Genomic DNA, 56,759 nt, shown 5'->3' on the forward strand with positions numbered 1-56,759 from the left:
GAGACCCAATCGAAACCCAGGTGAAACAGCAAGGGCTCAGCCCCTTATCAGAGAAGCTATATTTGGCATCATCTGCACTCAAATCCAACCGTTCGAGTAAACATTAACATGACGCTTGCTTTCGCAGAAAACAAAGCCACATAAAGACACATGATTATATCGTGCGACTCCTCTTCCTAGTTATGATTTTGCCTTCATCTGTGCTACATTTTATTCTCATTCTTAATGAATTAACATAAAGATTGGCAAAGGAGCGTTGCGGCATGAAACTTAATATGGGCCTTTTTACTTTTGCTTTGTTGTGCAGTTCATCAATATATCCTGTAGGCACAGAACCACAAAAAACTACGGCTGAAGAAGCACTTCATATAAATTGGTTGGATACTAATATTTCACCAGCACAGAATTTTTATTCTTATGCTGATGGTAACTGGCAAAAAAACAATCCAATTCCACCTGACTATTCAAGTTGGGGAAGCTTTAACATCATCAGTGAACGAGTCCAAAATATCATTCATCAAATGTTAATTAAAGCCTCAGAAAATACCAAAGCTAAACCTGGCAGCATAGAACAAAAAGTCGGTGATTTTTATTACAGTGGGATGGATGAACAGAGTATTAATCAATTGGGTATTAAACCCCTCCAGCCGGAGTTTGATCGCATTAACCAATTAAACAGTTTAACCGATCTGCAGAATGAAATAGCCCACTTGCATCAAATTGGTGTCGATGTGTTTTTCAATTTTGGAAGCATGCAAGATTTTAAAAACAGTGAAAAGATGATTGGGGCTGCTACACAAGGCGGGCTAGGCTTGCCTGATCGTGATTATTATTTAAAAGAAGATGCTAAGTTTAAACTCATTCGTGAAGCTTATGTCAACCACATTGCCAAGATGTTTGAATTATTGGGTGATGCTCCTGATAAAGCAGCAATGGAAGCCAATACAGTGATGAAATTAGAAACGCAAATGGCAAAGGTTTCTATGTCGCAAGTCGATCAACGTGATCCCCATGCGGTTTATCATATTATGGATAGAGCACAACTCAACAAAATAACCCCCGATTTTTCATGGCCCGCTTATTTTTCAACAATGGGCCAAGCTCAGATTAAAAGTATTAATCTAGCAATGCCAGAATTTTTTAAAGATATGAATACCCAATTGAAAACGGTTTCTCTGGATGATTGGAAAATTTATCTTCGTTGGCATTTAATTGATGCATTTGCTGCCTACTTATCAAAGCCTTTTGTCGATCAAAATTTTAAAATGGTCGCTGTTTTGACAGGTGCTGAGAAAATATTGCCTCGATGGAAAAGAGTTGTTAGTACAGAAAATAGTGCATTAGGTTTTGCTATAGGTAAAATGTATGTCGCTCGGTATTTTTCTCCGGAAGACAAGAAACAAGCTTTAGATATACTCAAAAATATTCGCGAGGTTTTACGTGAAGATATAAGTACCTTATCTTGGATGACCCCCGCTACTCGAAAAGCTGCATTGAAAAAACTCAATCTGATGGAAGAGCGTGTTGGCTATCCTACTAAATGGTGGGACTATTCCAAATTGGAAGTAAACAGAGGCCCATATGTATTGAATGTTATTAAAGCCAATGAGTTTTTAACTCAGCGTGATCTCAATAAAATTGGTAAACCTATAGATAGAACAGAGTGGGTAATGACACCACAAACTATTAATGCATATTATGACCCTTCAATGAATAATTTAAATATTCCGGCAGGAATTCTCCAGTCGCCATTTTTTGATCCTAAAGCACCTGCAGCAATAAATTATGGAGCAATTGGTTTTGTCATGGGACATGAAATGACCCATGGTTTTGACGATCAAGGGGCACAATTTGATGGTCATGGTAATTTAAAAAATTGGTGGACTCCGAGTGATTTAGAAAAATTCAAAAAGGCAACCCAATGCATTGTAAATCAATTTTCACAATATGTTGTGGATGACAATTTGCATGTACAAGGAAAACTGGTTGTAGGAGAGGCTACTGCTGATTTAGGAGGTATTACACTAGCCTATAGAGCTTTTAAGCATTCAAAAGATTATAAAAATGCGCCTACGATTGATGGTCTGACACCAGATCAACAGTTTTTCATCGCAACAGCACATGTATGGGCCATGAATATTCGTTCCCAACAACTACGTAATCAAGTAACTACGGATCCTCATCCACCCGCAAAATATAGAGTAAATGGAAGCTTGGCTAATATGCCTCAATTTCAGGAAGCCTTTCATATCCCCAATGATAGTCCAATGGTAAATAAAAATCGTTGTGTGATTTGGTAAATCTTAATATCGCTCATCCTGAGTTTTCAGGATGAGTGTAAACTGATGATTTAATTGAGCTTAGGAATTTGCAACAAGTAAGAAAAAAATAATTAAATTGCTTCCATTATGAACATTGGTTAGACTGTCTGCACCGTTTTTATTTGTAACTAATTGTGGAGATAATGATGACTCAAGAAGAAATGATCTGTCGCATTGTGCGTTATGTAACACAAAAACCAAGTACTAAGAAAGCGTGTTGTGGATGAGCCTTGTTGATTTATCGAATCTGCTTGAGTATAAAAATCAGGTAGTAGTAGATTATTTTTGCCATCATCATCCTGAGTTTTCTGAGCAAGAAGGTAAGGTCTTATTTAACGACTTAATCGCGTGGATGTGGTTGAATGCGCAAAGAGCAAAACAAGACAAGAAAACCTATCTTTTTGGCCCATTACTTATTCTTGATGAAGTATGGCATGCATTCATTCTTCATACACGAGATTATGCTGATTTTTCTCTGCGCTATTTTGGAACTTATTTTCACCATGATGTAGAACCTCCTGGTCAAGAACACATGATGGAAGAAGAAGAGTTAACTGATTATTTACACGACTGCTTTACATACCTTGGTTCAGAGTGGGTAGCCCGGCGTTTTGCAACAGCGCTCATGGAAACAACCCCTTAGATTTTTAGAGCCTTTGGTCAACGAAGCGGAGGCCGAGAACACTTTGACCTTCATTAACCCTGGGGTTCGCCTTGTTGCACCCAGGCTTATTATTCACTATCCGCTAAATGCAATAAAGCTTTTTGCAAAGGTTCATAATTACACTGTTGGCTTTCACTAATAATAATTTCTTTCGCTTTCTCAGATAATACATGTTTTGAAGTGGGTGTTGATTTTTCATATTGAGTGATTGATTCAATAACAGCTATTTTAATCGAAGAAAGTTGATACATGCCTCCTTCGGTGCGTAATTTATCACGCAATTCAGGAATAGCGTAACGTAATTGTGATGCCCAGGCCGCATCAGTAGTTGTTAATAGCAAACAACCTTTATTAAAACTCCCAACATGGCATGCATTTGCTAAGTCAACAGGAAGCATTTGCTTGACTTTATCGGAAAGTTCTTCTAATTGAACAGAGCGTTGGCATATGTCGGCAAGTTGTTTGTTAAGGCAACGGTTGATGGAGCGCATTTTTTATTTTTATGAAAAATATGGAGTAAACGTTAGTATATACTTCGAGCAAAGTATAGAATAGCAAATTTGAGTTAAATACAATATTATAATTTTTTAGTAGACCATTCAGTATTATAGGTGAATCAATGTTCGAGAAGCCATACGATAATAATGTTATTTTTTTTACCCGAATGCATTGGATAATATTTTTTTACCCATTTCTATGTTTATGTGCTGCTCTGGCAATTGTTTATTATGTAGAGGTAGATTTCATTCGTAAGCTTGGATATGGTTTGGCTGCTTTAGCCTTATTATGGGTTGGGATGACATGGATGACCTATTATTTTTCTTCCATTACCATCAAGCGAAATCAAGTGATTATTCGCACTGGAGTTATTGTAAGGCAAACGATCGATATCCCATTAAGCAAAATTGAAGCAATAGACATCCGCCAATCAATCTTGGGCAGCATTTTAAGTTATGGTATGGTTTGTATTACAGGTACTGGTGGTACGCGCCGCATCATTAATTTTTTACATAACCCATTGACTTGCAGACGTTATATCGAGCAACTTCTGGGTGAGATGCATCGAAATGATTAGTCTTAATTAGAGGTTTATTGATTTCAGACTATTTAAATTTATTTAAAAATAACGCCGGTATATTTTTAAATAGGTTCCATCATTTTCTAATTCAAGAAGATATTTGTTAATAGTAGCAATAAGCACATCATTATTTTTATTAGCCATAATACCATACCCGGCCCCCATTGGCTCGCCAACTGATTTCAAAAGGCCACTGCTATTAGCAGTCCAATATTCAACTGCACCACTATCAAGCAAAACGGCATCGACATGATTGTCATCCAGTGCTTCTAATACGTCTGCCAAAGTATCAAATTCCTCTACTTGAACGGTATCACCAAATTGGGAGGCAACCCAGGCTTTAAAAATGGTTCCCTTTTCTATGCCGACGGTTTTTCCCTGAATATCTCTAATCGTTTTAATTGGACTTGAGCCTTTCGTTGCATATTGTCCTCCACCTATAAGATAAGGGAGACTGAAAAGAAAAGCTTTTTGTCGATCTGGGGTAATCGCGATTGTTCCTACGGCTAAGTCAATCTGGTTGTCGCGCATTTCATTGAATAAATTATTGAAGGTAAAAATTTTGAAATGACAGTCAAGTTGTGCTCGTTGGCATATTTCCCTCATCAGATCAATTTCAAAGCCATAAAAATGAGCTTTATCTTTTACCGCGATTTGAAAAGGGGGGCCATAGTCTGATGTACCAATGAGAATTGATTGAGCAAACAGATGAAAAGAGCATAAAGAGCACACTAAAAATAATATAATAGGCATGAGATTTCCTTATCTATTTATTATTTATTTTAGTCTATACAGAAATTTAAAAAAGTTTTAATGAGTGATGAGGACCTGGCAGTTTTGACGCTACCAGGCTACCTCACTTTAAGGTTGATTATTAAATTTTCGCCAAAAGCTCTGCTTTAGTTTGCTCATCAACAAAAGCAGCGTCTATCGCCATACGAGTAATAGAATTCATTATCTCATCACTATAGCCGTAAGCGTTTTGTACTCGTTGGTACTCCTGACCTAATGTAGTGCTCATAAAGGGTGGATCATCTGAACTGATGCTGATTTTTATCCCTGCGTCATAAAACTTAGGAAAAGGATGTTCGTTCATATTCTTGAACAATCCCAAAAAGATATTACTTGTAGGACAAACTTCCAGAGTAATATCCCTATCTTTTACCATAGCCATGGTTTCTGGTGAATAAATTGAATTGACACCATGCCCTATGCGTTTTATCGGTAGATTTTCCATCGCTTCGACCATCCCGCTTGCAGGAGCAAATTCACCTGCATGGACTGTACATTGTAAACCGGCATCAGCAGCAATATGGTATGCCTTACTAAATAATTTAGGAGGGAACTTTGCTTCATCACCACCTAAACCAAATCCTGTGACACAGGGAAATTTATCTTTATGGGCTTGTTTGGCAACTCGTTCTACTGCATCAACACCAAAATGTCGAACAGCAGTAATTAAAATCCGTCCTATTATATTGAATTGTTCTTTAGCATCATCAATTGCTTGTTGAATCGCTGCTAAATGTTCTGCGGAAGGGATTTTACTGGCGAGTTCAGCATGATCAGGAGAATACATCATCTCTACATAGATTGCATCTTCTTGAGCACGAGCACGTAAGTAATCTAAAGTAATATCATAATAATCCTGAGGATATCGAATGACGGATGCAAGCGTATCATATACTTTTAAAAAATCGAGAAAATCTTTGGATAAATAGCTTTTCCCGTCAGGAGCGACTAGACCTTGGGGGAGTATTAATTTATTGCGTGCAGCCAGCTTTGCTGCTAATTCAGGAGTGATGGATCCTTCCAAGTGAACATGTAACTCTGCTTTTTTTACACTCATATTTCGCCTCTAATTCTTTTAAAGTAAGAATAATGGTAACTTAGATGAAAAAGCTATAAAATAGTTGGTTTAAATTAAAGTTATTTTGGATTAGTTATGAACTCAAACGATATCGATAAAGCATATGTAAGTCCTTATGACAAATTTTTATTTGAATTTGATGCAACTCATGATAAGTCCGCATCACAAATCAAAGAAATTAATAAGCACAAACGTATTTCTCTGATGCGTGATAATAAAGATTATAAGAATGAAAAAGGTGAAATTTGGGAAGAGTTTTAAGCTTATCATTTAGCCATACTGTCCCATAATAGGGATGTATCCTCAGTCCCGGATACGACTCGTTTAATCCGGGCTACAATGCTCCGTTTAGCGTCAACACCTCTTGGCGCAAAATTCTTAAAGCGACGCCATTGCTCGCCGTGACACATTCCGTACGTAGTGAGAAATCTTAATTGTGTGGAAAGAGCATCAATAGGATGCTCATTCCAGGAGAGCCATCATCGTAAACTCCTTAGGATGAGGGTTCTTATGAGGGAATAAATGAGATTTTAACCCAAGAAAAAATGCAATAATTTATAGGCTAATATCGTTAAAATAGACGCCGCAGGCAAAGTCAGAACCCATGACATGAAGATGTTGCGAATTACAATCAGATTTAAGGCTCCAATACCTCGTGCCAGGCCAACCCCAAGAACGGCCCCCACTAATGTCTGGGTTGCGGAAACGGGAATGCCTGTGCTTGTGGCAACGACAACGGTTGTTGCCGCTGAAAGAGTTGCTGCAAAGGCACGGCTGGGTGTAAGCGCCGTGATGGCACTACCTACGGTTTCAATTACTTTTCTTCCATACATCAGCAGGCCAGTAACCACACCAACGACACCTAACAATATAATCCATGCTGGATAATTATTGGCATTAAAAGTTTGATGTGAATCCATAACCAAACTATGGATGATTGAGAGGGGGCCTACGGCTAAGGCTACATCGTTGGAACCATGTGCGAAAGCCATTGCACATGCAGTCATTGCCATAAGGACAGCAAAATACTTTTCAACTTGGATGAAACGTTCTCTACGTCTTATTCTGTGATGTTCGGGAATACGTTTAATAAAGATCATCCCTATAATCGTAATAATGATGCTGGTTGCTAAGGTTACTGCTAGATTTTGTTTAAAATTCAGGTGAATATGGAAATGATTGAGTCCCTTAAATACCGTGATAAATGATAAAATGGAGCCGATAAGAAAAAGATAAATGGGAATATATAATTTTGCCTTAGTTAAAGGGTTACTTTTGACAAAAATAGTTTGTTGAATGCTGGTAAATAATATAAAAGCGGTGATTCCTGAAATCATGGGAGAAGTGATCCAGCTTATGGCGATGCGACTTACTTGATTCCAATGAATTGCTTGGGGTCCTAATACTATGGTGCCAAAACCGACCATGGAACCTACCAATGCATTGGTAATAGATACAGGGACCCCAAGATAACTCGCAAGATTCATCCATATAGTGCATGCCAATAAAACCCCCAACATCCCCTCAATAAGGATCAATGGTTGCCCTGAGAGTTGACTGGAATTAATAATCCCATCACGCATTGTTTCGGTAACGCCTGTCCCTCCTAAAAATGCGCCGGCGAATTCAAAAATTATGGCGATCAGCATCGCTTGTTTCACTGTAACTGCTTTTGAGCCCATAGTCGTGCTCATGACGTTGGCCAAATCATTAGCGCCAACACCCCAAGTCATCAAAAAACACAAAATGACCGCTATAACAAGATATATAATTGAATAATCCATAGAATTTGACTACCGAGCTATTAGAATTTGAAGGCGACTACCCACATGTTGGGCACCATCGGCTAAATCATCAATCCATTGGACCAGTTTATAGAGGAAAATTGCATCAATTGCAGATAATTCTTTTTCGATTTCAAAAATACGATGCCTAATATCTGCTAGACGTTCATCGCTGTCATGTTCAATCTCATAAAGCGTTAAGATCATTTCTTCTACAATCTTAACTTCTGAGCCCCTGAAACCTGTTTCCAACAATTCATCTAATTCATTGATTGCTTTACATGCCTGTTTTGATGCATCCAGGCAACGGCTTAAAAAAGGCATAAAAATAGGAATGAGTGTCTCTGGAATAAGCATTTGCCGACTGACAATCAGTGTTGCAATATCTTCCGCTTTATTCGCAATGAAATCCTGGGCGCTAAGTAGCTCAAGAAGATCAGTACGCGAAACAGGGAGGAACAGCCCAGTCGGTAAGTGGAGACGTAAATCTCTTTTAATTAAGTCAGCTTCTTTTTCGAGAGAAATTATTTTTTCTTTTATTTTATCAGCTGTTGTCCAATCTTTTTTTAGGACTGCTTCAAAAAATGGGTAGAGCTGCTTGGCGCATTGGTGTACTTTCCGCATGTGTTGTTCTATTGGCCTTATCGGTGAAGGACCAAACATATTAAATATGCTACCCATGATGTTCGCATCTCTTAAGCAAATTTTGGAGAAGTATACCCCAAACTTTTTCAGGAACAAAACAATTGAATTATGGTTCAAGTATTTTTTTACTTTGATTCATGAATTTTTCAAGAGAGCGAGTTGTGAATAGGCCCTAAAGCTAAAAATATTTTTATTTTATTCCATTGTTTTTCTATATTGGTCTACAATCAGATACTAGGGTTTACCATAATATATTTTGCCTTACATGAAATTCATGGATGACTATTAGGGACAAGGAGTTTGGGATGAAGCGATTTTGGTTAATCGGTTTATTATTGTTGGCAAATAATGTGTTTTCGCAGACGTTAATCACCAAGGTGATTGAACTGCATTATGTCCCTGTTCAAAAAGTGATTCAATTAGTGCAGCCCCTGTTGCAATCCGGAGAAAAAATAAGTGGTTCAGGGCAAACTTTAATAGTGCAGGTTTCTCCTCAGACACTAACCCAAATTAGAACCGTATTGCATCAAATTGATGTGGCCCCAGTAACATTTAAAATTTCTATTTATCAAGGGGACCCTAATTGGCTTAGTTCACAAAATCAAAACTCTGTAACCTATAGTTCGCAGTCTCCGGCTGAAGTGAAGCGTTCACAATCAGTTAAGGTAATGAGTGGTGAATCCGCGTTTGTCGCTACTGGAGAAGAAGTGCCAATCGTCACCTCTGTAGGTGCGGGATTTTTTACAGGCATTGCTTACGAGCAACATCAGATAAAAAATGGATTGCTGGTTCAACCGGTGATGCGTGGTTCAAAGGTCGAGTTAAAGGTGCGTCGAGTACGTGAACAACAAAATCCCGCAGGCGGACAGCAATTTGATAATCAAAATATAGATACAACTTTAATGGTCCCATTAAATAAGTGGGTTTCTTTAGGAACTCCTGAGGGAACAGAGGATACTGACTCTTCCTCTGTGTCTTATACCGCTGGAAGGCCTTTTTCTCAGCAAGCAACACTTTATGTAAAGGTTACAGTGGAGCATGATTTTTAAATGTGTTCGCATAAAAAATATACAATTGGTATATAATTAATATAAACGTAATAAATAAACTAACCCTTCGGGAGGGCTCATGGCAATTATAAGCTCGTTGGCTAATCATTTGCTGATCGCAATGCCTTCTCTAAATGATCCTAATTTTGAAAGAACAGTGATTTATGTTTGTGAACATCACGAACAAGGATCTGTAGGTTTAATTGTCAATCGCCCCATGCAATTTCCTCTTGCCATCGTTTTTGAGCAATTACATATCGAGCCAGTTCGTATGGAGCAAAGCAAAATGCCTTTAATGTTTGGTGGGCCAGTACAACCTGAAAGGGGATTTGTGATTCATAAACAATTTGGTGGGTGGCGATCCAGCTTGTTTTTACAAGATGAGGTGACGGTAACCACATCAAATGATATTATTCGTGCCATCGCAGAAGATAAAGGACCTAAAGATGTTTTAATTACTTTAGGTTATGCTGGATGGGTGGAAAATCAATTGGAAAAAGAAATTCTTGAAAATACTTGGTTGGTTTGTCCTTATCGCTCGGAGATTTTGTATGAGGTTCCCTTCGAAGATCGTTGGGAATATGCAGGGTCCACTTTAGGGATTAGAATGAGCCAACTCAGTTCAAATGTCGGCCATGCCTAGTCCTGTTTATTTGGGTTTTGATTTTGGTTATAAACGCATTGGTGTTGCAGTAGGTCAACAATTAACGTGCAGCGCCTCCCCTCTAGCGACTTTGAGTGCCCGATCCGGTGTGCCTGATTGGGGTTTGGTTGCCAAAGTCATTGCTGAGTGGTCCCCTCAAGCATTAATTGTAGGTATTCCTACCTGTATTGATGGCAGTGAATTATACACAACTTCCGCGGCGCGCCGATTTGCCAAGGAATTGCGTAAGCGATTTACTTTGCCGGTTCATTTAGTTGATGAACGGCTTTCAACGGTTGCGGCTAGGGAGCAATTGTTTGCACAAGGTGGATATCGTAAAATCAAACAATCTGAGGTAGATAGTATAGCGGCTTGTGTTATACTGGAACAATGGCTACAACACCCTGAATAGGGTCTGTTCGCATTCTACTATCATAGCCACATACAACCCAAGTCATCCCTGCTATGGTTGGGATGAATGAATTCATGGCTCAATCTAGCGAAGCGGGAACAGACCTCAGAGTCCTAGCGATTTAGTTAAAAAATAAGGTTTTTATGAATCATTTCTTAGAAATTAGTCAATTATCACGTCAACAAATTGAATCCATACTACAACGTGCCGTTTATTTCAAAAATCAGGATCATTATCCTTCATATGCACAATATACGGTTGCAAATTTATTTTATGAAAATAGTACGCGAACTCGGGTAAGTTTTGAATTAGCTGCAAAGCGTTTATCCATGCCGGTGATAAATCTAGACCTACACAGCTCTTCAGAAACTAAGGGAGAGACCATTGAGGATACCGTTCGCACCCTTGCAGCCATGGGGATTCAATATTTTGTAATTCGCCATCGTCAAAATGGCTTACAGCAAGATTTGGCCAGACAAATTGGGGATTTAGCCCATATAATTAATGCAGGTGATGGTACCCATGCACATCCAAGCCAAGCTTTGCTTGATATGATGACGATCCTTGAACGAAAACCGCGATTGGATCAATTAAAAATAGCAATACTAGGAAATATTAGGCACTCAAGGGTGGCAAATTCTTTTCAATGTATTTGCGCTCAACTGGGAGTGGGTGAGCTTGTCTTGGTTGCTCCCGAGATTTGGCAACCACAGACCGTGCATTATGGTCGAGTAACCCATAGTTTACGCGATGGATTAATTGATGCCGATGTAGTGATTTGTTTGCGTGTGCAACACGAACGTTTAGCAGAGTCCGATCATTTGGATCTTGATACTTATCGACGTGATTTTGCTCTAACTAAAGAAAATCTGACGTATGCTAAACCTGACGTGATGGTGATGCATCCGGGACCTATAAATCGAGGGATTGAAATAGACAGTGATGTTGCAGACGGGGCACATTCTTTTATACTGAACCAAGTTGCAAATGGCGTTTTTGTACGCATGGCAATTTTTGATGCATTAAGTCATCAAGCGTAATATTGAGCACTTCACAGGACAGTATAATTTTAATGGACCATCCAAGGATATAGCTGTCTCTTGGTCACAGAATAAGAGTCTTGGTGAAAAGTCAGATTTGAGTTCAAATAGGACTTTTCAATAGGATGTGCATCCGATTCAGAAGGATATACCCATGAGTGATCGCTATCAGCAGGTATGCATTTTAGTATTGCTGGGTTTTTACTGTTTGCTTTTCTATTTTATTTTTAAGCATTATCAACGAGTTGATTTCTCCTCTTTTTATTTATCGTCTCAGGCATTAATGCAAGGCGAAAATCCTTATAGAAATTTCTTTACTACGTTTTTGCCCGCTATAAAAATATTGCCTGCTAATTTAAATCCACCGTTTGTTTTGTGGGGATTTAGTTTTTTAACGCAATTAAGCTATTCCAAAGCATTACTTGTTTGGGTTAGCATTTCTTTCATTTTAGGCATAATTGGAGTAAGTATTAGCTTTTATTATGCGTTTTCGCATCGTTTTTTGCAGAAACATTATATCAATGTGTATCTTCTATATTTTGCATTTTTCCCCACACTAATGAATCTTGTGACTCAGCAATTTGGATGTATTTTATTGTTTTTTATTATGGGGGGGTATTATTTTTATTTAAATCATCGTGACTATCGTGCAGGTATATTCTGGGGCATTATCATTGCGATCAAATTATTTCCCGCTTTGTTATTTTTTTATGTTTTAAAACAAGATCGTAAACGAGTTTTTGCAATCATGTTGGTTACTTTATTAGTGGCTGCATGCCTTCCCCTCCTGACTCATGGCCCGGTGGTTTATGAGCAATATTTTAGAATGATGAGAGGGGTGTTTTGGTATGGGGATGATTGGAATGCCTCAATTTATGGGTTTATTTTTCGTCTATTGTTTGGGGGAGAGAAACTCCCTAACATGTTTTATTTGAAATTAGTAAATCTATGTTATGGTGTTTTATTTTTATTTTTGCTTCTATGCTATTGGCGAAAACTAGGTCCAAATCAAAAGGATCCGCTAAATCATCAACCCTTTTGTCTGACTTTAGCGATGATGTTATTTATGAGCCCTTTTGGATGGATGTATTATTTTCCAGTGTTAATTTTTCCCATGATTCTTATTTGGTTTGTGGCATTAGAAGAACAAGACATTTCGACAAAAACCATGTTGATGTGGTTCTTATGCCTATTTCTCATCAATTTTCCTATTGATTATGTAAACAGCCAAGAAATGTCTAATGTTTGGGTCCGAATCAGTTTTTTCTCCAGCCATTTTTATGGCTTATTGCTTCTATGTTATCTATTAAGCAAAAGAAAAAAAATCTATGGAAATAATGAGATCCAATTTGGTGAACCAATGCATTATTCAATATCAACTATGATCATTATTTTTGTCTTAGGGGTGTTCGTTCCGGTAATCTATTACCTCATACGTTTGCTCAATTTAACTTTTAATTTGGAATTAACCTAACTGCCTTTAAGAGTCCCCTCTCCGATCTGTGGGAGAGGGTTAGAGGAGAGGGTTCCTGAGTGAAAATCAATACCCTCATCCTCCCTGATGAGCACCTTCTCCCCACCAGGAGAAGGGAGCTTAACGACAAGCCTCTTTATCCAGGAGTGCGTAAGGCATGTCTAAAGGATAAAGCTTGTTGTAAATGCTCTAAGCATACCTGGCTGCTTGCGTGGATGTCAGCGATAGTTCGTGCAACTTTCAATAAACGATGATACCCCCGAGCAGACAGCTTGAGTTGCAGCATAGACTGTCGTAAAAAATCTTGTTCCTGAGAACCTAATGCACAAATTTTTTCACATGTATTTGCTCCTAAATAAGCATTAAGACAATCTTGTCGCTCCAACTGGATGGCTCGTACTTTAATAACCTGTTCTCGGATCAGATCACTTTGTTTATGAGGATTACTATTCGGGGTAACTAATTCCTCTTGAGTGAGTGCCTGGACGGAGATATGCATGTCAATACGATCCAGTAGCGGGGCTGAAATTTTGGCATGATATCGCTTGATGCGATCAGGACTACACAAACAGTTCGCCTGAGGATTGCCCCATTGTCCACATGGGCAGGGATTCATTGCAGCGATGAGCTGAAATTTCGCTGGGAATTCTATTTGTGCTGCCGCTCTTGAAATGCATATTGTTCCTGATTCGAGTGGTTGTCTTAAGGTTTCTAGGACTTTTCGATCAAATTCAGGTAACTCATCCAAAAACAAGACCCCATGATGTGCTAGAGAAATTTCTCCTGGTTTTGGGGGATTTCCTCCACCAACTAAGGATACGGGGGAGGCAGTATGATGGGGGGTGCGAAAAGGTGGGGAGCACCATTCACTGAAATCAGGTAATTTACCGCGTATGGAGTTAATTGCGATACATTCTAGGGCTTCTGCTTCAGATAAGGGAGGCAATAGAGTTCTGAATCGCCTGGCTAACATGGTTTTTCCGCTTCCAGGAGCACCATTGAGTAAAATACTGTGTCCCCCATATGCTGCAATTTCCATTGCTTTTTTCGCATGAAACTGACCTTTAATATCAGACCAATCGTCTGTATAGCGCATGGTGCATGATTCGGGTTTAGGGGGGAGGAAGTGTAATGAAGTTCCTTGACAAAGGTAGCTGCATACTTCACGCAAGTTATTTGCACTGTAGATGTTTTGATATCCGGTCAAGGAGGCTTCATGTGCATTAGCACTGGCGATAATCAGTGAGCTTTTTTCTTTGTTTGCCGCTAAGACAGCTGGAATAATAGCGGAAATGCCTCGAAGCTCACCACTTAAAGCAAGTTCAGCTATAAACTCATGGTCGGTTAATTGGTTTTGAGGAATTTGCTTGGAAGCTGCAAGAATACCAAGAGCGATTGGTAAATCAAAACCACTTCCTGTTTTAGGTAAATCAGCAGGCCCCAAATTGACGGTGATTTTTCGGCAGGGAAATTCAAACTGGCTATTAATAATCGCAGAACGGACTCGATCCTTGCTTTCTTTCACGGCGGTTTCAGCAAGACCTACGATTGTAAAACCAGGCAAACCATTCGATAAATGAACTTCTACTGACACAGGTTGTGCCAATATCCCCACAGTACTACGTGTTTTAGTAAACGCAAGATTCATTATTTATTCCTGTGATGTTGGACTAATTGTTCGACAAAATTTCCTATTAGAGCATAACCTGCATTTTTTCCTTTATTGCTTGGTTATCTCTATATTTTGACTGAAGTAAACTCTGTTTCTCGAATTTGGGATGTCGTACACAAAAACAAAGTTTACAGGCTTATATTATTGTCGGTGGAGCTTATGTTGCTATTACTTTTGTTCTTTATTAAGCTGAGTCATTAAAACATCGACTTGCTTTTGAAGGTGTTCTACTTTTTCTCGGGTTCGTGCCAGAACTTTGGTTTGTACATCAAACTCTTCACGAGTAATCAGATCCATATGCGCAAAAGCAGCTTGTAACACTTCTTTAAATTTTTGTTGGATGTCTTTTTCAATGTTTTGTAGACTTGGGGGAAGAGCAGCAAAAAGTTTTTTTGCTAAATCGTCAAATTGTTTGGGGTCGAACATAATCACTCCATGTTTGTTTTTGCAAAGAGTCTAACAAAAGTATTATCACAGCGGAATATATTATGAAAATGATTATGGCAATTATTAAGCCTTTTAAACTGGATGATGTACATGAAGCGCTAATGGAAATAGGAGTGCCAGGGATAACTATTTCAGAAACTCGAGGCTTTGGACGACAAAAAGGTCATACGGAGCTGTACCGAGGTGCTGAATATGTAGTTGATTTCCTTCCCAAGATTAAAATTGAATTGGCCTTACCTGATGATATGGTTGAATCTGCAATTGAAGCGATTTGTAAATCTGCGTATACCGGAAAAATTGGTGATGGCAAAATTTTCGTTTATGAGTTGCAGCAAGTGGTCCGCGTGCGTACTGGAGAAATTAATGCAGATGCTTTAACCTAGCCTCCCCCATACCAATAGATGGCACGTTGAGTAATCACTGCATTAAGCTGGATATCCCACGGCTCAGGTTCGATGGAATCGACACGTTGAAATTGGTAAGCCACACCAAATAAAGGACAATTTTCTTTACCTTTAAAGGTACGATCGTAATAACCAGCTCCCATACCAAGGCGATTACAACGTACATCAAAAGCAACTAATGGCACTAAGGCTAAGTCCAATTCTTCAACAGGAATCGATAAATCAGGATCAACAGCGGGTTCAGCAATCCCGTAACGATTTTTGTGGAAGGGGGTATCCGATGTTGCTGGTAAAAAAGAAAGAGTTAAATTTTCTTCATTAAGAACAGGAAAATAACAGATTTTTCCTTGTAAGAGTGCATTCTTCCAAAGTTCATCCACATCAATTTCACCGTTAATTGCAAAATAAAGTGCGATATTTTTGGCATTTCGATATTGCTCTAACAAGCGAATGCGATTGCATACTTGATTTGAAGATGCGGTACGATACGAAACAGATATCTTAGAGCGTATTTGTTTCATCGTATCTCTTAATGCCTTTTTGGCTTGATCGGTCATACAAGTATCGGTGTATTATTCTCTTTAAATTATCGATTCTTTATTGTAAAAATTCAAGGTATTGAAATCCTCTAAAAAATTTGTCACTCTGAAATCTTAGGAAATTGCTAATTTTTTCATAAAAAACTAGGCAAGGAAGAAAAAATAAGGTATATAAGCCGTCCTGGTTTTTTGTGATCCTTTGATATTAGGATCTGTTGACAATTTGACTGTCAACAGCCCCTAGATTCCAGGTACAGTATAACTCATTGAGAGAATGGTATGAGTGATTTATTTGAAGATGATGAAGATGCTGTTGTAGAAGTCGGAGAGGACTTCGTCGATGTTGATAGTGAGTTGGATGTTGAAGCCGAGGTTATAGAAGTGGTTCCTAATGGTTTGGACGCCCGTAGACGATTGGAAAATATGTTGGATGAAAAACGTTTGCGTGATGAGCTGGACGATTTTGGCGACTATTAACTTCCCTCGTCAATAAACACTCGTATCAGATTCAACTGCTTTTTCTAAAATAATAGGTTTAAGTAAGTAATGACACGAACACGAGTACTCACTGAAGGGGACAGCAATTTTGCGTTTCCAATTGATGATCGCATTTTTTTGGGCGAGGGTTTGTTTGAAACGCTTAAAGTGGAGAGTGCTAAGCCATGTTGTGCTTTTTTGCATTGGCAACGTTTAAATGATTCTGCACAAAAGCTGGGCATCCCCTTTGATCTTTCTTTTAAGCAGTGGCGAGAACATCTGCTTCATAAAATTAAATTCGATAATTTATATCATGGTGGTATTAAAGCAATTTTAAGTGGAGGCTCTGCACCTAGGGGCTTAGCCGCTCAAGGACAGATAAGCCAGCTTATATTCCAGACTTTTAACTATACCGTGGAAACCCATCCACTGCGATTGGTTAGCGTGCCGTGGTTAAGAGATGGAAGTAATCCGATATACCAAGTTAAATCGGTCAACTATTTAGAGGCTATTTTGGCCCGACGTCAAGCAAATGCTATAGGTGCTGATGAGGCGTTGTTTTTTAACTTGCAGCATCATGCAACGGAAACTACTTGTGCGAATTTATTTCTGATACAGGATAATTGCCTGCTGACTCCTCCTTTAACTGATGGCGTACTTCCAGGAGTTACCCGCTCAAGGATTTTGCAACTTTCTAAACAACAGGGCTTAATTTGTAGGGAAGTTTCTTTGACAAAAACCATGTTAAATGAAGCTGATGTTCTTTTTGCGACTAATTCCTTACAGGGGATACGTCCAATATGTTCCCTGGACGATTTTACATTTTCGGTAGAGCACCCATTACTTAATCAGTTATCTTCTGCTCTGAGTATTTGCGACGAAAGTAATTAAAATGCATGACCTTGATAATACACAACAGCACGATGATTAAACTTGCTATTAGGATTCCTTTATTTTTATAAAATGCTCCTTGTTTTAATAAAGCCTCCATTCCCGCATATCCAAAATAGGTGTAAACGATTTCAGCGGGTATAAGAAACAAAAAAGTAGTAATGAGATAAGGTCGGAATTTTATCGCAGTGATTCCTAAACCATAATTGACTAGATTAAAAGGAACAATCGGGAATAATCGCAGAATGGCAACAATCATCCACCCTCGTTGATCTACGGCGGAGATTAGTTTTTTTAGTCTTTTTCCTTTTCTTTGAGAAAACCAGTCATAAACGAGATGCCTGGTTATCAAAAAGGAAAAAGCAGCACCACTTGTTGCGCCTAATAAATTGAGGAGGGTGCCAAAAAAGGGTCCAAAAAGAGCCCCTCCTGCTAAAGTGATCACCATCGTGGGTAAGAACATAATTGTTGCAAAACAATATATAATTAAAAATAAAAGCGGTGCAAGCCAGCCTAGATGGTCAACCCAATTAATAATCTCACTTGAATATTTTTGAAAAGAAAAGGCAGTGGTAATTAGGAATACCAAGGCTAAAACAATAAAGATAGTCTTAGCAGGATGAATAATACGGAAATTCATAGGATTTGTTTTGGCTTCTGATAAATTTTTGTCAGTGAACGCACGTCTGCCCTTAGTAATCAAATGTATTAAGAAGTCTATTACACCTGGTTATACGTTGCAATCTTGAAAAAAAATGATTGATTGGGTATAACCAAATGCGAATTTTTTATAAGAGATACACTAACATGGAACAAGTTACTTGGAAGGAAAAACAAAAGCAGCGTGCCCGTAAGTGGATTAAAGCACTATTAGCACGTTGGTTTAAAGTAGAGTTACGTGGTAATTATCAACCCGAACCTAACTCAGTTATTGTTGCAAATAGAACTTCCACAATTGATTTGCTTTTGCTAGCAGCTTTTTTACCTGAGCAATTGACTGTCGCTTTTCCGCCACACTCATCAAGTAAACTTCGGATGAAGATGGTGAGGCTATTTGCTGATGTGATTACCATTGATTCTACCAATGCTTTTGCAGCAAGGGCGTTGATTAAAGCGATACGAGAGGGAAAGCGTTGTGTTATTTTTCCTCAAGGAATAGGCGTGCAGGAAGAGAGCTTGAAGGTTTTTGATGCTCCGGGAATGGTATTACAAAAAGCAGGATCATCAGTTATCCCAATACGTATTGATGGTGCTCAACACAGTATTTTCTCTTTAAGCAAAGACAAACACCTTATTCGCCTATTCCCCAAGATTATTTTGCATGTATTGCCAACACAATCCTATATGCAGGACAAAAATAAGCTTCTTGACAGAAATTCAGTGAGCACACGTTTGTTTCGTTTGATCAGTGAGTTAACTTTTGCAAACAGCTTCCAACCCATGTCAATGTTCGAGGCTCTTATTCAAGGAGCTGCTTTAGGAACAAAGAACAAGGCATTAATCGAAGATGCTAATCGTGCGCCCTTAACCCATAAGCAATTTCTTGCGCGTTGTTTTATTTTGGGTCGACAAATTAAAAAGCAGACCCAGGTTGGAGAACATGTAGGCGTCATGTTACCTACAACTATTGCGGGGATGGTAACCTTTTTTGCCTTGCATGCATATCGGCGTATCCCTGCGATGTTAAATTTTAGTCTTGGTCTCCACAGTTTGTTGGTTACCTGTAAGGTTGCAGAAGTAAAAACAATCTATACGGCAAGGCAATTCATCACCACAGCGAAACTGGAAGATTTGGTCGTGGGATTACAGAACGCAGGAATAAACGTTTTCTTTCTTGAAGATTTTAAGTCTTCGATTAATTTAGGTCATAAACTTTCTGGATTACTAAAGGGACGATTTCCTTCTCGAGCTTATCAACTCATTGGTGACCCGGTTTCTCCGGAAGATACAGGCGTGATATTATTTACGTCCGGTTCAGAAGGAATTCCCAAAGGAGTTGTTTTAACCCATTCGAATTTACAGGCGAATTGCGCCCAATTAACTTCGCGAGTAGACTTTTCTTTTCGGGATAAATTTTTTAATTCCTTACCTATCTTTCACTGTTTTGGATTAACTACCGGCTCAATTCTTCCTCTAATACATGGAATTAGTTGCTTTTATTATCCTTCTCCTTTGCATTATAAAATAATTCCGGGTTTGGTTTATCAAACCGGAGCTACTATCATGTTTGGAACTGATACTTTTTTAACAGGTTATGCTCGAGCTGCAGAACGACATGATTTTAGTAGCGTGCGTTACATTTTTGCTGGCGCTGAAAAAGTGAAGCCTGAAACCATTCGCCATTGGATAGATACTTTTGGTGTAAAAATTTATGAAGGCTACGGTGCTACAGAAGCCGCACCTGTAATTTCCATGAATTGTCCTCTAGCTTCTATCCCAGGGAGTGTCGGGATGTTATTACCATTTATGGAGAGTCGAATTCAACCTGTAGATGGTATTGCTGAAGGAGGGCGTTTAATAGTACGCGGTCCTAATGTAATGAAGGGCTATCTCTCTTCCGAAAAACCAGGAGCGCTTATCTCTTCAGCGGATGGATGGCATGATACTGGAGACATAGTCACGATGAATGACGAAGGATTTATTACCATTGCGGGTCGTGCAAAACGGTTTGCTAAGATCGCAGGTGAAATGGTCTCTCTTACTGCAGTAGAGGGCATTGCTTCGTCGATTTGGCCTGAATTATTACATGCTGCAGTAAGCAAGAAAAGTCCAAGAAAAGGAGAAGCAATTATTTTGTATAGCGAGGCAACCAATGCGGATAAAGCAAGTTTTGTGAAAAAAATACAAGAACTTGCTTATTCTGAATTACTTATCCCGCAACAGATTTTTCCAGGAAGCAAGATTCCTGTTCTGCCTTCAGGAAAAATTGACTATTTAACCATTGAAAAAGAACTGAAAGAAGAATTAGCTTAAATGTAGCTGAGTGTAGAGACAAAACTGGCATTAAGTAGAAGAAATCCCCTCTTCCACAAGTGGCAGAGGGGGTAGGGTTAGGGTTGATTAATCACAATCAATACCTCATTCGCCCTAATGGGCACCTTCTCCCCAGAGGGGAGAAGGGAATGACTTAAATGGGAGAGCTGCTGGTAACATTTTATTTCTTCAACACATAACTGCCTGGCGCATCGATTATAGGTTTTAATGGGAGTTTATTAAAATCAGGTGCAGGTATGAGTTTCCCAGAATGAGGTTTTAACCACGTCAACCATTCCGGCCACCACGAGCCAGGATGTTCTGTTGCTTGTTCCAGCCATTGCTCTGCATGAGCAGGGGCATGAGGGTTCACTTTATAGCCGTATTTTTTCGCCTCAGGTGCATTGATAATTCCTGCAATATGACCTGATCCTCCGAGAACAAAGCGTTTAGGGCCATTCATTATTTTAAAGCCTAAGTAGGTTGTTTTCCATGGTGCGATATGATCTTTTTCAGTGGAGAGGAAAAAGGTGGGGATGTCAATTGTGCTGATATCAATTGGGGTATGGTTAAGATGGATCTTACCTGGCTTGACCAAATCATTGTGCAGATACATCCACCTTAAATATTGAGAATGCATTGTTGCAGGCATATTGGTGGAATCAGAGTTCCAGTACAATATATCAAAAGGCACAGGGTTTTTACCACGCAGATAATTTTTAATAAAAAACGACCATATTAGGTCATTTGCTCGTAGTGAGTTAAAACTTGAAGCCATAAATTTTCCTGCAAGATATCCTTTGGACTTCATTTCATCTTCAAGTTTGGCAATTTGTTGTTCATCAATAAAAACGGCAATATCACCTGGCTCACTGAAATCAATCATTGACGCTAAAAAGGTGGCGCTACGAATGGAGTTATCTTGATGCGCCTTATTGTAAGCAAGTAGCATGCACAGAAGTGTGCCACCGATACAAAATCCCATAGTATTAACCTGCGCTACATTCAGTTGTTTTCGAATGATATGAATCGCAGTTGATGGCCCTTCATTTAAATAATCATACAAACTTTTATGAGAAAAATTGGAGTCTGGATTAACCCAAGAAATAATAAATACAGTAATTCCTTGTTTCACCAGCCAGCAAATCAGTGAGTTATGCGGGCTTAAATCCATAATATAATATTTGTTTATCCAGGGCGGGATAATAAGAAGAGGGATCGATTTTACTTTGGCTGTTTGCGGCGTATACTGGATAAGCTCCATCATGCTGTTGCGAAAGACTACTTTTCCAGGAGTTACAGCGATATTTTCACCCAGTTTAAATGCATCTGTATCCGTCATTTTTATCATGAGACGCGGGGACTCAACTTCCAAATCAGAGAGTAAATTATGCAAGCCATGTAATAAATTTTTACCGTGGCTTTTCAATGTCTCATCCATAAGCTGAGGATTGGTATGAACAAAATTAGCAGGAGACAATGCATCTAAATACTGCTTGGTAAAAAACTGCAGACGTTTTGCGGTGTTTTTGTCAGGGTATTCCAATTGTTCAAATAAAGAATTCATATGCTGACTGGCTAAAAGATAGTGCTGGGTTAACATATTAAAAAATGGATTATTGAGCCATTCCTCCTCGCGAAAACGAGGATCAGGAATAGGCATGGGAGTTCCTGTTAACCAATGTTGCATTTGAGATTGCGCTAAATTAATAGCATCCTGCCAGTATGCAAGTTGCATTTCCCAGATTTTTTCTGGATTCTGCAGCAGAATAGTCATCACATTTTGAAAATGTTCCGTGAGCTCAATATATTGATTGATAATTAATGAAAGTTGTAATGGCGTTTCCTTTATATCGGAAATAATTTGCAGGCTTTTTTCAGCGATTGCTTGTAATAACTCACCAAGTTCTTTGTCATGGGTCATCCTAACTCCTGTTAGACAAATCAACAGGAGTATATTTTGGTTTTTTTATTGGTATTTAGCAAGTTATTGTTTTGTTCATTTCATGGTCTTCTGCATTAATCAAGGAATTTACCACGCTCTAATTTTTCCTTCGTGCCAAAAATAACCACTTTTCTTTTTTGTATTGACCAGCTCATAGAGTTCTTGTGCTGTTTGAGATGGGTGTTTGGGAGCCATATTGGTGCCCATATCCGTTTTGACCCAACCAGGGTCAAAACTTGAAACCGTAATTTCAGGTAACCTTTCTGCTAAAAGTAAGGTATACATATTGAGACATGATTTGGACATTTTATAATGGGGTACCGAAGCGGAATCATTGGAACTAAAAGCCCCCCATCCTGAACTGAAAGATCCCCACGAAATTACCAAACACGGTTAAGCTCCTGTTCTATAATCTCTTGTAAGGTTCTAGGGTCAGGGGCTAAGGAACAGAGCTGATTATGCTCAATCATAAGCTTACCCAGGGTAAAATAAGAGAATATTTTCTTATCTTTGACCGTATTGGCTTGGAAGTATTGTTGTTTATTTTGACTATGTGCAATTACTCCAATAACCCAATAAGTAATTTGCACAATAGCAGCAAGAAGCATTTTTACTCCCCATCTATCTACTGAATGAGTACGCACATAACGTCCTGCTAGTCCGAATTGATGACTTTTAACATCTCTAAACGATTCTTCTATTTGCATTCTTTTAAAATAGAGATTGATAATATCAGTAGGCCCTACATCCAATGGTAAATTAGTAGCCAAAATCCATGGCTCTTTATTAGCTTGACTATAACTTCCATTAGACAGTGTCGAGGTGGTTTTTCCTCGTGATGTCTTTACCTTTCTTCCCTTAGGCTTACGATAGGTTGTAACCACCCTACAAGGTCTTGTATGCTCTTTGGTTAATAGAGCATGCTCATAATGTGTCGTTTTAGATTTAATATCAGGGATTAGTTCTTTAATGAGTTTCCATCCCAGTTCTTCGGATAATTGTACCGATTTAACTCCTCTTACACGACTTAGCCAATACCAGCCCAGCGCTTCTATTTCTTTAAACCATTCTTCATAAAAACCGGCATCCATGATTACGATTACTCGACGATTTTTGGGCAAACAAAGACTCAACTCTTTTAAAAAGTCCTTAGCTCGTCCTTTTGTTTCGGTATCTCTATACACTTCTCGATAAAGAGGAAGACTTCTACCTTTTAACGCTATTTCTGCACTGAGCATTTGAATTTCTCGGTCGTCTTTTAAGCAGCAAATATCTACAATCAAAGGTAAGGTTGTATCTTGCGAGATGTAAGTAAAAACAAAGCTTGATAACCCTTGATAAATGGAAAAAAGTTCATTATGCAGTGCCTTATTGCCTTCCAGCCTATCAACTTTCTTTATCTTATTTTTTAATTTTGCATCTCCAGGCAAGTTCCTCCCTAATTCACTTAATGAAAGGTTTTGGCTATGTCTTAAGCCTGATGCTACATCCATTACTGCATTCAATCGTGATATATGAATTTCAGGACATGATTCTGTAAGCGAATTATAAAGATAGGTTTCTACAGCTAACATTTTAATTTCCATGAGTCTTAATGACGCTCATTTGATCATGAGACGCTCTTTATTTCAACTCATAATTCGTGGGGATAGATCAGATCCTGAAGACATATTAATGATTTGAGCATTAGCATTTAAATGCGGAATGCATTGTTCCGTTAATTCAAGGGTGCCAAATACATTAATCGCAAAGGTTTCTTTTAACTGGCTGATGTTAATTTTTTTTTCGCGCCAATCTTCCAGCAAAACGGCAGCGTTGTTAATTAAGACATCAATTTTTGGTAATTGTTTGGCAAAGTGATTAATTTGTTCGGAATCCGATAAATTCAGCGGATAGATTTTTAGATTCTTGTGTTTCAGGGGAGTATGGCCATTCGTTGATGTGCCAATAACGTGCCAACCCTGTGCTAGGAAGATTTTAGCTGTTTCCAGTCCTATCCCTCGACTAATCCCTGTAATGATAACATTTTTCACTGTATTCTCCCTATGTTAGCCTGGGTGACGCGCAGTGGAGTGTATCCATGGATCTCCCCTCGCAACATCGTGCGACAGCGTGGAGATCCTTGTTACCCTCGTAATGATGAGGCGCTATGCTGCTTTCTTAATGCTTAAAATGACGGACGCCAGTGAAGACCATAATGAGCCCATGCTCTTCAGCACAAGCAATTATTTGTGAATCTCTGATTGATCCGCCTGGTTGAATAATAGCAGAAATACCTGCTTCTGCAGCAATCTCTATGGTATCGGGAAAAGGGATAAATGCATCAGAAGCCATGACTGCCCCATGAGTGTCAAATCCCATTTGTTCTGCTTGCCAAAGACCGATGCGGGCGCTCATAACGCGACTCGTTTGCCCCCCTCCCAATCCTATGGTGGCCGAATCCTTAGCATAAACAATGGCGTTGGACTTAACATGTTTTACAGCACGCCAGGCAAACATTAAATCATTCATTTGCTGTTCAGAGGGTTTATTTGGGGTCATGGTTTTTAATTCATAACTTCCTAGCGAGAGGGAATCATGTTCTTGAACAAGTAACCCGCCATCTATTTTTTTCATATTCAAGCGAAATGTTTCATCTTGTTTCCAAGTTCCAGTCAACAAGACACGAATATTTTCTTTGCTGGCAAGAACTTTTTTGGCCTCATTACTGACATCAGGTGCCACAATGACTTCTACAAATTGTTTTTCCAGAATGGTTTTTGCGGTATTGGCATCCAATGTTTGGTTAAAAGCAATAATGCCTCCATATGCTGATGTAGGATCACATTGAAAGGCCTTGAGATAAGCATGAAGTGGTGAATCCCCGATGGCTATGCCACATGGATTGGCGTGCTTGACAATAACACAGGTTGGTTTTTCGCACGCAAAAGATTTAACGCAATCTAATGCAGCATCGGCATCCAAAATATTGTTATAGGACAATTGCTTCCCTTGAATTAATTGTGCAGCGCCCAGAGAGCCCGATGCACTATTTTTATCAACATAAAAAGCAGCTTGTTGATGGGGATTTTCTCCATAGCGTAAGTCGGTTATTTTATTAAATTGACAAGTAAGGACTTCGGGAAAACCGCAGGGGGTGCAATTTTTATCTAAAGTGGTCAGATAATTTGTAATTGCTGCATCATAGGCTGCTGTGTGAGCGAAGGCTTTTTTAGCTAAGGTGAATCCCCAGTCAGAGGGAGTTTTTTGGGTATTTAAGTAGTGAATCAGTTCTGCATAATCCTCAGGTTTTACTACCACGAAGGTGTGGGCATGATTTTTTGCCGCGGAGCGAATCATAGCGGGGCCACCAATATCAATATTTTCTATAGCCTCATTGAAATTACAGTCAGGTTGGCTGATGGTTTGTTCAAAAGGGTATAAATTGATTACAAGTAAATCAATGGGCCTGATTGAATGTTCTCGAAGTGTCTTTGCATCTTTTTTCCCTCGTGCAAGTAAACCGGCATGAATAGCTGGGTGCAGTGTTTTAACTCGACCATCAAGCATTTCGGGAAAGCCTGTGCACTCACTGACATCGGTAACTGGCAATTCATTCTCTCTGAGTATTGCAGCGGTATTTCCTGTTGCAATAAGTTCCACACCTTGTTGGTGAAGTGCTTTCCCCAATTCAGCAATGCCGCGTTTATCGGAAACACTAAGCAGGGCTCTTTTGGGGTGAAAAGCGGAAAATGTATGTTCTTGGGCCATTATAATTTCCTTAATAATCGTAACCTGGAAAATCTCAGAATATGTTGTACCTCTTCACCGAAAACTCCGGCATTGTGCCTCATTTATGGATGTTGCCGTCTTCGCGGGAATGAAAAATAGTTATTTGGTAATTATCGTTCCAAACTATTTACTTCAACAAAGCCTTATAAGATCAACTACTTTTTTGTAGGCTTAAACGCCAATAATGACCACCCACTAAGATTTTCCTGACGAACTACGACAAATATTGAGGCATAGGTTTTAATCAGTTCAGGTGCCTGTTCTTCCAGTATTCCGGATACAATGAGCATCCCTTCAGGATTTAGTAGTTGTTGAAAACGTTCTTTTAGGGAAATTAATGGTGCCAATAAAATGTTAGCAATAATTAAATCTACAGGTTTAGATAGAGTATCAGGCATACCAATTGATAATTTACGCTCATCGAGTTCATTCGCTGAAGCGTTATTTTGGGTAGCTTGTAAGGCTTGCTGATCAATATCAACTGCATGTACTTCTGCGGCTCCCAATTTTAACGCAGCCAAAGTAAGTATTCCTGAACCACAACCGTAATCAATAACTTCCTTATTTTTCAAATCAGCCTGTTCCAACCAGGTTAAACATAAAGCCGTAGTAGGATGAGTTCCAGTACCAAAAGCCAGGCCTGGATCTAACATGAGATTGACGGCATGGGGTTCTGGTGGAGTAGACCAGGTGGGGCAGACCCATAAACGTTGGCCAAAACGTTGTGGTTTAAAATCATCCATCCAAGCCCTTTCCCAATCTTTGTCTTCCAAAACCTCTAGGGTGCATGCCAGCTCAGGGTGATTTTGCAGTAGGTGATCGCGAGTAAACTGCGCTTGGAAAACTTCTGAAAATAAGGCCTGAATAACGACTTCAGGCCATAACGGAGTTGTTCCTGGTTCAGGTTCAAGAACTGGATTATCATTTTTATCGGTGAGCATGATGGACAGCGCACCGAATTCTTCCAATTCATTGCTCAGCAATTCAATTTCTTGACTGGGACAATGTTCTATTTTTAATTGAAACCACACAGCATTAATCCTTCAACATTTTTTCCAAATAATGAATATTAGTACCACCAGCTATAAACGATTGATCATGGAAAATACGTTGATGTAACTCGATATTGGTTTTTATACCATCAATAATGATTTCATCGAGCGCATTTCGCATTCTTGCAATAGCTTCAGCACGAGTCTCCCCATAACTAATGAGCTTTCCTATCATCGAATCGTAATTTGGTGGAACTGTATAACTGCTGTAAATATGGGAATCAAAACGAATGCCTGGGCCACCGGGTTGGTGTAATAATTTAATTGTTCCTGGTGAAGGCATGAAGGTTTTGGCATCTTCTGCATTGATCCGACATTCAATTGCATGACCATGCAATTTGATGTCATCTTGCGTCAGAGTCATCGGTATGTCACTGGCAATTTTGATTTGTTCTTTAATCAAATCTACCCCAGTAATCATTTCCGTGACTGGATGCTCAACCTGAATCCGTGTATTCATTTCAATGAAGTAAAAACATCCATCTTGATACAGAAACTCAAAAGTTCCAGCGCCGCGATATTTCAGCTCTTGACATGCTTTGACTACTGAGTCACCAATTTTTTTTCTCAGTTCGGGGGTAATTCCGGGAGCAGGTGCTTCTTCCACTACTTTTTGGTGGCGTCTTTGCATAGAACAATCACGTTCACCTAAATGAATGGCTTTACCTTGACCATCTCCAAGTACTTGAAATTCAACATGACGAGGATTTTCAAGGAATTTTTCCATGTAAACAATAGGGTTATTAAATGCGGCTTTCGCTTCGCTGCGGGTAAGTGCAATCGAGCTAAGCAGGTTCGACTCGCTATGTACTACACGCATACCTCGTCCACCACCACCGCCAGCTGCCTTGATAATAACGGGATAGCCAATCTTGCGAGCAACTTCTAGATTCAATTGGTCATCATCAGACAAAGGGCCATCTGATCCAGGAACACAAGGAACTCCTGCAGCTTTCATCGCGTTAATGGCAGATACTTTGTCACCCATAAGACGAATGGTATCACCTCGAGGTCCGATAAATCGAAATCCACTTTGTTCCACGATTTCCGCAAAATCAGCATTTTCAGATAGAAAACCATAGCCAGGATGAATTGCCACAGCATCAGTAATTTCAGCAGCGGAAATAATTGCAGGAATATTGAGGTAACTCTTTTGTGCTGGAGCAGGGCCAATGCAAACGGTTTCATCAGCAAGACGAACATGCAATAAATCTTTATCGACGTCTGAATGTACGGCTACAGTCTGAATACCAAGCTCCTTACAGGCGCGTAAAATACGAAGAGCGATTTCACCTCTGTTGGCAATAACAATTTTACTGAGCATGAATGCCCCCTCTATTCTATAACAAACAGGACCTGATCGTATTCTACAGGCTCTCCATTAGCGACGAGTATATCTATAATTTTACCGGCGCGATCCGCTTCAATTTCATTAAACATTTTCATGGCTTCAACAATACATAACACATCACCTGCTTTAACTGTTTGGCCAATGGTTACGAAAGGAGGACTTTCTGGAGATGGAGAAGTGTACATGGTACCTACCATAGGAGAACGAATTTTATGACCTGGAGTCATGAGCATTGTTGTCTTACTTTCTTGATGCGAAGTGGCTGTAGGAACAGGCACGTTATTTATACTGGGTAGTGACTCCTGACGTGGTGCAGGTGTAGAAACGTAGTGAACTTGAGGCGCTTCTATTGCAGGCGCACTGCTGTGACGGCTTAGTCTAAGCGACTCCTCACCTTCTTTAATTTCAATTTCAGAAATGCCAGTTTCTTCTAGCAATTCGATTAATTTTCTGATCTTACGAATGTCCATTGTTTGATTCTCTTTCAATAATTGATGTTAATGCTAATGAGTATCCTTGCGCACCTAAACCACTGATAGTACCTTTTGCAATATCAGAAAAATAAGAATGGTGACGAAAAGGTTCTCGGGAATAAATATTACTGATATGTACTTCAATAAAAGGGATTGCCACAGCACATAAGGCATCCCTTAAGGCCACGCTGGTGTGTGTGAATCCTGCGGGATTAAAGATTATATAACTTACTTTGTCGATACTGGCTTGGTGAATTGCTTCAATTAATTCTGCTTCCGAATTGCTTTGATAACAGTTTAATGCAAAACCAGCTTGTGTTGCTTCTTTGATTAAACGCGAGTTGATGTGAGCTAATGTCGTGACTCCATAGACTGAAGGCTCTCGAGTTCCTAGGAGATTCAAATTTGGTCCGTGTAAAACCAGAATTTTTTTCATGTATTAGTTAGTATCAAGCAATTTCGGCAGATTTTGCCTGATCTTCCTAAAATTGTCTATATATCTCCGAGGATATCCACAAGTTCTCTGCTTTTTTTATATTTTTTTCTTTATGGTCTTCACGGTATTATTTGCGCACTTTATATCGGTCACCTAGACTTTTATACGAGATAATGAAATTATTTTAAAGATAGAACAGTTTTATCTTTAATTCCTCCTGGAAAAGGAATCGATAATGCAGGAAATGCGTGAGCAGCAGGAGGTACAAAAAGTACAACCTGTAATATATTTTATTATTTTTATGATGATGATATTGGTGCAAATCTCTATCGATCAATATGTTCCTTCATTACCTGCTATTACCAAATCCTTTAATAGTACTGAATCATCAATTCAATTTACCTTGTTTCTTTTTATGTTTGGACTTGGAATTTCTCATATTTTTTTTGGGCCTTTATCCGATAAAATTGGACGTAAAATGCCCTTGATTTATGGTATAGGAATAAGTGTTATAGGGGCTCTCTGCTGTTTACTTGCGCCTTCAGTTACCGTATTAACTTTGGGACGGTTTTTACAAGGTTTTGGCATTGGTTCTTGTAGTTCCGTAGGACGCTCTTTAATCCGTGATCTTTTTACTGGCCGGTATTTATCCAAAATTGGTTCTTATGTGGGTGTTGCAAGCACGCTTCTTTTAGTCGCTTCGCCTATTTGGGGTGGGTTTATTCAAGAACATTTTGGCTGGAGGGCTAATTTTTTATTTATTTTTATTTTAGGCCTTACATTTTGGGTTATTATTCTGTTGGTTTTGCCTGAGACCAATAAAAATCTTAATCCCAATGCGACAAAGATAAGAGTAATACTGCAAAATTATGGTGCTTTATTAAAATCAAAAATTTTTTTAGGTTATACCCTATGCGCCTGTTTTGCATGCGCAGGCTTAATTGCTTATCTGACTATTGCTCCTTTTTTATTTCAAAATGTATTAGGGCTAACTCCTTTAGAATATGGTCAGTTGTCCATTTTTATTGCTGGTGCTATCTGTCTCAGTGGAATAATTAACAGTCAATTGGTGATGGTTAAAGGTGTTTCTTACATGTTATTTATCGGTGTCTTTTTGATGATAAGTGGCGGTGGGATTATGCTCAGTTTTGCGCTTGCTGGAATCCTGAATGTTCTGACAATTATGATTCCTATCGCTTTATTTAGTATGGGGGCAGGGTTTACTTTTATTAACGCTTTTGCAGGAGTTTTTTACCCATTTCCACACATTGCGGGGACAGTAGCCGCCTTATATGTGAGTTTGCAAGATTTAACTGCCGCATTAACAAGTGGCTTTATTGCGGTAACCAAGATACAAGGTCAGCTCTCCTTGGCTTCGATATTACTCGTATTAGGATTAGGGGCTTTGGCTGCATGGTATTATCAAAATTCAATAACTCGGTAGAAATGCGTTGAATTATTAGTGCATGGGTGATAAAAAATTTTTCACCTATCTGGTCATTATTTTCCTATGAGTTTCATACCAAGCATCAAATAATAATTTAAAAAATGACAAAACTATGCTAGCTTGAATGAGTTTTAGAATTTATTAGTTTTGTTCGCAGGCGTAACTCACCCTTTAGGACCAGTCAAGTTTTTTCTATGAACTTGATTTTATGGATTAATTGGTTCAGATAGAGCTGAGTTGCTTTCAAGTTAGATTAAGTTGCAAATAAGGAGTGGGTTTCAATGCATCATAATTACTATTTATCTCCCCTGGCAGTCGCGCTGGCTTTAGGAATAGCATCTCCCGCGAGAGCTGCAGAACCGATGCCTTTACAAAAAGCATCTCTTGAGCAAGTAAAACAGAAGTTTTCTTTGACACAAGGTGTTGCCGTTGCAAAAGACAGTTTACGATTCGTTAGTGAGCATACTGACACCAATAAAGTGACGCATGTGCGTATGCAACAACAATATGTAGGATTTCCTGTATATGGCGGTTATGCAATTATGCACAGCATGCATACTGTAAAATCATTAGCTAATGCTCAGTCTAATGTAGCGATGAATGGTGTTGTTTATCAAGGCTTACAGACTGAATTAGGTCAACCCGATGCTTCTTTTGTGAGCAATGCTGATGCAGCATTACAACAATTTAAAGCAAAGTATGTAGGTAAAGATGTGAGTGACGAAAAAGTCATTCCTATGGTTTATATCGATGCTCAGCATAAAGCACATTGGGCGTATAAAGTGAGTGTACTTGTTGTCCATAAAGATAAAATACCAGAGCGTCCTACGGCAATTATTGATGCAAAAACTAAACAACCTTTTGTACAATGGAACGATATCAAAACTCAGAATCGAGATTCTGTAAGTGGATCCGGTTTTGGTGGAAATACTAAAACAGGTTTCATTCAATATGGTACTGATTTGCCCTATCTTGATTTAACTCGTGATGCTGAAAATGGACTCTGCTTTATGGAAAACGCAGATGTTAAAGTAATTGACATGGGCCATAAATACAGTTCAAGAAGTAGAGCAATGAAGTTTAATTGCCAAACTAACGATGCCAATATTTATCTCACCGGTTATAAGGGAGATGGTTACGATAGAGAAAATGGTGCTGCCTCTCCAACGAATGATGCATTGTACTCCGGTCATGTGATCCACCATATGTATCATGACTGGTATGATACCAACGCCTTGAGTAATGCGGATGGTTCGGCAATGCAATTAGTGATGCGAGTTCATTACGGTGAAGGTTATGAAAATGCATATTGGGATGGTCAGCAGATGACTTTTGGTGATGGCGATACCATGATGTATCCTTTAGTCTCTCTTGGCGTTGCTGCTCATGAAATTAGCCATGGTTTTACAGAACAACATTCTAACCTTGAATATTATGGCCAATCAGGCGGTATGAACGAAGCATTCTCTGATATGGCAGCTCAAGCAGCTGAATATTATTCTGTCAAGAAAAGCACCTGGCAAATAGGTGGCGAAATCATGAAAGAAGACAGCGGCTATGATGCATTACGTTACATGGACAAACCAAGTCGTGATGGTGAGTCGATTGATACTGCCGATGAATATTATGGTGGTTTGGATGTTCACTATTCCAGTGGAGTATACAACCATTTGTTTTACATTTTAGCAAATCAACCTAATTGGAATACCCGATTAGCATTCGATGTTATGGTGAAAGCCAACATGGATTACTGGACACCTTATTCTAGCTTTGATGAAGGTGGTGAGGGTCTGGTAAGTGCAATCAATGACTTGGTCGCTGCTGATCCTAACCATCAGACGTTTCCTGCGACTGCTTTATGCGATGTTAAAAAGTCATTAAATGAAGTTAAGATTGCTACCAATATGGATGGCTGTAATTAATTTGAGTTCGATATAAAAGGCATTTCAATGTCTTTTATATCGCGAAACGAAAATTAATGAATCTATAGAGTAATTTAAAATAGGTATGTAGATGTAGAAGTCCTAGTAATCATTTACTGGATTATAAAATCAGCCAGAAGCTTACTTATAACTTCTGGCTGTTCCATATGGATGTGATGTCCTCCATCCATTTTTTTAAGCGTGAGATTTTTTACTGTCTCAATACGGGTATTCATTATTTCAGTATCAAAAGCAAATCCTCTACTGGATAAAAGTAAATAAGTCTTCGCCGTAATTTCCTGTAAACAAGAAAGTATCTGCGTTTCTGTCATACGTAAAGGAGAACGTTCCAGTAAACGTTGATCATGTCGCCAATAAAATTTCCCCTTTTTTTCAATTAAGCTACGTTCACAAAGAATTTTTGCAATGTCTAAAGAGACATATCCTTTAAATGCACGGGCTAGAGCTGCGCTATTTATATGATCATAACCCTTTGATTTTTTGCTTTTTTGAACAAGAAAATGCGCATATTCTCTTAATTGTTGACATGCGGTTTCTGCTGGGTGGGAAAATGGCCCTAATCCTTCGATCAAACATAGAGAGAGAAATCGTTCTGGGACTACTCCTCCAACTAAACTTGCAAGACAAGCGCCCATGGAGTGTCCTAACAAATGTACTTTATCCAATTTAAGTGCATTGATTAGTTCAATAACAATAAAAATGCCATCAAAAAAATGATAGTGGCATCCTTTAGGAAGATGTGACGAGTGTCCGTGCCCTGGCAAATCAACGGCTACAAAATGAAAGTCATTTTCTAAGTATGGAGCAAGAGGGGCAAAACTATTGGCATTATCCAACCAGCCATGAAGCGCTAAGATAGTCGGTTTATCAGGGTTTCCCCAGATTTTGCAGGCTATAGAAAAACCTGGAATAGCGAGTGTGAGCATCTTCATTTTTATTTACTATTTTTTTAAATTTTTCTTAATAATTATTATATCTCTACTACAAACAGGAAGGCTATAATTCATTTTTGAATAAAATTTTTACCTCAGCTGCTTCAATCCTGAATCTTTGGATAAATTTTGAGATCCTTAATCCTTACACACTACAATTTTTTTATACATTGGTGATATGCTTAATACAGGAACTTGAAAAGAGTGAACTATGCAAAAAGAGGCACGTAGCGTTTCATTAATAACTTATAATATTCATAAGGGATTCGGAGTAGGGGCCGTGCGCTTTTTGCTTCCTAAAATGCGCGACGCAATTACCCACTTAAATCCTGATTTTGTTTTCTTACAAGAAGTTCAAGGTGAACATAGGAAACGACAAAAACGAATCAATGCTTGGCCAGATTCTCCACAATTTGAGTATATTGCTGAAAATATATGGCCTCACTATGTTTATGCAAAAAATGCGGTTTATGAATCAGGACATCATGGAAATGCAATTTTAAGCAAATATGCTTTTGAGCGCTTTGAGAATATTAATCTGACAAACATTCGTCGAGCCTCAAGAGGAATATTGCATGCACAACTTAAGCTGGAGCAAGTAACTGTTCATTTATTATGCGTACACCTAGGCCTTTTCAAGGCTGAGCGTATCGTGCAATGTAACACCTTAATGCAGCGTATTAAGGATGTAGTACCGCAAAATGAACCTTTGTTGATGGCGGGAGACTTCAACGATTGGCGCACGGTTATTTCCAAACCTCTTGCGGAACACTTAAATATAGAAGAAGCATTTGTGTCAGTGGAGGGGCAACATGCGCGTTCATTCCCCGCGATTAGACCGGCACTTTGCGTCGATCGTGTTTATTTTCGCGGGATGAACGTGCATGAAGTGGCCTGTTTGCATGGTAAGCCCTGGCGTATGCTGTCTGATCATTTGCCGTTATATGCACGTTTTGATTTGATTATTTGAAACGCCACTGGCTTATCTACGTCCGTTAGCCTTGCCCGAAAAATTCTTTGTGTCTCAGGGATTCCTTCCCATAAAATCGCTTGATTAATTTCATCCATAAATGAAATTTTAAAATGCATCATTCATGAGAGTTGTTATCACAAATCGTGTTTATGACTACCAAAAAGGCACGCGCTTTTCTGAATACGCATAGGTTTACTTAAATGGTGTATCAAGCCTAATCTGGCGATTCTTTATCATGCATTAAAATGCTGTAAACACCACAACAGTGTTTGATTTAAAGGAGCATTAAAAATAACAATAAGGGTAAAAAGAGTAAGTATGGCATAGCGATTTAAAAAATAAAGATAATTTTTAGATTTTTTGTCATCTATTAAGGGCTCAAAATCTGCAATCCAATTGCGAAGCGCAATGCAAATAGGTAAATAGAGCAAGACGATAATTTCGCCAAAAATACGTGGTTCTATAAAATTTCCAACCAGAAGCAACCCTACAAAATAAAAAGCTGCCACATAACGTAGTGGACGATAGGTTTGGGGAATGTAATCATAGAAACCAAACCAAAATAAAGGTAGTCCAGCAAAACAAAAACAAAACATAAATAAATTAAGATCAGCAAATAACCACTCTAAATTCATCTCAAAATGAGAATTAGGAGAATTATAAGCATTCCACTCTATAAGTTTTCCGGGTATCCCTCTTAGACTGATTAGAATAATTATTCGTGCAGTTATATAAGCACAAAAAGAAAATAATAGAGGTTTGAATGCTTCTCTGAGCTTTTGCCAATGCAGTGCAGGGATGAGCAATACCATTAAGATACTGCTTTCACGATTGAAAGTAGCTAAAAAAACCAAAGGAACAAAATACATCCATTGAGCTCTAAGACACCATAAAAAACCCAACGCTGTAAAAAATATGGCTGGTGTATCTGCAGGATAAAAAAAGGTTGCAGCTCGACCAACCGTAAATCGATAATTTATCACCAGAACTAATGGCAAAAGCAAAATAAATAACCAGCTGAGCAATTGGGCTTGGCGCGCATTAAATTCAAATCGTAATAACTGATATATCCCAAGATACATAAGACTGGTGAATAACCATTCCGCTAAAAAAAAGCAGGTACCTGGTTGTATCGGTAACAATGAAAATGGGTACACTAATAGCGGGATTAAAACACGTTGTGCGTAGGGAAAAGGTATTGAAAAGTTAAGGAGTTGCTCAAAAGTAGTCTCTATGAAAGGGCGCGTGAGCGTATAATGTAAAAAGGCATATCCTAATAATAAAGCAATTGTTATAAAACGGGATTTATAACGTAGAAAATCCTTATTCATTTTTATGCCTTAAAATTGCTTTTTCGATCTCACTGTGGAGTTAGCCCTCATTCCGTACCAGCGAGGGCTCTCCTACCCATTAACACGGCACTACGATATGATAATCCCTCACGTTTCTTGGGATGACGGCAGTTTTTTCATGCCGAAAAAACCCGGGTTCCGCTGTGCTTCACCCAGGCTACACCTATCATCGGGATTGATTTAATTACGCTGTAGGTAATCTTCTTTTCCCAGAAGATGATCACTCCATTTTAGGATTATATTCACCAACACAGGCTAAGCTATTTAAGCGGGCACGATTTAATAAAGCTTCTTGTGCCTTAGAGACATTTGCTTTATTTCCACCCCAAGCAGTTAAACAGTCTTCCTGTAACGCTCTTCCGAAAGAAAAGCTGAGTAGCCAGGGTTGATGGTCTATGCTATTAATGGCGTTTAGATTTGCTGTTGCTTGTTGTGGTGATTGGCCACCAGATAGGAAATTAATTGTTGGCACTGCAGCAGGTACATTATTACGGAATACACCAATAGTATAGTCAGCAACTTCGTCAGGCTCACTGAACGGGCTATGTGCTTTGCCGCAGGTTACCATGCTCGGTTTTAAAATAATATGCTCTAACTCAACTTGGTGGATAAATAAAGCATGAAATAATTCATGAAGAACAATTTCACAGACTTCTGCGCAATGTTCAATGCTGTGATCCCCATCCATTAATACTTCAGGCTCAACGATAGGAACAATACCTGCTTCTTGGCAAGCTGCAGCATAACGGGCTAGATTTTCTGCGCCTGTTTTTACCGCGGTTAAACTAGGAGCAAATTCAGATATTGAATAAACGTTGCGCCATTTGGCGAATTTTGCGCCTAATTTTTTAAAATGTTGTAAGCGCTCTGGCAACCCATCCAAACCTTGAGTTACTTTTTCGTTTTCCGTATTCGCCAAAGGAACTAATCCTTTATCTACTTTAATTCCTGGAACGATACCTTTGTCTGCAAATAACTTGGCAATAGGAGTTCCATGCTCATCGGTTTGGTTAAAGGTTTCTTCAAATAAAATGACCCCATTAACATATTGCTCTAAGTTGGGTGTAGTGGCTAACAGTAATCTATAATCTCTGCGATTTTCTTCTGTATTTTCGATACCAATAGAGGTAAAACGCTTGCCTATAGTTGAATTGCTTTCATCCGCAGCTAAAATTCCTTTACCTTGTTGCAGCATTAATTCCATAGTACTTGATAATTCTTCGTAACTCATAGTGTATTTGCTCCTGATTGTTATTAGGGCTTGTTTATGTCTTTACTATTCTGGTCAAATTGTCCAGATTTTCTGCGCGTCTTCTATGCTTACATACGGTGTGTATGCTTTGCTTCGGTGCTCGAAAAACAGGCCATTTTGGGCTCAAATTAGCGAAATGTAAACAGGCCCTATCTAGATATATATTTTTCACGAATAATATGTTGCATGGCAAAGCCTTGTTCTTTTAAAGAACTAAACGCCTCGTCAATCATGCTTGGATTTCCACATAAATAAACAACGTCACGTTGCGGGTTAAGATTAAGTGTAGGAAAAGCATGCTGTACATAACCACTGTACTCATTTTCATTGAGCTCATGCACTGGTTGTCTGCTTAAATAGGGTTTGAACATGACCTTAGCGTATTTCTGAGAAAAAGCACGAAACTCATTGGCATAAAGAATTTCTTCTCGTCGTTGAACTCCTTGTAGGATCACTACTTCCAATTCAGGATGTTGTTCCATAAGCGTGCCAAGCTCTTGAAGCATCGCTCGATAGGGCGTAATTCCAGTACTTGTAGCAACTAGGATAAATCGCCCTGGTATTTCATCTTTAATAATTAATCTACCATATGGACCACTAATCTGAATCGTATCACCAGGCTTCAAATTATAAAGAAACTGTGTGCCGGGCCCATTTTCAAAATAACCTGCTGCGATTTCAATTAGATTATCTTTTTTGGGCGTATTGGCTATACTATAACTACGTTTTAATGCTTTGCCTTGATGTTCAAAATGGACCGTAATAAATTGCCCGGCTAAATAATTAAAATGCGGAGATACTTCACAACTAAAAATGAAGTGTTTTACTTTAGGAGAGATCATAAAAGACTCTTTTAAAGTGATGGGAAATGTATTTATTTGCATGACGAATATCAACTTACTGTAGAAATCTGAGATTATAACTCTTAATTAGGATTAATAATAAGCAAAAAATTATGCATTACAAGTTTTAGCAGCGTATAATTAAATTATGAATACGCCAGATCTTATTGCAATTATAGGCAATTTAAGCCGTTCTTTATACCCTGTACAGCATTTAATTACTGGGGGGGCATATATTCTGGGTATTTTATTTTGTATGACTGCTATTGCCAAACTCAGAAAAATTGCTGATCACAGAGCCCAATCTTCATCACAAGAAAAGATGTATACTCCAATGATGTACTTATTAATGGGGGCTGCTCTGCTGTATTTGCCTTCTGTTCTGGATACTATGGCTAATACTACTTTTGGTGTAGGGAATGTTTTAACTTATACCTCATATAATTCTTCAAATATATTCAGCTCTATGGGCTTAGTCGTCCAAACTGCGGGAGTATTATGGTTTGTACGGGGGAGTGTGTTGGTAGCGCATTCGAGCCAACCGGGAACTCAGCATGGACCTAAAGGTTTGGCTTTTATAGTTGCTGGCATATTGGCGATGAATTTTGATAACACCATCGCTATGTTAAATTATATGATGAGTACTATGACGAGTTGGACTATGGCGGTTAAAACAAGCGCGGGATTTTAGATACCCTAATCTTCTTCTCCACAAATCCTAAGATTATTTGCTTTGGCAAAATCAATAATGGATTGATACAGCAATGGGCTTGTTTCTTTAAGTTTAGGATCAAGCAATACACATTGATATCCTTCGCTATTCACGCTTGGCCTTAATAGAGGAGAATAATGAATGCGGCTGTTTTTAAAGCTTGCCAATGAGCCACTCATCCGCTCTGCCCAGTCACTAGGACGAAAGGTTTTTCCTTGGGAGGTTATTCCTTCTATGATAATTGTTTTACTTTCAGGTGTAGCCATATCTTTATACAATATAAATACAGAGTGCTAAGTATAACATCATATGATGGAGGCTGTACGGAAATTTATTCATTTTGTAAAAATAAATTTGTGTTAAATTTGGTTTTCAAAATTAATTTTTATCCCTATTATGTCAACATATTCTATTTGTCATTTTTTTGAAGGTTATTAGGAATGGAAAAAGAAAGTCATTCTGGTATTTATTTGTTGCCTAATTTATTTACAACAGCCAGCTTATTTGCAGCATTTTATTCCCTTGTTGCCTCGATGAAAGGACAGTATGAAGCGTCCATTATTGCGATATTTATTGGCATGATTGCCGATGGACTGGATGGAAGAATTGCTCGCCTAACTCATACACAGACTGAATTTGGTGCTGAGTATGATAGTTTATCTGATATGGTTACCTTTGGCGTTGCGCCCTCATTGTTAGTCTATAATTTAATTTTGAGCCAATTAGGGAAAATAGGCTGGCTAGTGGCATTTGTTTATACAGCCGCCGTTGCTTTACGCTTAGCTCGTTTTAATACCCAGCTTGAAACCGCTGATAAACGATATTTTCAAGGGTTACCTTGTCCTCCTTCTGCAGCCGTAATGGCTTCTTTTTCTTGGTTATGCTATCAACATGACTGGAAAAATATGTTTGTTTCCATATTAGCTGCGATTTTATCATTAATTGCCTCAGGTTTAATGGTTTCCAACTTTCGCTATTACAGTTTTAAAGAAGTAGATTTTAAGGGCAAAGTTCCATTCCTTTACGTTTTAGTGATGATTATTTTATTTGTAGCTATTGCCGCTAATCCTTCATTGGTTTTATTTGTGGGTTTTACTCTTTATGCCTTATCTGGTTTATTTATGACGTTACTTGCGCTGCACAAAATGAGAAGGAAAAAATCCAAAGAAATGAAGCAGTAACTATGCCGTATACTTTGAGTTAATGCTAGCCCATGCCCGATTTGGGGTGGGATCTACAGTAAAAATGGGAGGCCTCACTTTAAAAAGCCTTTGATCGCATGAATACCTTGCACGCTTTTCTATAGGTTAACGTTCACTAGAATACGATAGGTGATTACGATTAAGCGCTCTATTATTCGATAGATAAGATGGTTAGAGGATTACTGTTGGGAATATGTAGCCTTTTAATTATTCACCTTCACCAAAATAATTATTAATTAATTGAGTTAAGGCTTCATTCATTTGCACTTCATCAGGACCATCAATTTCCAAGATGAGCTCGCTCCCTTTATTGGCTGCAAGCATCATGACACCCATAATGCTTTTCCCATTAACGGTTTGTGAATTGCTGGTCACATCGATTTGGCTTTGGAATCTTGCTGCGGTAGAAACAAATTTCGCTGAAGCGCGTGCATGTAAACCCAACTTATTAATTATTTTGATTTTAGTTTTAATCATAGCGTGACAAATGTTCCACGAATTAGGTTATAAGTGTAGCTAAGCGCAGCAAAGTTAAATCGAAGAAATTTAGGATTTGCTTTGCTGCCTATAAAGCTACTGTAAGATTTTATCTCTTAATCATGATGTAGAATTTTTTCTTTATGCTTGCTCAATTGACGCTCTAATTTATCAATCAAATTATCGATTGCGACATATAAATCATCAGATTCTGAGCTTGCATGCAGTTCACCTTTAGTGACATGAACAGTCGCTTCAGCAATTTGACGTAATTTTTCTACATTCAATACCACGTTGATGGATGTGATGTGATCAAAGTGACGCTCCAGCTTATCGAATTTTTCTTCGGTATATGCTCTGAGTGCAGGAGTAACATCAATATGATGTCCAGTGATGTTAATTTGCATAAAAATCTCCTCGTTACAATAGAACCATGGTGAAAATCATGATTCTAGGTGCTGTTTACAATTCTATTCTCTTGGCCATTTCGGCTCAATCTAGGGAATTGTAAACAAACCCTAATTAATTACAAATTATTTTTCGTTCATTAGATGGAGCAATGCCCATTGCTTCACGATATTTTGCTACGGTTCGTCTTGCTACTTTGATACCCTGCTCTTCCAATAATTGGGTGATTTTACTGTCACTTAATGGTTTTTTCCTATTCTCAGCAGAAATTAATTTTTTTATCACGGCACGAATGGCTGTAGAGGAACACTCATCGCCGGCATTTGTATTGACATGACTTGAGAAGAAGTATTTTAGTTCAAATACTCCTCGAGGAGTATGTATAAATTTTTGCGTGGTGACACGTGAAATGGTTGACTCATGCATATCCAGAGCCGAAGCAACATCATTAAGAATCAATGGCTTCATTGCTTCTTCACCATATTCTAAGAATCCTTGTTGGTATTGTATAATACAGGTGGCGACTTTAAGCAGTGTTTCTTGACGACTCTGGATACTCTTTAAAAACCAACGTGCTTCTTGTAGGTTATTTTTTAAAAATTGATTGTCTGCACTATTATCCGCTCGTTGAATTAGCGATGCATATTGGTTATTAATGCTTAAATGGGGGAGTACGCTTTGATTAAGTTGAACTTTCCATTTGTTGTTAACTTTTTTAACAGTTAAATCTGGAATAATGTATTCGGTAATGTCTTCATGAATTAAATTACCGGGTTTGGGGTTTAATCCTTGAATCGTTTTCAATACCTTATCAATTGTTTTTTCGGTAATCTGATGATTTTTCATTAGCTGTTTATAATTATGCTGGGCTAGCAATTCAATATCTTCTGAAATAATCTTTTTAGTCAATGCGAGGCTTTCTGCGTCTAAGGAAAGCTGCTCCAGCTGCACGAGTAGTGTCTCAGCGAGATTCACGGAAGCACAGCCTACGGGATCAAATAATTGCAAGCGATGGCGTACAGCTTCTATTTCATCTAAATCCAATGGATGGGTGTCGCTTGTAAGACTTGTATGTAATTCCGTAATGCTCATCGTTAGGAAACCATCACTATTTACTGCATCAATAATCGCAGTTGCTATGGCTCTGTCTACATCGCTCATGGGAGAAAGTTCAAGTTGCCATCTTAGATGATCTTGTAAGTTAGTGGTAGTACAATGCAAGTTGTCAAAATTATAATCATTGTCTTCAAAGGCAATTCGTTTGCCTGAGCTTTGATACAGTTCTGACCATTGAAAATCGTAGGATTCATCATTATTTTGCGGTTTTACTTCATTAGTTTCGAATTCTCCTTTATCTTCGTTTGGAGTTGCTTCAAGCATTGGATTTGATTCAACAATAAGTTGAATTTCTTGCTGTAAATCAATTGTTGATAATTGCAATAGTCTGATTGCTTGCTGTAACTGAGGCGTTAGTGTTAAGTGCTGTCCAATGCTTAGTTGCAATGATGGTTTCATTCAAATCCTCTTTGTATTCATTGCTATTTACTATCAGTTTAAACGATTCGTAAGGATAATCCAGTATCTACAGCGTTAATTTAGGCTTGAGTTTGAAAAATTATATTTTTACCAATGGTATTTTAGGGGAGTTCGATGCAATTAAATTTTTTATCCTTATAGCAATAAGGAATAAATTTTCAAATTTACTTTTTGTAAATAAAAGAAATAAACTATTTAAGAGATCAGTTAAGAAAAGCGCGTGACCTAAAAACAACATGAAGAGCCCCATAAGTTATGGGGCTTAAAACATTATTTTACTTTTTTCTCTTTGAAAAGAACGTGCTTACGTACTTTAGGATCGTACATCATAAGCTCCATTTTTTCAGGATGGTTTCTTGGGTTTTTAGTTGTAGTCTTATAGTATCCAGTTCCTGCTGTGGATTCCATTTTCACTTTAATCGTGACAGCTGCCATGGTTTATCCCCTTAAGTTATACTTTTTCGCCTTTAGCTCTGAGTTTATCCAGAACTGCTTTTATACCTAACTTGTCTACAATACGCATACCTTTGGTACTGAGCTTTAATGTGACAAATCGATTTTCTTCTTCAACCCAGAAACTGTGGTTCTGAATATTCGGCAGAAAGCGTCTTTTGGTTTTGTTGTTAGCGTGCGACACTTTATGACCAGTCATGGGTCGCTTGCCAGTTACCTGACATACTCTAGACATTGTGTTACTCCAAAATAGGTTTTAGTTTGCTTGTCTTTGTAAAATTCTGGGCATATAGCCGGATGTGAAATACAAGAGCGGTTTTATATCAAAAAAATGCATTAGTTGCAAGATTTTTGTAAGAACATATAATTCTCGCTTTGACAAAATGATGAGTGTGATTTATGCAACGCCGGATAAAAAGTTATGTTTTACGAGCAGGTCGGGTAAGTAATCGTCAGAGCCAGGGGCTTGAGCTTTGGCTTAAAGATTATGAACTTACTGTAGATGGGAATCCATGGAGTTTAGCTGAAGAATTTAACCGTAATGCGGATACAGTGGTTGAAATAGGTTTTGGTATGGGCGCCTCTTTGTTGGCCATGGCTAAAAATAATCCTGAAATTAATTATATAGGTGTAGAGGTTCATCTTGCGGGTGTGGGTAGTTTGGCTGCTGATTTACATGAACATCAATTATCTAATGTACGTATTGTGGCCCATGATGCTGTTGAAGTCTTTCGTACTCAATTGCTCGATGACTCACTTGCTGGGGTACAAATATTTTTCCCTGATCCCTGGCATAAAAAACGTCATCATAAAAGACGCTTAATTCAGAAAGAATTTATTCAATTAGTAACAAAAAAGTTGAAGCCAGGCGGGTTTATTCATTGTGCGACCGATTGGCAAGAATACGCAGAGCATATGCTGGATGTCTTATCTACAGAGCCTGCTTTGAACAATTCACAGCACGATGGAGGATATTCGCCCCGACCTTTATCAAGGCCACTTACAAAATTTGAACAGCGAGGAGAGCGTTTAGGACATGGAGTGTGGGATTTGATGTTTAACAAATTGCCTGAATCACCCTAATTTTAAATAAAAATTATATTCTCAGGCCTAATGACATTGTAGAAATTTTAACTATTCTTTTGATCTTCTATTGTCCAATGTGTAATATAAATCTGGAAGTAACACTACAGGGGACGTAACATGGAATTTATCATTGAAATAAATGCAGCTCTTAAATTAGGACTAGAAGGATTTAAAAAATTCATTGAAAAGAAGCTGCTCGACGATAAGAGTTATCTTGAGCATCCATTCTGGATGGCAGGTGGTGTTCAAATGACAGTTCTGAACTATTTGATTGAACAACACCAGAGAAAAAATGAAGATTCCGTTGATAAGGGAATCCCGGCCGATTTAACCGAGTTTATTGATTTGGTTCTCAGTAAAATCCGCGATAAAAATATTGGTCTGCCCTTGCATCAAGCAATTGCTGCCGGCAAAGTTCAGCTGGCTCTGCATCTTTTGGATGCTTATGAATTTGATGTTAATAAGCGCGATGAAGATGGGCGTACTTTATTGTCTTTAACATTACAAAATAAAAATCGTGAATTATTAACAAAAATTTTAGCGTGTAATCCTGAAGTGAATGCAACGACTCGCCTTAAAGAAGCCCGTATACCATTTCAACCTTTACATCAAGCCATAGCCTTAGATTTTGTTTCTGGAGTAGTTAATTTAATCAGAGCAGGAGCAGATTTTGCTAATCCTGTAGGAGTGAGAAAAGATACGCCTCTGATCTTAGCGGCACGAAAAGGTAAAATAAAGGCACTTGAAGGTTTATTGGATGAGGCTCCCATAGAAAGGTTGAAGTTGGAAGCGGAAAACATGCCTTATTCAGATGAGGAACGAGGCGATAATGCAATGGATGCGCTTTGTAAACGATTGTTCCGTGAGCAGGACAATAAGGATTTACTTAGAGGTGTGGCTATGTTGCTTTGTCGTGGAGCCGAACCACCACGAAACAAGGAACTGTGCCAATTATTAGCAAGCAAACGTAGTGATTTGCTCAAAGAAATCGATAGTTACATGGATAATAGGCCTGAATTAGTTGATTCTTTTGTAAACAGATGTCATGTGGCAGACAGTGCATTACATGACATAATTTATGTAGATCATTCTTGGGGAAGTACTTTAAGACAGCTTTTTGGTAAACCTAGTGATGCAGCTTTTGCAATAGAACGGTTAGTCACCCGCAAATACAGCCGTCGTGAAGAAGGGAGCATGGATAGCCCAGTATTACCAACGGCTGCTGCAGTACCCTTAAAAGGTGATGAACCTCCTTTTAAACTCTATGCGGAATTTGTCCGACGATATAATGAAGCATATGAGAACCAAAGAATGACCAATCCTTGGAGTACTATGCGTTGGTTGATTGCCGAAGGAAAATGTAATTGGGAAACAGTAAAACAATACGCTCGTCATCATCCCGGAACTAGGACTCAGATTATCTATGATGATATGTTTAAGACTTTGCCTAAAATGGAGATGCATGAGCCAATTGAAAATTCAACTGGAGGACTCCATCCAAGCAGTGAAGAATCGACTGCAGTATTTAATTCATAGCAATACGTTTCATTGGTAGTGGCTTTATTGAATAAATAGTTTGGATAATAGAATAATTGCCAAACGAACATTTGTCATTTCTGTGAAGGCAGGAGTCTATTGTCAAATGAGGCATAGGGCCCAATGGTTCGATTCCCGCTTTCGCGGTAATGACATACACCTCTTCAACAAGGTTTTGATGGAGTCGATGTAAAGCGACCCCCTACACGGGATGCTTATGAATGGACGTGGTATGTGCATTAAATTAAAATCAGTCTCAATCTGCGAGTTTTTTAAATAGTGATTATGAATATTAGCGTATTACTTTTAACTGTGATTTGTTTTATTGGGATGATTAGTCCAGGTCCAGATTTTATACTGGTTACAAAAAACGCTTTTTTATATACTAAACGTCAGGCTTTAGCCACTGCTTTTGGTATTGTTACTGGATGTTTCTTTCATGCTACTTATTGTATTTTAGGGTTGGCGTTTGTTATTACCCAGAGTATTGTTCTTTATACAACCATTAAATATGCGGGCGCATGCTATTTAATTTATCTGGGATTGAAAGGTTTAAAATCCAAACAATCCCTAAGTATGCATCAGGATGGCACTTCTTTGCACACTATAACTGTTTCCAAGGCTTATTTTGAAGGGGTTTTATGCAATGCTTTAAATCCAAAACTTGCAGTTTTTCTGCTGAGTTTGTTTACTCAATTTGTCTCCATTAACGCATCGATTGGCGATAAAGCTTTGGTTGCTGGGGTTTTTGTCGGTGAATCGTTTTTTTATTGGCCATTACTCGTTCTATTCCTGCAATCAAATAATATCCGAAAAATATTTACTAATTTTCAAACTGCTTTGACCCGCGTATTTGGTGGTTTATTGGTTTATGTGGGAATTCGTGTGATGTTGAGCGCAGACTAGGGGGCTTTTACAATGGTTGGCTTGAGCAAAAATGCAGCATTTTCGCTAAGATAGTAGAATTGTAAACAGCCCCTGGCTTTTTCAGAGGAATAATATGTCAAAAGCGGCTTTAGGACTAAAAAAAACAGAGTTAGATACCCCTTGTTTGATAATTGATAAAAATCTTCTGAAATCTAACTTGGAAACTATGAGGAAACATTCTATTGAAAACAGTATCCATATCAGACCTCATTGTAAAACACATAAGTGCTCTAAATTAGCTCGCTTACAGATAGAATACGGTGCAATAGGCGTATGCGTAGCAAAAATTTCAGAGGCTGAAGTTCTTATTCAAAATGGAATACCCAATATTCTGATTACTTCGCCAATTGTCACAAAGAATAAAATTGCCAGGCTTATTTCTTGTCTGGAAAAAGCGCCTTTTACATTGGTGGTTGTGGATAATAAAGAAAATATGATTGCCTTAAATGAAGCAGGTAAGCTCAATAAAAAAGTGATCAATGTGTTAGTCGATGTGGATCCTGGGATAGGGCGTACCGGAGTTAAACCAGAATTCGCTTTAAATTTTGCTTTAGAAATGAGGCAATTCCCTTGGTTAAATTTGATGGGAATTCAATGTTATGCGGGTAATTTACAGCATATACCCTCTTTTAGGGAACGAAAGAGCAACTCATTACGGACCATGTGTATGGCGAGTGATCTGGCAAAAAGCTTTCGGGAAATGGGTCTTAATTGTCCCATAGTCACAGGAAGTGGAACAGGAACTTATGATATTGATGTTGAAGCGACAGAAGTAACTGAGATTCAACCGGGTTCGTATACAGTTATGGATGTTCAATATGCAACGATTGGCTCGAAAAGTAATGAAAGACAGTTCAATACCTTTAAACCGGCAATGACTCTTTTAACCACAGTGATCAGTAACAACAGAACCGAACATGTTACTGTTGATGCAGGCACAAAATCCATTTATGTAGATCAACATAAGCCTCAAATTATTAGTCACCAGGGACTGGAATATGATTGGGGCGGATTTGGAGATGAGCATGGTAAAGTGACTGCGGTCAATGGCGCTCAATTACCTGATAACGGTGAGGTTTTAGAGCTCATTGTTCCTCATTGTGACCCAACTATTAATTTATTTGATCAATTTTTTATTACCGAAAATGATATTGTAGTTGATATTTGGGATATTGATCTTAGAGGAAAATGTCAGTAAAAATTAAATCCATGAAATACTCTCAACTGGCTAGACATACGTAGTTTATGGAAAAAACCAACCCTGCAGATTGAGCTAATTACAGCAGGAGAACTTGCTTAAACTTCATATACCCCATAGAATTCTAATTTTCTTAAAATTCTCCGGGAGAGTAGTACATGGGGTGGAATGAGCCAGATAAAGGCAAAGATCCCTGGAAGGGTAAAAATCAACCTCCAGATTTGGATGAGGCGCTGAAACGCGCTCATGACAAATTGAAGAAGTTTTTATTTGGAGGTTCTACTAAAATAGCTAATGAGCCTTCCAAAAAATCGAATGGTGGTCTAATCGCGCTTACTGTAGTTTTGGTTGCTTTTATTCTCTGGGTGTTGTCTGGTGTCTTTATTGTTGATCCCGCAGAACAAGCGGTGATTCTTCGTTTTGGTAAATATGTGGAAACAGTGGGTTCAGGACCACATTGGATACCAAGGATTATTTCTTCAAAAATTATCATGAATGTAGACCGAGTGTTGGATTATTCTTATTCTGCACAAATGTTAACCAGTGATGAAAATCTAGTTTCTGTATCTTTAGCGGTACAGTATCGCATTGGTGATTTGCAAGAATATTTATTTAATGTCGCTAATCCTGAGGAAAGTTTGCAACAAGCGACCTCCAGTGCGCTGAGACAAGTAGTAGGTACAACTACCTTGGATCAAATGATTACTGAGGGACGCGAAGTTTGGGGCAATCAAGTTCAAGAGACTTTGATAAAAACTCTGGATTTATATAAAACAGGTATTTTAATCGTTAATGTAGCACCACAGCCTGCCCGTGCTCCTGAAAGTGTACAAGATGCGTTTGACGATGCAATTAAAGCACAAGAAGATGAAAAACGCTTTAAAGAACAAGCCCTTGCTTATGCCGCGAAAGTAGTTCCAATAGCAGAAGGGAAGGCGAGTCGTATCCAACAAGAGGCTGAAGCCTATTCTAAACAGCTTGTATTGAATGCCCAAGGGGAGGTTTCTGAATTTTTAGCGTTACTTCCTCAATACACTGTTGCCCCAAAAGTTATGGCAGAACGCATGTATTTGGAAACAATGCAAAAAGTTATAAGCAAGAGCAGTACGATCATAGTAGACAGTAAATCAGGTAATTTGCTGTATCTTCCTTTAGATAAGTTATTTGGAACGTCATCTGGTTTTCCGACTGAGACCGCAAAAAATAACAAAGCGGAGAGTGATGAATCCAATGAGACAGAGAACTTGGTCGATGGTCGTGAGCTCACCAGACCTGTTTATCGACAAGGGAGAAATTAACAATGAAAACTACGGGTAGAACCCTTGGCATTTTGATCTTTTTACTACTTCTATTTTTAGTGACCAGTGTCTTTACGATAACTCAAGGTCAACAAGGAATTCTTTTACGTTTAGGCCGTTTGGTTAATGATGAGTTGACTGATAAGGTTAAAGTATTGAATCCTGGATTGCATTTTAAAGTACCATTTATCGAAAACGTACGTATTTTTGATACGCGTATTCAAACTATGGATATTAAGTCGACTCGTATTGTCACCAAAGAAAAAAAGGACGTAATGGTAGATTATTACGTCAAATGGCACATTACCGATTTGGCTCAATATTTTAAATCCACTGGTGGCAATGAATTTAAGGCAGAAACATTGCTGGAGCAACAATTAAATACATTATTACGTGCTCAGTTTGGTAAACGTACTATCCCTGAAGTCGTATCGGGTGGTCGTGATGATGTTATGGAATTATTGCGTAAAGCGGCTCAAAAACAAGCTGGTGGGTTAGGTATTAACGTGGTTGATGTACGTATTAAAGGAATTGAACTACCAGCCAATACCAGCAATGCGATTTATCAACGGATGCGGGCGGATATGCAAAAAATTGCGAATAAACACCGTGCTGATGGTCAAGCTGCTGCTGAAGAGATAAAAGCTAAGGCCGACGCTGATGTGATGGTCTTGTTAGCAAAAACCCGTAGTAATGCACAAAAAGTACGAGCGATTGGGAAAGCACAAGCGGCGTCGATCTATACAGATGCCTACAGTAAAAATAAGGATTTTTTTGCATTATATCGTAGCTTGCTTGCCTATGAAGGGAGCTTTAAAAGCAGAAAAGATATTTTGGTATTGGATCAAAGCAGTGCATTTTTTGATTATTTTAAGCAAGCTACACCAAAAAATGATGGTGTACCTGCTAAAAAGTAACTATAATGTTGGGTTTTGGTAACTATTCACCTCTATACCAAAATCTTGGAGAACACTACATAATTTGTGTCAGGTTGAGCAAAAAGTACTCTGGAATGGTAGGCATACTGACTACGTGAGCATTTTTTAGAATGCTTTTCATTTGAGATGTACGTATAGGGAATTGAGGCAACGGAGTGCAGTTACAAATTTTGTTGAAATTGAGTTCTCAGGTTCTCAATTTAGAGTAGCGAATAGCATTTTGTAAATTTAAGAGTTGATCATGGGTAAAAACGTTGTTGTTTTAGGAACACAGTGGGGCGATGAAGGCAAAGGTAAAATTGTCGATTTATTAACCCAAGATGCGCAGGTTGTTGTCCGCTATCAAGGCGGCCATAATGCAGGTCACACCTTAAAAATTAATGGAGTGAAAACTGTTCTACGTCTTATTCCCTCAGGTATGCTGAGACCCCATGTGACTTGTTATATTGCCAATGGAGTGGTTCTCTCACCCGATGCACTATTGGGAGAAATTAAAGAACTGGAACAAAGTGGGATTGATGTTCGTTCCCGCTTACGTATTAGTTTGGCTTGTCCACTGATTCTTCCTTGTCATGTTGCCATGGATAAAGCGCGTGAAACACATATGGGAAATTCAGCCATTGGAACTACTGGACGTGGAATAGGCCCCGCTTATGAGGATAAGATTGCCCGTCGTGCATTAAAAGTCAGTGACTTATTTCATCCTGATCGCTTTGCAACAAAATTAGCGGATCTTTTAAATTATTATAATTTTATTTTGACCCAATATTTCAAGCAACCTGCTGTAGCTTTTCAACCGTTATTAGACTCAGCGCTGCAATGGGCTGAAGAATTACGTCCTATGGTTTGTGACGTTTCTGCTTGCTTGCATGAGCATAGAGAGCGGGGCGATAATATTTTGTTTGAAGGAGCCCAAGGGGTTTATCTAGACATTGATCATGGCACATATCCTTTTGTGACTTCATCAAACACGTGTGTTGGTTCGGTAGTTAATGGCGCAGGATTTGGTCCAAAATACATTGACTATGTTTTAGGAATCACCAAAGCTTATACTACTCGTGTTGGGGGAGGGCCTTTCCCAACAGAACTCTTTGATGAGGTTGGTAAACAAATTGCTGAGCGTGGCCAGGAGTTTGGTGCTGTTACTGGAAGACCCAGACGCTGTGGTTGGTTTGATGCAGTTTTGTTAAAGCGTTCAATTGAGTTAAATAGTATCACGGGCTTATGCATCACAAAGCTAGATGTTTTGGATAAATTAGACGTGTTACGTATTGCTGTTGCCTATAAGGATGAAAAAGGTAATTTAATTTCTCGTCCTCCTCAAGCAGCTGCTGACTTCCAAGGTTTAGAGCCGGTTTATGAAGAAATGCCTGGCTGGCAAGAGTCTACTGCTGATGTCACGAATATGAGTGAATTGCCTGCCAATGCCCTTGCTTATTTAAAACGAATAGAGAATCTCCTCAATGTTCCAATTGATTTATTATCAACTGGACCTGAGCGCGATTCGACAATTATTTTACGTAATCCTTTTAAATCTTGATTTGAATTAGTTTTACAAAATACCTGGTAATAACCTTTTGCAAAAGTAAGTCGGGCCTTGGTCCGACCTTGCTTGCTTCGGTATTCATAGATATATTCAAAAAGAAATTATGGCTTAAAATTACTATGATGGATTGATCTATACTCTAAATATTCATATGGAGTTTAAGGGATTAAAGTATGTATAAATTAATTCTAAGTTTTTACATGGCTATTTTAAGCACCAATCTATTAGCTGGAACTTACGATGAGCAAATTCAACAGGCGATGAAGGAATGTGACATTGAAAGAAATATGGTCCAGTCATCGTTTCATGATAACGGTTCTGCTTGTGAAAGGGTGCAGGAATTAATTGAGCTGCAGAAGTCAGAAAACAATCAAAATCAAAATGTGAATGTTCATATAGAAGATGATAATGAATGAAGAGCTTTTTAAAGGTTTTGTTAGCAAACGTAGTAACTGTCTTAAATTTTTAATTCAAGACAGTTACTACGCTCCAGTGAAGCACTAAAATTTATTTTCAAATGCACGCAGTTTTTGTTCTAACTCCCATTGTAATTGGGCTTTCTCACTAGTTTTGATAAATTGTTGGCAACTTTTGCTCTCTAGGTCTTGGCAATCGTCAATGAATAGAGCCTTTTCAGGGGCAGACCATATGCTTTTACCCGGTAAAAATGAATAGGTGAGCGCATTCCTATTGATTTGTTTTAATGTGGGATAATCCAGCCCATGATTCAACGCAGCTTCTACGTATTGTTGCGTTAGATTGGTTCGCAATATTCCTTCATCATCCGTAGACAAGACAACTGGGACCTCATGTTTAAGATAAAAATTCAGCGGATGGTTTGAACCCGAGACTTTTAATATTTTTAGATTGCTGATGAGATTAATTTCTACTGGCTTATGATGTTTTGCCATGTAGTCTAAGGTACTCTTTGCATTACTTTCATGTGCAATATCTACTCCATGTCCAATTCTTTGGGCATGGCCAGTAAGGAGTGCATCTCGAATGTGGTAATCTAAATCTTCCGGGGTAACAATGTCTTGAGTTAATTCTCCAGCATGTAATGCAATATTAACTTGAGGGTATAGCTTGTGTAGGTATTGGTATATTTGCATTTGTTTGCGATAGTCCCGTAAAGAGATCATCCCGTCTTCAGGCTGTACTAAATTAACACCAACAAGAGCGCCCTTACTTCGTATGGATTGATCTACAGCTTCAAACGCATTAAGTGTTTGTGCAAACAAGTTATCTGGCGATTGTTCTCGCAGTGAATAGTATAAAAATTTAATTTTTATTTGGCAGGCTTTTTTTTCTGGATTGGTATCGCAACCTAGCTCGTGTCGTGCTTGTTTCAAAATACGATTTGATTCGACTACAGTGTAATTGACATTGTTTTGAAAGTCTTGGTTTTCCAAAAGAACCTTTCTTTTTTGGCTAAATGAAGCAGTGTTCTTGAGCTTATCACCAAAACTGACAGAATGGGCATTATCAGGTAAAATCATCACTTCCATATAGCGTTCATTTTGTAGTGCGGCGGTTTGCATGACTGATGCGAGGAGTTCGGGCTGATGATCTGCAACTATGGCATTGAACTTATAGAATGAGTTGAAAAAATGATCGTGGCCAGATTCCTTCCCTGGCACAAAATCTTTCATAGACCAGCTTCTTACAGTGCTTGCATAAAGTTCTGGATGATTAAACAAATCTTTTGTCTCTACACCTTTACAAACAGATGGATTTTTAATGGCCGTCCAATTGCTTGTATTCAAGCAATAATTATCTTTAGATGTCAGTTCCAACATGACTTCTGGGTAGGCGCCTCCAGATAAATGATAATGTAACTCTCCACCTTTAGGCATGTTTTTAAAGAATGTATATAAAGAATTCGGATCATTTTTTATTTGATCAAAATAGGATTGCACATTAGCTTGAGTAGCAGAGAAGAAAAACAGGCTGACCAGGAAGGAAGTTGATTTAATATAGTTCATTGTAATCTAAAAAATATCAGTTTGTGAAGATTATCGCATAATTATTATTAAATCCCAACCATTGTATTTAGATTCTTTTCATAGCAAAATGAATTTATTGTTCCTAGGAGCTATCAAATAAATTCTCACTCCAAGCTGCATTCTGCTTATCCGGAGGGAGGAAGTGAGAGGGGCAAGTAGGCGCTGCCATTATGTTACAAAGAATCCCCTCTCCCACTTGTGGCAGAGGGCAGGGCTGAGGGAAATCAATACCCTCATCCGCTCTAAAGGGCACCTTCTCCCCCGTGGGGAGAAGGGAAACTAATGGTAATGGGACAAGTAGGAAAGGGACTCAGCACTCCTTTGAAGGTAATAGCAATCGAGTCTAATCAATGAGGATGATGAATATGAAACTTTTTTTATCAAAATTGTATGCTATTTTAGGTGCTTTTTTCTTATCGCTAATGGCAGTAGGATTTTGTGAGGCTGCATCTGACCTCAGTAACTCTACTGATAAAACCAAAATGACAATCAATGTTGGTATTTATGCCCCTTTTTCTAACGAATCTGCTTTTATTGGCAGGAATATGTTGGGGGCAATGGAAATAGCCCGTGATCAATTAAACTCTTCTGACATTAATTACGAATTTTATACTTTAGATAAAATGCCAAATACTGCGAATGCAGCAAAAACCGTGCAAAAATTTATTGATGCACACCACATTAACGTATTGATAACTGAAGGTAAAGACAGCGGCGCTTTAATCGCACCTTTAGCAAAAAAAAATAAGCTCATTCATTTTTGTCTGACTGATGATTCAATCATTGCTGATGGAAAAAATAATTTCTTAGCCCAAAGTCCCAATCACAAACAAGCAGCTGTTTTGACTCACTCGGTGAAACCGGAGTTTATTGCTCAATTTAAACAGGAATATTTCAGTCACCCTGTGAGTGAAGCAGGGTATGCGTTTGATATATTTCATCTGATTCATCATAGTGCTCAGCTGGCAATGAAGACTCATTCTGATTTTTCATCGCAAGCGGTGGCAACACATCTTTTAGCTCTTGAATCAGGGACAGGGGTAATGGGCACATTTAACCTAGATAAAAAAGGCGTTTCTTATAAAAAGCAGATTCTTACCGCCTGAATAAAATTCGCCTCATTCCCGGTTGCGAGCAACCGGGCTATTCGCTTGCAACCTCTCTCACTTCATATCTTTAATCTTGCCTTAATATAGATAGCATAAAATTAGATCATAGTGTCGACATTCTTTTCAAGGAGAAGAGGAGGTTGTATGCAAAGTAAAGATGAGCTTCTGAAGCAAGTGGTTGCAAACACGCATCTGGGTAATAAAAAAGGCGTAATCTCAATTATCTTAGGTGAGCGTTTTGGATATCCTTTAGGGATGATAAGGAGTAGATCTTCTAAGCAACCGGTAGATTTCAATGTCTTGAGTTTAGGCATAACTGAAGGGAAAGAGCTTGGCTTTATTGATTTTGTATTTGATCATACGACGGGCTTTATTGGAATAACATTTAGTAAAAAACTCAATCCACACGGACACGATGGCATCGCTGATTCTCTGTATATTGCTGGTGCTTCAGGGAGCGACTCAAGACGAGCGACAATGGTCGGTGGCAAAATTGCATTTTTAAATAATATGTTTGTCAGCACAGAATGGAGTGGTCACTATGGTGCTGATCTGTGGAATGCAAGGATTATTGAACATTTTCAAAGCATTTTTTATTGGACTACAAAACAACCCATCCTGCACATTAACTGGAGGAATAGCGATCCGGAGCAAGAGAGAGCAGCTGGGGCTGTTGTACCAAGCGAACATGTTGAAAAGCAACACTCCAGATTGATGACTTTTGGATTGTTTTGCGTCAATAATCGTGCTACTGCTGATGGTGTTAAGGCCAACACACCATTGACAAATGACCTTTCTAAGACGGTTGTTTCCTATTTGCCGCCAAAATGATGTAACCAGGATTTATATAATAGGAGAATTGATTCTGCTTGAGGTAGTTTCATACTCGATTTCGAGCAACCAGGTTGTTCATTTAAGTAAAGAAGAGGAGCCTAGAAGGTTAGATTACAATCCAACTTCATGGCTCCTCTTTATCTCTTGCAATCTGATAATTATCTGTTAGCTAAAGCCATCCCTTCCAAGACAGTTAAAGCAGCATAAAGTTGATAGTCGTTATGCATTAACTCGTCTATTTGAGCTTTAGCGCTTTTCGCTTTATTTTCCTCACTATTCTTATTAATCAAGTGCCCGTTAAGATTGGCTTCACTAAATCCAGTAAGATCAGAAGGCTTGGCAGCGGTCTTAGGAATCTCCATCTCATTGACTACGATATCAGGCACAATACCCTTAGCTTGAATTGAGGTTCCAGAAGGAGTGTAATAAAGAGCAGTAGTTAATTTAATCCCCGTTTTGTCATCCAACGGTAATACGGTTTGTACAGAACCTTTACCGAAACTAGTTGTACCTAAAATAACGGCTCGTTTATTGTCTTTAAGCGCACCAGCTACAATTTCAGCGGCAGATGCAGAACCATTATTGATTAATACAACCATTGGTGCATTATGCAAAACATCGATACCTTTGGATAAGGCGGTAAAGTCTGAACCAGGTAAACGTCCCTTAGTTGAAACGATTGTTTCGGGTTTTCCTGATTTGTCTTTACCAAGGAAGGCATCAGAAACCTGAATGGCTGAATCAAGCAAGCCTCCTGGGTTGTTACGTAAATCCAGAACGAGACCTTTTAAGTTTCCGCCAGATTGTTGTTTTAGGCGATCAATGGCTTGTAGCATATCTTTTCCAGTTAATGCCTGAAATTGAGTTAAACGGATATAACCATAGCCTGGAGCGAGCAATTTACTTTGTACGCTCTTAATTTGAATCACTTCGCGTACTAAGTCAAAAGTAAGCGCTTTGTTAACTCCTTTGCGTAATACGGTCAACTGAATAGTACTTCCAGCTTTACCGCGCATTAAGTTGACTGCATCTTTAAGTGAGAGACCTTGAACGGACTCTTTACCCAATTTAATAATATAGTCTCCAGACTTAATGCCCGCTTTAAATGCCGGGGTATCCACCAGAGGAGTAACCACTTTAACAACCCCGTCTTCCATGGTCACCTCCAATCCTAACCCACCGAATTCACCGCTAGTTGATGTTTGCAGCTCTTTAAATTCTTCCTCATCCAGATAGCTGGAGTGGGGATCAAGACCATTGAGCATGCCACGAATGGCGTTATCAAAGAGTTCTTTATCATCGACCGGTTTAACGTAATATTTTTTAATCTCACCGATTGCA

At 38.6% G+C, this 56,759-nt stretch carries 57 protein-coding genes and 1 pseudogene (1 of these 58 cut by a window edge); 28 read left to right on the forward strand and 30 right to left on the reverse strand.

Translation table 11 applies throughout. The features are described from left to right. Positions 1-263 precede the first annotated feature (263 nt). Positions 264-2,300, forward strand: a complete 2,037-nt coding sequence (locus tag OQJ26_RS08095) for a M13 family metallopeptidase (RefSeq protein WP_265703363.1) — start codon at positions 264-266, stop codon at positions 2,298-2,300. 244 nt (positions 2,301-2,544) lie between these two features. Further along, on the forward strand, positions 2,545-2,964 hold the full coding sequence (locus OQJ26_RS08100) for a glycine-rich domain-containing protein (RefSeq protein ID WP_265703364.1): 420 nt from the start codon (positions 2,545-2,547) through the stop codon (positions 2,962-2,964). Between the two features lie 89 nt (positions 2,965-3,053). Here the strand turns inward: OQJ26_RS08100 and OQJ26_RS08105 are convergent, their stop codons facing one another. After that, positions 3,054-3,476 (reverse strand): DciA family protein, encoded by a 423-nt coding sequence (locus tag OQJ26_RS08105; protein WP_265703365.1) that lies wholly within the window; start codon positions 3,474-3,476, stop codon positions 3,054-3,056. A gap of 128 nt (positions 3,477-3,604) precedes the next feature. Here OQJ26_RS08105 and OQJ26_RS08110 point away from each other — a divergent pair, with 128 nt between their 5' ends. Further along, a complete protein-coding gene (locus OQJ26_RS08110) occupies positions 3,605-4,060 on the forward strand; it encodes a PH domain-containing protein (protein ID WP_265703366.1) in 456 nt (151 codons plus the stop codon). A 42-nt stretch (positions 4,061-4,102) separates the two neighbouring features. Here OQJ26_RS08110 and OQJ26_RS08115 read toward each other — a convergent pair whose 3' ends face one another. Both OQJ26_RS08115 and OQJ26_RS08120 read right to left on the reverse strand, forming a co-directional pair. Next, complete coding sequence (locus tag OQJ26_RS08115) at positions 4,103-4,816, reverse strand: transporter substrate-binding domain-containing protein (protein ID WP_265703367.1); 714 nt, start codon at positions 4,814-4,816, stop codon at positions 4,103-4,105. 121 nt (positions 4,817-4,937) lie between these two features. Beyond that, positions 4,938-5,912, reverse strand: a complete 975-nt coding sequence (locus tag OQJ26_RS08120) for an adenosine deaminase (RefSeq protein ID WP_265703368.1) — start codon at positions 5,910-5,912, stop codon at positions 4,938-4,940. 96 nt (positions 5,913-6,008) lie between these two features. Here OQJ26_RS08120 and OQJ26_RS08125 point away from each other — a divergent pair, with 96 nt between their 5' ends. Beyond that, positions 6,009-6,194 carry a CBU_0585 family protein gene (locus OQJ26_RS08125; protein WP_028380968.1) on the forward strand — a complete coding sequence of 62 codons (186 nt, stop codon included), beginning with the start codon at positions 6,009-6,011 and terminating at the stop codon, positions 6,192-6,194. A 269-nt stretch (positions 6,195-6,463) separates the two neighbouring features. Here OQJ26_RS08125 and OQJ26_RS08130 read toward each other — a convergent pair whose 3' ends face one another. Then, positions 6,464-7,717, reverse strand: coding sequence for an inorganic phosphate transporter (locus tag OQJ26_RS08130; RefSeq protein ID WP_265703369.1), 1,254 nt, complete (start codon positions 7,715-7,717; stop codon positions 6,464-6,466). Between the two features lie 9 nt (positions 7,718-7,726). Beyond that, positions 7,727-8,398, reverse strand: coding sequence for a TIGR00153 family protein (locus OQJ26_RS08135; RefSeq protein ID WP_265703370.1), 672 nt, complete (start codon positions 8,396-8,398; stop codon positions 7,727-7,729). A 269-nt stretch (positions 8,399-8,667) separates the two neighbouring features. Between OQJ26_RS08135 and OQJ26_RS08140 the strand changes: the two genes are divergently transcribed. From OQJ26_RS08140 to OQJ26_RS08160, 5 genes are all read left to right on the forward strand, one after another. Continuing rightward, on the forward strand, positions 8,668-9,411 hold the full coding sequence (locus OQJ26_RS08140; RefSeq protein WP_265703371.1) for a type II/III secretion system protein: 744 nt from the start codon (positions 8,668-8,670) through the stop codon (positions 9,409-9,411). Positions 9,412-9,490: 79 nt separating this feature from the next. After that, positions 9,491-10,054 carry a YqgE/AlgH family protein gene (locus OQJ26_RS08145; protein ID WP_265703372.1) on the forward strand — a complete coding sequence of 188 codons (564 nt, stop codon included), beginning with the start codon at positions 9,491-9,493 and terminating at the stop codon, positions 10,052-10,054. After that, positions 10,047-10,466, forward strand: coding sequence for a Holliday junction resolvase RuvX (gene ruvX, locus OQJ26_RS08150; protein WP_265703473.1), 420 nt, complete (start codon positions 10,047-10,049; stop codon positions 10,464-10,466). Before OQJ26_RS08145 ends, ruvX begins: the two co-directional genes overlap by 8 nt. A 143-nt stretch (positions 10,467-10,609) precedes the next feature. Continuing rightward, the gene (locus tag OQJ26_RS08155) at positions 10,610-11,506 is read left to right on the forward strand and encodes an aspartate carbamoyltransferase catalytic subunit (protein ID WP_265703373.1); all 897 of its coding nucleotides are present in this window, start codon (positions 10,610-10,612) and stop codon (positions 11,504-11,506) included. A gap of 154 nt (positions 11,507-11,660) precedes the next feature. Then, on the forward strand, positions 11,661-12,980 hold the full coding sequence (locus OQJ26_RS08160) for a glycosyltransferase family 87 protein (RefSeq protein WP_265703374.1): 1,320 nt from the start codon (positions 11,661-11,663) through the stop codon (positions 12,978-12,980). A 136-nt stretch (positions 12,981-13,116) separates the two neighbouring features. Here the strand turns inward: OQJ26_RS08160 and OQJ26_RS08165 are convergent, their stop codons facing one another. Beyond that, complete coding sequence (locus tag OQJ26_RS08165) at positions 13,117-14,628, reverse strand: YifB family Mg chelatase-like AAA ATPase (RefSeq protein WP_265703375.1); 1,512 nt, start codon at positions 14,626-14,628, stop codon at positions 13,117-13,119. 192 nt (positions 14,629-14,820) lie between these two features. Then, positions 14,821-15,078: a ubiquinone biosynthesis accessory factor UbiK gene (ubiK, locus tag OQJ26_RS08170; protein WP_058510814.1), complete on the reverse strand. Its 258-nt coding sequence runs from the start codon at positions 15,076-15,078 to the stop codon at positions 14,821-14,823. A 62-nt stretch (positions 15,079-15,140) separates the two neighbouring features. On the opposite strand from ubiK, the gene OQJ26_RS08175 reads away from it, so the two are divergent. Beyond that, positions 15,141-15,482, forward strand: a complete 342-nt coding sequence (locus OQJ26_RS08175) for a P-II family nitrogen regulator (protein ID WP_028380978.1) — start codon at positions 15,141-15,143, stop codon at positions 15,480-15,482. On the opposite strand, the gene OQJ26_RS08180 is transcribed toward OQJ26_RS08175, so the two are convergent. Continuing rightward, entirely contained in the window at positions 15,479-16,060 is a 582-nt protein-coding gene (locus tag OQJ26_RS08180) for a 5-formyltetrahydrofolate cyclo-ligase (RefSeq protein WP_265703376.1), read from the reverse strand. The two genes, OQJ26_RS08175 and OQJ26_RS08180, sit on opposite strands and share 4 nt — an antisense overlap. A 261-nt stretch (positions 16,061-16,321) precedes the next feature. Here OQJ26_RS08180 and OQJ26_RS08185 point away from each other — a divergent pair, with 261 nt between their 5' ends. Then, entirely contained in the window at positions 16,322-16,519 is a 198-nt protein-coding gene (locus tag OQJ26_RS08185) for a PA3496 family putative envelope integrity protein (protein WP_265703377.1), read from the forward strand. 69 nt (positions 16,520-16,588) lie between these two features. After that, positions 16,589-17,410 carry an aminotransferase class IV gene (locus tag OQJ26_RS08190; RefSeq protein WP_265703378.1) on the forward strand — a complete coding sequence of 274 codons (822 nt, stop codon included), beginning with the start codon at positions 16,589-16,591 and terminating at the stop codon, positions 17,408-17,410. Here OQJ26_RS08190 and OQJ26_RS08195 read toward each other — a convergent pair. Next, positions 17,364-18,050 (reverse strand): TVP38/TMEM64 family protein, encoded by a 687-nt coding sequence (locus tag OQJ26_RS08195; RefSeq protein ID WP_265703379.1) that lies wholly within the window; start codon positions 18,048-18,050, stop codon positions 17,364-17,366. The two genes, OQJ26_RS08190 and OQJ26_RS08195, sit on opposite strands and share 47 nt — an antisense overlap. A gap of 167 nt (positions 18,051-18,217) precedes the next feature. Here OQJ26_RS08195 and OQJ26_RS08200 point away from each other — a divergent pair, with 167 nt between their 5' ends. After that, complete coding sequence (locus tag OQJ26_RS08200; protein WP_265703380.1) at positions 18,218-20,383, forward strand: AMP-binding protein; 2,166 nt, start codon at positions 18,218-18,220, stop codon at positions 20,381-20,383. 181 nt (positions 20,384-20,564) lie between these two features. On the opposite strand, the gene OQJ26_RS08205 is transcribed toward OQJ26_RS08200, so the two are convergent. The 9 genes and pseudogenes from OQJ26_RS08205 to aroQ all read right to left on the reverse strand — a co-directional run bounded on the left by OQJ26_RS08205 (position 20,565) and on the right by aroQ (position 29,411). Then, positions 20,565-22,307 (reverse strand): PHA/PHB synthase family protein, encoded by a 1,743-nt coding sequence (locus OQJ26_RS08205; RefSeq protein ID WP_265703381.1) that lies wholly within the window; start codon positions 22,305-22,307, stop codon positions 20,565-20,567. Between the two features lie 108 nt (positions 22,308-22,415). Then, positions 22,416-22,697: pseudogene (locus OQJ26_RS08210) on the reverse strand (Rossmann-fold NAD(P)-binding domain-containing protein); the annotation flags it as partial. A gap of 11 nt (positions 22,698-22,708) precedes the next feature. Further along, complete coding sequence (locus OQJ26_RS08215; RefSeq protein WP_265702028.1) at positions 22,709-23,914, reverse strand: IS4 family transposase; 1,206 nt, start codon at positions 23,912-23,914, stop codon at positions 22,709-22,711. 42 nt (positions 23,915-23,956) lie between these two features. Beyond that, entirely contained in the window at positions 23,957-24,361 is a 405-nt protein-coding gene (locus OQJ26_RS08220) for an SDR family NAD(P)-dependent oxidoreductase (protein ID WP_265703383.1), read from the reverse strand. A 127-nt stretch (positions 24,362-24,488) separates the two neighbouring features. After that, positions 24,489-26,078, reverse strand: a complete 1,590-nt coding sequence (gene purH / locus OQJ26_RS08225) for a bifunctional phosphoribosylaminoimidazolecarboxamide formyltransferase/IMP cyclohydrolase (RefSeq protein ID WP_265703384.1) — start codon at positions 26,076-26,078, stop codon at positions 24,489-24,491. A 176-nt stretch (positions 26,079-26,254) separates the two neighbouring features. After that, complete coding sequence (prmA, locus tag OQJ26_RS08230; RefSeq protein WP_265703385.1) at positions 26,255-27,130, reverse strand: 50S ribosomal protein L11 methyltransferase; 876 nt, start codon at positions 27,128-27,130, stop codon at positions 26,255-26,257. A gap of 4 nt (positions 27,131-27,134) precedes the next feature. Beyond that, a complete protein-coding gene (gene accC, locus OQJ26_RS08235; RefSeq protein ID WP_265703386.1) occupies positions 27,135-28,475 on the reverse strand; it encodes an acetyl-CoA carboxylase biotin carboxylase subunit in 1,341 nt (446 codons plus the stop codon). Positions 28,476-28,486: 11 nt separating this feature from the next. Next, positions 28,487-28,972, reverse strand: a complete 486-nt coding sequence (gene accB / locus OQJ26_RS08240) for an acetyl-CoA carboxylase biotin carboxyl carrier protein (protein WP_265703387.1) — start codon at positions 28,970-28,972, stop codon at positions 28,487-28,489. Further along, a complete protein-coding gene (gene aroQ / locus OQJ26_RS08245) occupies positions 28,959-29,411 on the reverse strand; it encodes a type II 3-dehydroquinate dehydratase (protein ID WP_265703388.1) in 453 nt (150 codons plus the stop codon). Before aroQ ends, accB begins: the two co-directional genes overlap by 14 nt. Positions 29,412-29,655: 244 nt before the next feature. Between aroQ and OQJ26_RS08250 the strand changes: the two genes are divergently transcribed. Together OQJ26_RS08250 and proA are read left to right on the forward strand one after the other, a co-directional pair. Continuing rightward, the gene (locus OQJ26_RS08250; protein ID WP_416209951.1) at positions 29,656-30,855 is read left to right on the forward strand and encodes a multidrug effflux MFS transporter; all 1,200 of its coding nucleotides are present in this window, start codon (positions 29,656-29,658) and stop codon (positions 30,853-30,855) included. Positions 30,856-31,139: 284 nt separating this feature from the next. Continuing rightward, positions 31,140-32,780: a zinc metalloprotease ProA gene (gene proA, locus OQJ26_RS08255; RefSeq protein WP_265703390.1), complete on the forward strand. Its 1,641-nt coding sequence runs from the start codon at positions 31,140-31,142 to the stop codon at positions 32,778-32,780. A gap of 113 nt (positions 32,781-32,893) precedes the next feature. On the opposite strand, the gene OQJ26_RS08260 is transcribed toward proA, so the two are convergent. Next, complete coding sequence (locus tag OQJ26_RS08260) at positions 32,894-33,733, reverse strand: alpha/beta fold hydrolase (RefSeq protein ID WP_265703391.1); 840 nt, start codon at positions 33,731-33,733, stop codon at positions 32,894-32,896. A gap of 211 nt (positions 33,734-33,944) precedes the next feature. On the opposite strand from OQJ26_RS08260, the gene OQJ26_RS08265 reads away from it, so the two are divergent. Next, the gene (locus OQJ26_RS08265) at positions 33,945-34,703 is read left to right on the forward strand and encodes an endonuclease/exonuclease/phosphatase family protein (protein WP_265703392.1); all 759 of its coding nucleotides are present in this window, start codon (positions 33,945-33,947) and stop codon (positions 34,701-34,703) included. Positions 34,704-34,939: 236 nt separating this feature from the next. On the opposite strand, the gene OQJ26_RS08270 is transcribed toward OQJ26_RS08265, so the two are convergent. The 3 genes from OQJ26_RS08270 to OQJ26_RS08280 form a co-directional block, all read right to left on the reverse strand. After that, positions 34,940-36,037 carry a hypothetical protein gene (locus OQJ26_RS08270; protein ID WP_265703393.1) on the reverse strand — a complete coding sequence of 366 codons (1,098 nt, stop codon included), beginning with the start codon at positions 36,035-36,037 and terminating at the stop codon, positions 34,940-34,942. Positions 36,038-36,278: 241 nt separating this feature from the next. Further along, the gene (locus OQJ26_RS08275; RefSeq protein ID WP_265703394.1) at positions 36,279-37,289 is read right to left on the reverse strand and encodes a class I fructose-bisphosphate aldolase; all 1,011 of its coding nucleotides are present in this window, start codon (positions 37,287-37,289) and stop codon (positions 36,279-36,281) included. 170 nt (positions 37,290-37,459) lie between these two features. Continuing rightward, the gene (locus tag OQJ26_RS08280; RefSeq protein ID WP_265703395.1) at positions 37,460-38,194 is read right to left on the reverse strand and encodes a ferredoxin--NADP reductase; all 735 of its coding nucleotides are present in this window, start codon (positions 38,192-38,194) and stop codon (positions 37,460-37,462) included. A 106-nt stretch (positions 38,195-38,300) separates the two neighbouring features. Between OQJ26_RS08280 and OQJ26_RS08285 the strand changes: the two genes are divergently transcribed. Then, positions 38,301-38,843 (forward strand): type IV secretion protein IcmC, encoded by a 543-nt coding sequence (locus OQJ26_RS08285; protein WP_265703396.1) that lies wholly within the window; start codon positions 38,301-38,303, stop codon positions 38,841-38,843. A gap of 5 nt (positions 38,844-38,848) precedes the next feature. Here the strand turns inward: OQJ26_RS08285 and OQJ26_RS08290 are convergent, their stop codons facing one another. Then, positions 38,849-39,130: a DUF3579 domain-containing protein gene (locus tag OQJ26_RS08290; RefSeq protein WP_028381000.1), complete on the reverse strand. Its 282-nt coding sequence runs from the start codon at positions 39,128-39,130 to the stop codon at positions 38,849-38,851. 174 nt (positions 39,131-39,304) lie between these two features. On the opposite strand from OQJ26_RS08290, the gene pssA reads away from it, so the two are divergent. Further along, positions 39,305-40,045, forward strand: a complete 741-nt coding sequence (gene pssA / locus OQJ26_RS08295; protein WP_265703397.1) for a CDP-diacylglycerol--serine O-phosphatidyltransferase — start codon at positions 39,305-39,307, stop codon at positions 40,043-40,045. A 228-nt stretch (positions 40,046-40,273) separates the two neighbouring features. Here the strand turns inward: pssA and OQJ26_RS08300 are convergent, their stop codons facing one another. From OQJ26_RS08300 to rpmB, 5 genes are all read right to left on the reverse strand, one after another. After that, positions 40,274-40,543 (reverse strand): HPr family phosphocarrier protein, encoded by a 270-nt coding sequence (locus tag OQJ26_RS08300; RefSeq protein ID WP_028381002.1) that lies wholly within the window; start codon positions 40,541-40,543, stop codon positions 40,274-40,276. Between the two features lie 116 nt (positions 40,544-40,659). Then, on the reverse strand, positions 40,660-40,950 hold the full coding sequence (gene hpf, locus OQJ26_RS08305; protein WP_265703398.1) for a ribosome hibernation promoting factor: 291 nt from the start codon (positions 40,948-40,950) through the stop codon (positions 40,660-40,662). Positions 40,951-41,065: 115 nt separating this feature from the next. Continuing rightward, a complete protein-coding gene (locus tag OQJ26_RS08310) occupies positions 41,066-42,466 on the reverse strand; it encodes an RNA polymerase factor sigma-54 (RefSeq protein WP_265703399.1) in 1,401 nt (466 codons plus the stop codon). 291 nt (positions 42,467-42,757) lie between these two features. Further along, a complete protein-coding gene (gene rpmG, locus OQJ26_RS08315) occupies positions 42,758-42,922 on the reverse strand; it encodes a 50S ribosomal protein L33 (protein ID WP_003635328.1) in 165 nt (54 codons plus the stop codon). Between the two features lie 16 nt (positions 42,923-42,938). Then, on the reverse strand, positions 42,939-43,175 hold the full coding sequence (gene rpmB, locus OQJ26_RS08320; protein WP_028381005.1) for a 50S ribosomal protein L28: 237 nt from the start codon (positions 43,173-43,175) through the stop codon (positions 42,939-42,941). Positions 43,176-43,339: 164 nt separating this feature from the next. Between rpmB and trmB the strand changes: the two genes are divergently transcribed. The 8 genes from trmB to OQJ26_RS08360 all read left to right on the forward strand — a co-directional run bounded on the left by trmB (position 43,340) and on the right by OQJ26_RS08360 (position 51,885). Then, positions 43,340-44,023 carry a tRNA (guanosine(46)-N7)-methyltransferase TrmB gene (gene trmB, locus OQJ26_RS08325; RefSeq protein WP_265703400.1) on the forward strand — a complete coding sequence of 228 codons (684 nt, stop codon included), beginning with the start codon at positions 43,340-43,342 and terminating at the stop codon, positions 44,021-44,023. A gap of 120 nt (positions 44,024-44,143) precedes the next feature. Further along, complete coding sequence (gene ankC, locus OQJ26_RS08330; protein WP_265703401.1) at positions 44,144-45,562, forward strand: Dot/Icm T4SS effector AnkC/LegA12; 1,419 nt, start codon at positions 44,144-44,146, stop codon at positions 45,560-45,562. A 285-nt stretch (positions 45,563-45,847) separates the two neighbouring features. After that, positions 45,848-46,468: a LysE family translocator gene (locus OQJ26_RS08335; RefSeq protein WP_265703402.1), complete on the forward strand. Its 621-nt coding sequence runs from the start codon at positions 45,848-45,850 to the stop codon at positions 46,466-46,468. A 94-nt stretch (positions 46,469-46,562) separates the two neighbouring features. Beyond that, entirely contained in the window at positions 46,563-47,687 is a 1,125-nt protein-coding gene (locus OQJ26_RS08340; protein WP_265703403.1) for a DSD1 family PLP-dependent enzyme, read from the forward strand. A gap of 158 nt (positions 47,688-47,845) precedes the next feature. Further along, positions 47,846-48,985 carry an FtsH protease activity modulator HflK gene (gene hflK, locus OQJ26_RS08345; RefSeq protein ID WP_265703404.1) on the forward strand — a complete coding sequence of 380 codons (1,140 nt, stop codon included), beginning with the start codon at positions 47,846-47,848 and terminating at the stop codon, positions 48,983-48,985. A gap of 2 nt (positions 48,986-48,987) precedes the next feature. Beyond that, positions 48,988-49,902 carry a protease modulator HflC gene (hflC, locus tag OQJ26_RS08350; protein WP_265703405.1) on the forward strand — a complete coding sequence of 305 codons (915 nt, stop codon included), beginning with the start codon at positions 48,988-48,990 and terminating at the stop codon, positions 49,900-49,902. A 262-nt stretch (positions 49,903-50,164) separates the two neighbouring features. Beyond that, positions 50,165-51,463: an adenylosuccinate synthase gene (locus OQJ26_RS08355; RefSeq protein ID WP_265703406.1), complete on the forward strand. Its 1,299-nt coding sequence runs from the start codon at positions 50,165-50,167 to the stop codon at positions 51,461-51,463. A gap of 179 nt (positions 51,464-51,642) precedes the next feature. Then, positions 51,643-51,885, forward strand: coding sequence for a hypothetical protein (locus OQJ26_RS08360; RefSeq protein WP_265703407.1), 243 nt, complete (start codon positions 51,643-51,645; stop codon positions 51,883-51,885). An 84-nt stretch (positions 51,886-51,969) separates the two neighbouring features. On the opposite strand, the gene OQJ26_RS08365 is transcribed toward OQJ26_RS08360, so the two are convergent. Then, complete coding sequence (locus OQJ26_RS08365; protein WP_265703408.1) at positions 51,970-53,454, reverse strand: adenosine deaminase family protein; 1,485 nt, start codon at positions 53,452-53,454, stop codon at positions 51,970-51,972. A 386-nt stretch (positions 53,455-53,840) separates the two neighbouring features. Between OQJ26_RS08365 and OQJ26_RS08370 the strand changes: the two genes are divergently transcribed. Together OQJ26_RS08370 and OQJ26_RS08375 are read left to right on the forward strand one after the other, a co-directional pair. Further along, positions 53,841-54,581 carry a type 1 periplasmic-binding domain-containing protein gene (locus tag OQJ26_RS08370; RefSeq protein WP_265703409.1) on the forward strand — a complete coding sequence of 247 codons (741 nt, stop codon included), beginning with the start codon at positions 53,841-53,843 and terminating at the stop codon, positions 54,579-54,581. A 147-nt stretch (positions 54,582-54,728) separates the two neighbouring features. After that, on the forward strand, positions 54,729-55,415 hold the full coding sequence (locus OQJ26_RS08375; protein ID WP_265703410.1) for a polymorphic toxin type 43 domain-containing protein: 687 nt from the start codon (positions 54,729-54,731) through the stop codon (positions 55,413-55,415). A gap of 161 nt (positions 55,416-55,576) precedes the next feature. Here the strand turns inward: OQJ26_RS08375 and OQJ26_RS08380 are convergent, their stop codons facing one another. Further along, positions 55,577-56,759: the 3' portion of a S41 family peptidase gene (locus OQJ26_RS08380; RefSeq protein ID WP_265703411.1), read on the reverse strand. Its footprint extends 161 nt past the window's final position; 1,183 of the gene's 1,344 nt are visible here — the last part of the coding sequence; the start codon falls outside the window, past its right edge; its stop codon occupies positions 55,577-55,579.

Origin of the sequence: Legionella sheltonii (genome assembly GCF_026191355.1) — a bacterium.
In the GTDB taxonomy this organism is placed as follows: Bacteria; Pseudomonadota; Gammaproteobacteria; order Legionellales; family Legionellaceae; genus Legionella; species Legionella sheltonii.

What these genes read in the sequence shown, in the direction of transcription:
- OQJ26_RS08095 (WP_265703363.1), top strand. Translation starts at nt 264, where the DNA reads ATGAAACTTAATATGGGCCTTTTTACTTTTGCTTTGTTGTGCAGTTCA.
- OQJ26_RS08100 (WP_265703364.1), top strand. Translation starts at nt 2,545, where the DNA reads ATGAGCCTTGTTGATTTATCGAATCTGCTTGAGTATAAAAATCAGGTA.
- OQJ26_RS08105 (WP_265703365.1), bottom strand. Translation starts at nt 3,476, where the DNA reads ATGCGCTCCATCAACCGTTGCCTTAACAAACAACTTGCCGACATATGC.
- OQJ26_RS08110 (WP_265703366.1), top strand. Translation starts at nt 3,605, where the DNA reads ATGTTCGAGAAGCCATACGATAATAATGTTATTTTTTTTACCCGAATG.
- OQJ26_RS08115 (WP_265703367.1), bottom strand. Translation starts at nt 4,816, where the DNA reads ATGCCTATTATATTATTTTTAGTGTGCTCTTTATGCTCTTTTCATCTG.
- OQJ26_RS08120 (WP_265703368.1), bottom strand. Translation starts at nt 5,912, where the DNA reads ATGAGTGTAAAAAAAGCAGAGTTACATGTTCACTTGGAAGGATCCATC.
- OQJ26_RS08125 (WP_028380968.1), top strand. Translation starts at nt 6,009, where the DNA reads ATGAACTCAAACGATATCGATAAAGCATATGTAAGTCCTTATGACAAA.
- OQJ26_RS08130 (WP_265703369.1), bottom strand. Translation starts at nt 7,717, where the DNA reads ATGGATTATTCAATTATATATCTTGTTATAGCGGTCATTTTGTGTTTT.
- OQJ26_RS08135 (WP_265703370.1), bottom strand. Translation starts at nt 8,398, where the DNA reads ATGGGTAGCATATTTAATATGTTTGGTCCTTCACCGATAAGGCCAATA.
- OQJ26_RS08140 (WP_265703371.1), top strand. Translation starts at nt 8,668, where the DNA reads ATGAAGCGATTTTGGTTAATCGGTTTATTATTGTTGGCAAATAATGTG.
- OQJ26_RS08145 (WP_265703372.1), top strand. Translation starts at nt 9,491, where the DNA reads ATGGCAATTATAAGCTCGTTGGCTAATCATTTGCTGATCGCAATGCCT.
- ruvX (WP_265703473.1), top strand. Translation starts at nt 10,047, where the DNA reads ATGCCTAGTCCTGTTTATTTGGGTTTTGATTTTGGTTATAAACGCATT.
- OQJ26_RS08155 (WP_265703373.1), top strand. Translation starts at nt 10,610, where the DNA reads ATGAATCATTTCTTAGAAATTAGTCAATTATCACGTCAACAAATTGAA.
- OQJ26_RS08160 (WP_265703374.1), top strand. Translation starts at nt 11,661, where the DNA reads ATGAGTGATCGCTATCAGCAGGTATGCATTTTAGTATTGCTGGGTTTT.
- OQJ26_RS08165 (WP_265703375.1), bottom strand. Translation starts at nt 14,628, where the DNA reads ATGAATCTTGCGTTTACTAAAACACGTAGTACTGTGGGGATATTGGCA.
- ubiK (WP_058510814.1), bottom strand. Translation starts at nt 15,078, where the DNA reads ATGTTCGACCCCAAACAATTTGACGATTTAGCAAAAAAACTTTTTGCT.
- OQJ26_RS08175 (WP_028380978.1), top strand. Translation starts at nt 15,141, where the DNA reads ATGAAAATGATTATGGCAATTATTAAGCCTTTTAAACTGGATGATGTA.
- OQJ26_RS08180 (WP_265703376.1), bottom strand. Translation starts at nt 16,060, where the DNA reads ATGACCGATCAAGCCAAAAAGGCATTAAGAGATACGATGAAACAAATA.
- OQJ26_RS08185 (WP_265703377.1), top strand. Translation starts at nt 16,322, where the DNA reads ATGAGTGATTTATTTGAAGATGATGAAGATGCTGTTGTAGAAGTCGGA.
- OQJ26_RS08190 (WP_265703378.1), top strand. Translation starts at nt 16,589, where the DNA reads ATGACACGAACACGAGTACTCACTGAAGGGGACAGCAATTTTGCGTTT.
- OQJ26_RS08195 (WP_265703379.1), bottom strand. Translation starts at nt 18,050, where the DNA reads ATGAATTTCCGTATTATTCATCCTGCTAAGACTATCTTTATTGTTTTA.
- OQJ26_RS08200 (WP_265703380.1), top strand. Translation starts at nt 18,218, where the DNA reads ATGGAACAAGTTACTTGGAAGGAAAAACAAAAGCAGCGTGCCCGTAAG.
- OQJ26_RS08205 (WP_265703381.1), bottom strand. Translation starts at nt 22,307, where the DNA reads ATGACCCATGACAAAGAACTTGGTGAGTTATTACAAGCAATCGCTGAA.
- OQJ26_RS08215 (WP_265702028.1), bottom strand. Translation starts at nt 23,914, where the DNA reads ATGGAAATTAAAATGTTAGCTGTAGAAACCTATCTTTATAATTCGCTT.
- purH (WP_265703384.1), bottom strand. Translation starts at nt 26,078, where the DNA reads ATGGCCCAAGAACATACATTTTCCGCTTTTCACCCCAAAAGAGCCCTG.
- accC (WP_265703386.1), bottom strand. Translation starts at nt 28,475, where the DNA reads ATGCTCAGTAAAATTGTTATTGCCAACAGAGGTGAAATCGCTCTTCGT.
- accB (WP_265703387.1), bottom strand. Translation starts at nt 28,972, where the DNA reads ATGGACATTCGTAAGATCAGAAAATTAATCGAATTGCTAGAAGAAACT.
- aroQ (WP_265703388.1), bottom strand. Translation starts at nt 29,411, where the DNA reads ATGAAAAAAATTCTGGTTTTACACGGACCAAATTTGAATCTCCTAGGA.
- OQJ26_RS08250 (WP_416209951.1), top strand. Translation starts at nt 29,656, where the DNA reads ATGCGTGAGCAGCAGGAGGTACAAAAAGTACAACCTGTAATATATTTT.
- proA (WP_265703390.1), top strand. Translation starts at nt 31,140, where the DNA reads ATGCATCATAATTACTATTTATCTCCCCTGGCAGTCGCGCTGGCTTTA.
- OQJ26_RS08260 (WP_265703391.1), bottom strand. Translation starts at nt 33,733, where the DNA reads ATGAAGATGCTCACACTCGCTATTCCAGGTTTTTCTATAGCCTGCAAA.
- OQJ26_RS08265 (WP_265703392.1), top strand. Translation starts at nt 33,945, where the DNA reads ATGCAAAAAGAGGCACGTAGCGTTTCATTAATAACTTATAATATTCAT.
- OQJ26_RS08270 (WP_265703393.1), bottom strand. Translation starts at nt 36,037, where the DNA reads ATGAATAAGGATTTTCTACGTTATAAATCCCGTTTTATAACAATTGCT.
- OQJ26_RS08275 (WP_265703394.1), bottom strand. Translation starts at nt 37,289, where the DNA reads ATGAGTTACGAAGAATTATCAAGTACTATGGAATTAATGCTGCAACAA.
- OQJ26_RS08280 (WP_265703395.1), bottom strand. Translation starts at nt 38,194, where the DNA reads ATGCAAATAAATACATTTCCCATCACTTTAAAAGAGTCTTTTATGATC.
- OQJ26_RS08285 (WP_265703396.1), top strand. Translation starts at nt 38,301, where the DNA reads ATGAATACGCCAGATCTTATTGCAATTATAGGCAATTTAAGCCGTTCT.
- OQJ26_RS08290 (WP_028381000.1), bottom strand. Translation starts at nt 39,130, where the DNA reads ATGGCTACACCTGAAAGTAAAACAATTATCATAGAAGGAATAACCTCC.
- pssA (WP_265703397.1), top strand. Translation starts at nt 39,305, where the DNA reads ATGGAAAAAGAAAGTCATTCTGGTATTTATTTGTTGCCTAATTTATTT.
- OQJ26_RS08300 (WP_028381002.1), bottom strand. Translation starts at nt 40,543, where the DNA reads ATGATTAAAACTAAAATCAAAATAATTAATAAGTTGGGTTTACATGCA.
- hpf (WP_265703398.1), bottom strand. Translation starts at nt 40,950, where the DNA reads ATGCAAATTAACATCACTGGACATCATATTGATGTTACTCCTGCACTC.
- OQJ26_RS08310 (WP_265703399.1), bottom strand. Translation starts at nt 42,466, where the DNA reads ATGAAACCATCATTGCAACTAAGCATTGGACAGCACTTAACACTAACG.
- rpmG (WP_003635328.1), bottom strand. Translation starts at nt 42,922, where the DNA reads ATGGCAGCTGTCACGATTAAAGTGAAAATGGAATCCACAGCAGGAACT.
- rpmB (WP_028381005.1), bottom strand. Translation starts at nt 43,175, where the DNA reads ATGTCTAGAGTATGTCAGGTAACTGGCAAGCGACCCATGACTGGTCAT.
- trmB (WP_265703400.1), top strand. Translation starts at nt 43,340, where the DNA reads ATGCAACGCCGGATAAAAAGTTATGTTTTACGAGCAGGTCGGGTAAGT.
- ankC (WP_265703401.1), top strand. Translation starts at nt 44,144, where the DNA reads ATGGAATTTATCATTGAAATAAATGCAGCTCTTAAATTAGGACTAGAA.
- OQJ26_RS08335 (WP_265703402.1), top strand. Translation starts at nt 45,848, where the DNA reads ATGAATATTAGCGTATTACTTTTAACTGTGATTTGTTTTATTGGGATG.
- OQJ26_RS08340 (WP_265703403.1), top strand. Translation starts at nt 46,563, where the DNA reads ATGTCAAAAGCGGCTTTAGGACTAAAAAAAACAGAGTTAGATACCCCT.
- hflK (WP_265703404.1), top strand. Translation starts at nt 47,846, where the DNA reads ATGGGGTGGAATGAGCCAGATAAAGGCAAAGATCCCTGGAAGGGTAAA.
- hflC (WP_265703405.1), top strand. Translation starts at nt 48,988, where the DNA reads ATGAAAACTACGGGTAGAACCCTTGGCATTTTGATCTTTTTACTACTT.
- OQJ26_RS08355 (WP_265703406.1), top strand. Translation starts at nt 50,165, where the DNA reads ATGGGTAAAAACGTTGTTGTTTTAGGAACACAGTGGGGCGATGAAGGC.
- OQJ26_RS08360 (WP_265703407.1), top strand. Translation starts at nt 51,643, where the DNA reads ATGTATAAATTAATTCTAAGTTTTTACATGGCTATTTTAAGCACCAAT.
- OQJ26_RS08365 (WP_265703408.1), bottom strand. Translation starts at nt 53,454, where the DNA reads ATGAACTATATTAAATCAACTTCCTTCCTGGTCAGCCTGTTTTTCTTC.
- OQJ26_RS08370 (WP_265703409.1), top strand. Translation starts at nt 53,841, where the DNA reads ATGAAACTTTTTTTATCAAAATTGTATGCTATTTTAGGTGCTTTTTTC.
- OQJ26_RS08375 (WP_265703410.1), top strand. Translation starts at nt 54,729, where the DNA reads ATGCAAAGTAAAGATGAGCTTCTGAAGCAAGTGGTTGCAAACACGCAT.